This window comes from Acidovorax sp. 210-6 (assembly GCF_010020825.1).
Classification (GTDB): Bacteria; Pseudomonadota; Gammaproteobacteria; order Burkholderiales; family Burkholderiaceae_C; genus Simplicispira; species Simplicispira sedimenti.
The window spans coordinates 1,182,891-1,240,399 of the sequence record NZ_JAACJE010000001.1; the positions used below are offsets into that span (position 1 = coordinate 1,182,891).

Below are 57,509 nucleotides of genomic sequence, written 5' to 3' on the forward strand. Positions count from 1 at the left end.
GCGCTGGACGACTTCGGTGTGGGCTACTCGGCCATGAGCTACCTGAGCCAACTGCCGTTCGACACCCTCAAGATCGACAAGAGCTTTGTGTTTGCCTTCGGGGTGGAGCGCCCTGCGCTGGCCATTGCCACCGCCATCGTCGCCTTGGCCAAGGCGCTCGACAAGCGCGTGGTGGCGGAAGGGGTGGAGACCCCCGAGCAGGCGGCACTGCTGCAGGGGCTGGGGGTGGATGAACTGCAGGGCTACCTCTTTGGCAAGCCGCAGACGGCAGCCGAACTGGAAGCCCTTCTGGCCGTCACCCCGCAGCCGTCCCGCACGGCGCCTTAGCCACTTGCCACCCTGGGGTGCCGTGGGTCTCAGCCCAGTTCCGCAATCAGCTCGATCTCGACGCACGCACCCAGCGGAATCTGGGCCACGCCAAAGGCGCTGCGTGCGTGCACACCGGCTTCGCCGAAGACCTGGCCCAGCAGCTCGCTGGCACCGTTGGTCACCAGGTGCTGTTCGGTGAAGTCGCCGGTGGAGTTGACCAGGCTCATCACCTTGACGATGCGCTTGACGCGGTTCAGGTCGCCGCCGCAGGCCGCCTGCAGCGTGCCCATCAGGTCGATGGCCACGGAGCGTGCGGCCAGCTTGCCTTCTTCGGTGCTGATATCGCGGCCAAACTGCGCAGCCCAGGGCTTGCCGTCCTTGCGCGCGATGTGGCCGCTCAGAAACACCAGGTTGCCTGTCTGCACGTAGGGCACGTAGGCTGCGGCGGGCACGCTCACGGGGGGCAGGGTGATGTTCAGTTCGGAAAGCTTGTCGTAAACGCTCATGGGGTACCTCGGGTAAAACAGAACAAAGGGCAATGCCGCTCCAGCGGGGGCGGGCTGCTGGGCATGGTACACAGGCCCGGCCGTGGCGGCACGCCTTTGGGCCGGGCTTTCATGCGGCATTAGCATCTGCGCATGGAGCACTCCGTCGTCCCACCGCACCAGGTCCCTGTGCTTGAGGCCGCCACTGTACCCAGGGCGTGGCACGGCACGGCCCTGTGCGCCGGGGTGGTGGTGGGTGTTCTTGTCCAGTTGCAGCAGCCGCAACTGGGTGCTGCCCCGGTGTACCTGGCGGTGGCTTTGCCGGGACTGCTGTGGTGCATGGTGCAACTGGCGGGTCGGCGCGGGGGGCGCGCCTCCTGGTTCTGGGCCTTGCTGGCGGCGGCCGGCCTGGCGTTTGCCGCCACTGGCCTGCGCGCCCTGCAGCAGCAGGCGCAGCAGCTCGGTGCCGATTTGCAGGGCAAGGACCTGCGCATCGTCGGCACCCTGGCTGCCATGCCCCAGCCCACTTCCAACGGGGTGCGCCTGCGCGTGGCGGTCGAGTCCGCCACGTTCAACGGTCAGCCCGTGCGCCCGCCCGCGCGGGTGGACCTGGGCTGGTACCACGGCGTGCTGCAGGAGTCGGCCGACAGCGCGCAGCCGCAGCGCCTGAGCGGCGACCTGCGTGCGGGCGAGCGCTGGGCGCTCACGGTGCGCCTCAAGCAGCCCCATGGCGCGCGCAACCCGCAGGGGTTTGACTACGAGCTGTGGTTGTGGGAGCAGGGCGTGGGCGCCACCGGCTACGTGCGCGCAGGCCCGCGCGACGAGGTGCCGCAGCGCCTGGCGCACACCTGGCGCCACCCGGTGGAGCGCGTGCGCCAGGCGGTGCGTGACGCCATTTTTGACTACCTGGCCCCCGACGCCACCGATGCGCAGCAGCAGCGCCTGGCGGGTGTGGTGGCGGCCTTGGTCACCGGGGACCAGCGCGCCATCGAGCGCAGCGAGTGGGATCTGTTCCGCACCACCGGCGTGTCCCACCTGATGAGCATCTCGGGCCTGCACATCACGCTGTTTGCCTGGCTCGCCGCTGCGGCGGTGGGGGCTGCCTGGCGCCGCTCGCAGCGCCTGTGCCTGGCGTGGCCTGCACCCTCGGCGGCGCTGGTGGGCGGCTTGCTGCTGGCGGGGCTGTACGCGCTGTTCAGCGGCTGGGGTGTGCCCGCGCAGCGCACGGTGGCCATGTTGACCACGGTGGTGCTGCTGCGCCTGTCGGGGCGGCGCTGGCCCTGGCCGCAGGTGTGGTTGCTGGCTTGCGCGGTGGTGGCGCTGGCCGACCCCTGGGCCTTGCTGCAGCCGGGGTTCTGGCTCAGCTTTGTAGCGGTTGCGGCATTGTTTGCTAGTAATTTAATAGCTGCTGGCGCTTATTCCACGGGCGTTAAAGGCTATTTTGTTGCAATGCTGCGCCAGCAGGCCGTGGTGACGCTGGCGCTCACGCCGCTGGGCCTGCTGTTCTTTGGGCAGGTGTCGCTGGTAGGCATGGTGGCCAACCTGCTGGCCATACCGTGGGTCACGCTGGTGGTCACGCCGCTGGCCTTGGCCGGGGTGCTGTGGGCGCCGCTGTGGCAGGCCGCACTGTGGGCGGTGCAGGGTTTGGTGGCGGTTTTGCAGTGGCTTGCGGCGTGGCCAGCGGCATCGCTGTGGTTGCCTGTGGCGCCCTGGGGGGTGGGCGTGGCGGCGGTGCTGGGCGGCTTGTGGATGGTGCTGCGACTGCCTTGGGCGCTGCGCCTGTTGGGGCTGCCTTTGTTGCTGCCGGTGCTGCTGTGGCAGCCTGCGCGTCCGCTGGAGGGGCAGTTCGATCTGCTGGCTGCCGACGTAGGCCAGGGCAATGCGGTGCTGCTGCGCACGGCCACGCACAGCCTGCTGTACGACACCGGCCCGCGCTACAGCCTGGACAGCGATGCGGGCGACCGCGTACTGGTGCCCTTGCTGCGCGCACAGGGCGAGCGGCTGGACCTGATCATGCTCAGCCACCGCGACAGCGACCACACCGGGGGCGCCGCCGCCGTGCGGGCGCAGCAACCCCAGGCGCGACTGGTGGGCTCTGTGGCCGGTGATGCCGCGCTGCAGGTCCTGGGCGAAATCAGCCCCTGCGTGGCAGGCCAGCAGTGGACCTGGGATGGCGTGCAGTTCGAGCTGCTGCACCCGCCTGCCGCCAGCCCGCCTGAAGGCACCAGACCGGCGCGCAGCAACGCCCTCAGTTGCGTGCTGCGCGTGCGCAGTGCGGGCGGCGCCGTGGCGCTGCTGGCGGGCGACATCGAGGCCGCGCAGGAACAACTGCTGGTGGCCCAGGCAGCGCCACTGCAGGCTGACGTGCTGCTGCTGCCCCACCACGGCAGCAAGACCTCGTCGAGCCCCGCCTTCCTCGATGCCGTGCAGCCGCGCACCGCGCTGGTGCAGGCCGCCTACCGCAGCCGCTTTGGGCACCCGGCCCCTGAAGTGCTGGCACGCCTGCAGGCGCGCGGCATTGCCGTGGTGGAGTCGGCGCGCTGTGGTGCGGCGCTCTGGGCGTCGCACCAGCCCGCCGAGGTGCGCTGCGAGCGCCAAGAGCGCCAGCGCTACTGGCAGCACCGCTGGTAGTCCCCGACGCTGCCGATATGGGGCGGCCCCCCCGCCAGTGCTCCCGCGCAAGGGCCGCCCCGCCGCGCCGGGAGCGTCCCCCCTCTCCCCTGACCCCTCCCCCGCGAGGGGGGGAGGTGATATCCCCTCTCCCCTGGTCGGAGAGGGGCAGGGGGAGAGGGGGCTCCGAAGACGATAAGGGGTGTGTTCTCCATCCTCGATCGCATGCAGCGGGCGTGGCTTCAGCCAGGGCTCCCGCGCAAGGGCCGCCCCGCCGCGCCGGGAGCGTCCCCCCTCCCGAATCGCGCAGCGATTCGAGAGAGGGGGGAAGGCGCGAAGCGACGCAGGGGGGTGTTCTCTATCTTGTGGCCCGCAACTTGCTATCCTGCTGGCAAGGAGGGGCCAGGCCCATGTCCAAGTTCGACGAGATGTACGCCCTGCTGCCGTTCGACGGCAGTGATGTGCGTGAGCACTACAAGCGCTATGCGCACTGGCTGGCGCAGCAGCCCGCGCTGTCCATGCAGTCCCGCCGCGCCGAGGCGGAGATGATCTTCCGGCGCGTGGGCATCACTTTTGCCGTGTACGGCGACAAGGATGAGGAGGGCGTGGGCAGCGAGCGCCTCATTCCGTTTGACCTGGTGCCACGCATCATCCCTGCGGCCGAATGGGCCTGGATGGAGCGCGGCCTGGTGCAGCGCGTGACGGCGCTCAACCGCTTTTTGCACGACCTGTACCACGGTCAGGACATTCTGCGTGCAGGCATCGTGCCCGCCGAGCTGGTGCTGCACAACGCCCAGTACCGCACTCAGATGCAGGGTGCGCCCGTGCCCCACGGTGTGTACGCGCACATTGCGGGCATCGACATCGTGCGTGCCGCCAACGCCCAGGGCGAAGGCCAGTACTACGTGCTGGAAGACAACCTGCGCGTGCCCAGCGGCGTGAGTTACATGCTGGAAAACCGCAAGATGATGATGCGGCTGTTCCCCGAACTGTTCAGCCAGCACGCCGTTGCGCCCGTGGCCCATTACCCCGACCTGTTGCTGGAAACCCTGCGCGCCATGGCGCCGCCCGCTGCCGCTGCGGCGCCCACGGTGGTGGTGCTCACGCCGGGCATGTACAACAGCGCGTACTTCGAGCACGCCTTCCTCGCCCAGCAAATGGGCGTCGAATTGGTGGAAGGGCTGGATCTGGTGGAGCAGGACGATTTCATCTACATGCGCACCACGCGCGGCCTGCGGCGCGTGGACGTGATCTACCGCCGCGTGGACGACGACTTCCTCGATCCGCAGGTTTTCCGCAGCGGCTCCACCCTGGGCTGCGCCGGGCTGATGCGCGCCTACCGTGCGGGCAACGTGGCCCTGTGCAACGCCGTGGGCACGGGCGTGGCGGACGACAAATCGGTCTATCCCTACGTGCCCGAGATGATCCGTTTCTACCTGGGCGAAGAACCCCTCCTGCACAACGTGCCCACCTGGATGTGCCGCAAGCCCGAAGACCTGCAGTACGTGCTGGCCCACCTGAATGAGCTGGTGGTCAAGGAGGTGCACGGCGCCGGGGGCTACGGCATGCTCATCGGCCCGGCCGCGACGCGCGCCGAGATCGAGGACTTCCGCCGCGCCCTCATCGCCGACCCGGCGCGCTACATCGCGCAGCCCACGCTGAGCCTGTCGAGCTGCCCCACCTTCGTGGACAGCGGCCTGGCGCCGCGCCACATCGACCTGCGGCCCTTTGTGCTGTCAGGCACCAAGGTGCAGATGGTGGCGGGCGGCCTCACGCGCGTGGCGCTCAAGGAGGGCTCGCTCGTCGTCAACTCCTCGCAGGGTGGGGGTACCAAGGACACCTGGGTGTTGCAGGAAGAAGGGAGCACGCCATGCTGAGCCGCACCGCTGACCATCTGTTCTGGATGTCGCGTTACACAGAAAGAGCGGAGAACACCGCCCGGATGTTGAACGTGGTCCATGAGACCGCGCTGCTGCCTCAGTCGGCCGAGCGCGCCCAGGAGGGCTGGCTGGGCATGCTCTCGATCAGCGAGTTGATCCCCGCCTACACCGCGCGCCACGGCACCGTTACGCGCGACGGGGTGCTGCACTTCATGGTGCGCGACGGCTCCAACCCCTCGTCCATCCTCTCCTGCCTGCGCGCCGCCCGCGAGAATGCCCGTGCCGTGCGCGGCACGCTCACCAGCGAGGTGTGGGAGACGCAGAACCAGACCTGGCTGGAGGTCAACCGCATGCTGGCCGAGCGCGCCTTCGAGCGCGATCCGGGCCAGTTCTTCGAGTGGGTCAAGTACCGTTCGCACCTCTCGCGCGGTGTGACGCTGGGCACCATGCTGCAGGACGAGGCCTTCCACTTCCTGCGCCTGGGCACTTTCTTGGAGCGTGCCGACAATACTGCGCGTCTGCTGGACGTGAAGTTCCATGCCGTGGAGTCCGAATTCCATGGCTTGGCCCCCGCGCGCGAGCACGAGGCGGACTTCTACCACTGGAGTGCCGTGCTGCGCAGCGTCTCGGCGTTCGAGGTCTATCGCAAGGTGTACCGCGACGCCATCAGCCCCGACCGCGTGGCCGAACTGCTCATTCTGCGCAGGGACATGCCGCGCTCGCTGCACGCCAGCCTGCGCGAGGTGGTGGACAACCTGGCCCAGGTGTCCAACGACCATTCGGCAGAGACACAGCGCCGCGCCGGGCGTCTGCTGGCCGATCTGCAGTACGGCCGCATCGATGAAATCCTGGCCACGGGCCTGCACGCGTTCCTGACGCAGTTTCTGGACCGCGTCAACGACCTGGGCGCGGGCGTCAGCCGCGACTTCCTGGTGCCGGTGTGGTCGTGAGGGCGGCCAGCTTCTGCGGGTTGCGCTGGAAGTAAATGCCACGCACCCGGCCCTGGGGGTCCCATTCCAGGGCGCAGGCCTGTTCCAGCACGCCCTGGGCATTCCACAGCAAGGCGCCTGGGGCGCCGTTCACCCATGCGGGGTGCAGCGCCTGGGCACCGGCATCGCGCTGCCAAGTACGGGCAAACGCCACCAGGGCCTGTGCCACGCGATCGCGCCCGTGCAGCGGCGCCGGTATCGCACAGACCACGCCGCCGCCGTCGCTGCACAGGCCGCGCGGCGTCGCTGCGCCGCCGTGCGGTGTGCGAGCCGCCACCACAGCGCGCAGGCCAGGTGGATGCCCAGCGCGCTCACGCCCACAAAGTAGTACGGGGCAAAAAACCACCCGAAGGGCGCGATATGCAGACCCGCCGCCGCAAAGTGGAAGTTGGTGTCCAGGCCCTGCAGCCAGCGCGCGGCCAGCACCGCGCTGACATGGATGGACAGAAAACTCCCCAGCACCAGGCCGGAGAGCACCTGGATGCGCTCCACCGTCCCCAGCCGCTTGGGCGCGCGCCAGGCACCCCAGGCAGCGCGGCTGCCCGAGGCCGCCTGGCTCAGCACGGCCAACAGCAGCACAGGTTCCACCCACGGGTGGCGGTAAATCCATCGGAGCACCTCCAGCACCTGTTGGTGGGTGGCCACTCCGCCCAGAGCGGTCAGGTGGTTGAGCAGGTGCAGCAGCACGAAAGCCACCAGAACGCGGGCGCCCAGGCGGTGCAGGCGCCGGTGCCAGGGGGTGGCGGGAGGGTGGCCCAGCGGGGGCTGTGCGGGCAGGGTCAGGGGTGGAGGTGTGTTCATACCTTCAGGACGATGCAGCCTGGGCGTTTTTGACATGGGCGGCAGCGGGCGCTGACCACCCTGGGCATAGGGTCACCGGATTTGGCGTTGACAGGGTAAAACGTGTTCCATAAGATAGTAATAAGTTACTCACTTTCGCAATGAGCACACGCAGCAAATACCTTTCGGCGGACGATAGGCGTGCCGCCACCGTCGAGGCGGTGATTGAACTGGCGGCCAACCACGCGCCCGGTGAGATCACGACCACCACGATTGCGCAGCACATGGGGGTGACCCAGGGGGCACTGTTCAAGCACTTTCCCACCAAGGACGCCATTCTGGAGTCGGTGGTGCAGTGGGTGGCCCAGCGGCTCATGTCCCGCATAGACGCCGTGGTGCTGGGGGCGCCGAGCGCCGGCAGCGCCTTGCAGGCCATGTTCATGGCGCACACCGCGTTCGTGAGCGAGCATCCGGGCGTACCGCGCCTGTTGTTCGGGGAACTGCAGCGGGCCGGTTCGACCACGCCCAAGCGCTTGGTGGCCGCACTGCTGCGCGAATATGCCGAGCGCCTGCGCACCTTGCTGGAGCGCGGTCGGGACAGCGGCGAGCTGGATGCGCACGTGGACATCGAGGCTGCCGCCACCCTGTTTGTCGGCTCCATCCAGGGCCTCGTCATCCAGGCCTTGTTTGCGGGGGATGTGCAGGCCATCCAGCGCAACGCGCCCGGAGTGTTCGCCACCTATCTGCGTGGCATTTCCCGAGGTACACCATGAGCAAGCTCCCGCTGAGCCGTCGCGCTTTGTCCATCCTGGCCGTGCTGGTGCCGCTGGCCTTCGTTCTGGGCTATGTGGCCCTGCGTTCCGGGCCCCTGGCGCCTGTGGCCGTCACGGTGGTGCAGGTGGAGTCGAAGGCGTTGCGCCCGTCCCTGTTTGGCGTGGGCACGGTCGAGGCGCGCCAGCTGTACCGCCTGGGGCCGGTGGCGCCGGGGCGCCTGCTGCGCCTGTCGGTGCAGGTGGGCGATACCGTCAAGGCCGGTCAGGTGCTCGGCGAAATGGACCCCGTGGACAGCGATGACCGCCTGCGCTCGCAGCAGGCGCAGGTGCAGCGCGCCGCCGCCGTGGCCGACACCACGGCGCGCCATGCCTTTGCCCAGCAGCAGGCCCGGCGCTACGAGCAACTTTTTGCCGAAAAGGCCACCAGCGAGGAATTGTTGGCCGCACGCCGCCAGGACTTGCAGTTGGCCAGTGCGGCACTGGCGGCGGCACGCGAAGACCAGGCCCGCGCCCAGTCCGATCTGCAGGCACTGCGCACGCAGCGCGCCAGTCTGCGCCTGGTGTCGCCGGTGGACGGCCTGGTTACCGCGCGCGACGCCGAGCCCGGCACCACCCTCGTGGCCGGACAGATGGTCGTCGAGGTGGTCGATCCGACATCGCTCTGGGTCAACACGCGCTTTGACCAGGTCAGTGCCGCAGGCCTGGCGGCGCAGCAGCCCGCGCAGGTGGCGTTGCGCTCGCGCCGGGCGCAGACCTTGGCTGGGCAGGTGCTGCGCCTGGAGCCGCGTGCCGACGCGGTGACCGAGGAGCTGCTGGCCAAGGTGGTTTTTTCCACGGTGCCGCAGCCCCTGCCGCCCATTGGCGAACGCGCCGAGGTGACGGTGGATCTGCCCGAACTGGCGCAGGGGCCTGTCGTTCCCAATGCCGCCGTGCAGCGCCAGGGCACGCAGATCGGCGTATGGGTGGCCCAGGGTGACCGCCTGGACTTTGTGCCGGTGGTGCTGGGGCGTTCGGATCTGGAGGGGCGGGTGCAGGTGCTCAAGGGGCTTGCGCCCGGGGACTCCATCGTGCTCTACAGCGAAAAGGCGCTGACCGCACGTTCGCGCATCCATGTGGTCGAGCGCATCCCTGGAGTGTCCTCGTGATCAGCCTGGCGGGGCGCGACATTGCCCACGCCTGGGGCAAGTTCGTTTTCACCGGCCTGGGCCTGGGCCTGTTGCTGGGCGTGACCTTGGTGATGGCAGGCGTGTACCGTGGCATGGTGGACGATGGCAAGGCCTTGCTGGACAACAGCGGCGCCGATCTCTGGGTGGTGCAGCGTGACACGCTGGGCCCCTATGCCGAGCCGTCGAGCATTCCGGACGACACCGAGCGCGCCCTGCGTGCCATGCCTGGGGTGGCCGAGGCAGCCAATGTGACCTACCTCACCATGCAGGTGCGCCAGGGGGGACGGGACGTGCGCGCGATGGTGGTGGGCATTGTGCCGGGCGATGCCTGGGGCTCGCCGGGCTGGCCACCGGCGCTGGTGGCAGGGCGACGCGTCACGCGTGGCCATTACGAGGCCATGGCCGATGTGGCCACGGGCTTTCGGCTGGGCGACACGCTGCGCATTCGCCGCAACAGCTACACCGTTGTCGGCCTGACGCGCCGCATGGTCTCCTCCAGCGGCGACCCCATGGTGTTCATCCCCCTGAAGGATGCGCAGGAAGCCCAGTTCCTCAAGGACAACGACGCCATCGTGCAGAACCGCCAGCGCACTGCTGCCAACCCGGCATTCAACCGGCCGGGCGTGCCGGGTCTGTTGTCGGCCATCCAGGCATCGCAGACAAGCAGCAACACCGTGAACGCCGTACTCGTTCGCTTGCTTCCCGGCGCCCATGCCGATGAGGTGGCCGATGCCGTGCGCCGCTGGAAGCGCCTGACGGTCTATACCCGCGCCGAGATGGAAGGCATCCTGATCGGCAAGCTCATCGCCACCTCGGCCAAGCAGATCGGCATGTTTTTGGTCATCCTGGCGGCGGTCAGTGCGGCCATCGTGGCCTTCATCATCTACACCCTGACCATGGACAAGATCCGCGAGATCGCGGTGCTCAAGCTCATCGGCACGCGCAACCGCACCATTGCCTCCATGATTCTTCAGCAGGCCCTGGCGCTGGGGCTCATCGGGTTTGCGGTGGGCAAGATCACGGCCACCTTTGCCGCGCCACTGTTTCCCAAATACGTGTTGCTGGTGCCGCAGGATTCGCTGGCCGGGCTGGCCATCGTGCTGGTGATTTGCGCGCTCGCCAGCGTGATCGCCATCCGCATGGCCTTGCGCGTGGACCCGGCCGAGGCCATTGGAGGATGACATGAACGGCAACGGCAACGGCATCCGCATCGAAGGCCTGCGCAAGCGCTACGGCAGCGGGGACACGGCGGTGGATGCGCTCAAGGGCGTGAACATGCAGGTCGCTCCGGGCGAAGTGGTGGGCCTCATCGGCCCTTCGGGCTCGGGCAAGAGCACACTGCTCAAATGCCTGGGCGCCGTGATCGACCCCACCGCCGGGCGCATGACGCTTGGCCAGGAGGTCATCTACGACGAGGGCTGGAAGGTGGACGACCTGCGGGCCCTGCGGCGCGACCGCATCGGCTTTGTCTTCCAGGCACCGTACCTGATCCCTTTTCTGGACGTGACCGACAACGTCGCGCTGCTGCCCATGCTGGCGGGCATGCCCAACGCCCAGGCGCGCTCGCGCGCGCTGGAACTGCTCAAGGCGCTGGACGTGCAGCACCGTGCCAAGGCCATGCCCTCGCAGCTTTCGGGGGGCGAGCAGCAGCGCGTGGCCATTGCGCGTGGCCTGGTCAACCACCCGCCGGTGATCCTGGCCGACGAGCCCACGGCACCGCTGGACAGCGAGCGCGCGATGGCCGTGGTGCGCATCCTCAACGACATGGCGCAGCGCTACCAGACGGCCGTCATCGTGGTCACACACGACGAAAAAATCATCCCTACCTTCCGGCGGATTTACCACATCCGTGACGGCGTCACGCACGAAGAAGCGGGCGAAGGCCGCAGCATCGAAGCCGCATGACGATCCCTGCGCATCCACAAGGATTTAGGCCCATGCAACAACCCCTCCGTTCTGCCCTGGGGGCACTGACAGCCGCGCTGGCGCTGGTCGGTTGCGCATCGGCGCCGCCCTACGAGGCCCCGCCGCTTCCCTCTGTGGCGGGCTACACCGTCAGTCCGCTGGCCGTTCCCACCGCATCCGCCCCAGGTCTGCATGGCCTGGCGCAGCAATGGGTGGAGGACGCCGTGGAGGGCGCATGGTGGAGGTCACTGGGTTGCGGCGCACTCGATGCACTGGTGGACGAGGCCCTGAACGCCAGCCCCACACTGGCCGCAGCCCAGGCCGTGCTGGCCCAGTCGCGCGAGTTGTACGCTGCCCAGGCTGGCGCCACGCAACTGCCCCAGTTGGATCTGGGCCTGGGCGCGCAGCGCCAGCAGATCAGCCCCAGCGCCCAGGGTCTGGCAGGCGATACGCGCGAGTTCAGCCTGTATGGTGCCAGCGTGGGCGTGCGCTACCGCTTCGATATGGGTGGTGGCATCGACAGCAGCCTGCGCGCAGCGGCAGCACGCGCCGATGTGCGGCAACATGAGCTGGCAGCGGCGCGCCACGCCCTGGCGGCCAACCTGGCCACTGCCGCCATCACACGCGCCCGGCTGGCGGCCCAGATCGAATCGCTGTCGGCGATCCTGCGCACCCAGCAATCCCTGGTCGATCTTGCCCAGGTGCGTACGCGCCTGGGCCATGCGGCCCCCGACGAAGTGAGCGTCCTCACGGCCCAGGCAGAGCAGACCCGCGCCGCGCTGCCCCCCCTGCGCAAGCAATTGCAGCAGACCGAGCACCTGCTGGCGGTGCTGGCCGGACGCCCCCCGGGGCAGGGTGTGCCGGTCTTCACACTGGAAGACTTCCGCTTGCCTGAGCGCCTGCCGGTCACCGTGCCTTCCGAGTGGGCACGCCGCCGGCCCGACATCCAGGCGGCCGAAGCGGCGCTGCGGGCCGCACATGGCGATCTGGGCGTTGCCATCGCGCGGCAATACCCCCAGTTCACCCTGAGCGCCAGCCTGGGCAGCCAGGCTCTGACGACGACCGCCCTGTTCGGTGGCGGCGCAGCGGTCTGGAGCGTGCTGGGTCAGATCAGCCAGCCCCTGTTCAATGCCAGCCTGCCTGCAGAGCGGCGCGCAGCGCAGGCCGCGCTGGAGGCCGCCACCGCCAGCTATCAGCGCGTGGTGCTTGAGGCGCTGCGCAACGTGGCCGACGCGCTCAGCGCCGTGGAGCAGGATGCGCAGACCCTGGCGGCCCTGGCGCGCAGCGCCCAGGCCGCCCAGGAGCAACACCGCGTGGCTGTCAGCCAGCACAGGGCCGGTGTCGCCAGCCCCGTGCAGTTGCTTGTGGCAGACCAGCTGCTTCTTCAGGCGCGCAACAACCTGGCCGCTGCTCAGGCGCAGCGTTTGTTGGATACCGTGGCGCTGGGGGCTGCGTTGGCAGGTGAAACCGTGCTTGGGCAGAACCCGCAAGTCCCCCTTCGGCACCCACAGGAATGACGATGACAGCCTTTCGCCACGCCCCGCGCCAAGTCGCCATTTGCGGACGGGTTGCGGTGGCCGGGCTTATTTGCGTACACCGGCGCCCGGCCCGGTGATCTCAGCGCCTTCAGGCCGCAGAGGACTGGACCGCAACCCATGGGTTGATGGGGGTGAGTGGATGGCGATCACTCACCCATTTGCGATTGCAGATAGTTCTGCACGCCCACGCGGCCGATCAGGTCGATCTGGGTTTCCAGGTAGTCGATGTGGGCTTCGGTGTCGTTCAGGATGCGCTGCAGCAGGTCGCGCGAGACATAGTCCTGCACTGCCTCGCAGTGCGCCATGCCCGCCTTGACGGTGGCCTGGGCGCCTTGTTCGGCACGCAGGTCGCAGGCCAGAATCTCGGGCACGTCTTCGCCGATCTGCAGCTTGCCCAGGTCCTGCAGGTTGGGCAGGCCGTCGAGCTGCAGGATGCGGGTCATCAGCCAGTCGGCGTGCTTCATTTCGCCGATGGATTCGTCATGCTCCTTCTTGGCCAGCTTGCCAAAACCCCAGTGCTCCAAGATGCGGTAGTGCATGAAGTACTGGTTGATGGCGGTCAGCTCGTTCTTGAGCTGGGCCTGCAGGTGGGCAATGACTTGGGGGTCGCCTTTCATGGTGGGCTCCTGTGGTGCTGAGGGGGCTTGAAAAACACGCAGCGTATGCCATTTTTGCGTGGGCTGCATGTAGGGCGCGGCAATCGATCGCACGGAGTCGCTGTAAATAGTTAAAAACCATCAAAACAATCGAATCAATCGATTGGTCAAATGCAGCCTGTAGCGCCATACTTCGTCCTGTGTTCAGTTCTAACCTCTCTACAAAGGAAGCAACCATGTCCCTGATCAACACCCAAGTCCAGCCCTTCAAGACCCAGGCTTTCCACAACGGCAAGTTCATCGAGGTGACGGAACAGTCCTTCAAGGGCAAGTGGTCCGTGGTGATCTTCATGCCCGCCGCCTTCACCTTCAACTGCCCCACCGAAGTGGAAGACGCCGCCGAACACTACGCCGAGTTCCAGAAGGCTGGCACCGAGGTGTACATCGTCACGACCGACACCCACTTCTCGCACAAGGTGTGGCACGAAACCTCCCCCGCCGTGGGCAAGGCCCAATTCCCCCTGGTGGGCGACCCCACGCACCAGCTGACCAACGCCTTTGACGTGCATATCGCTGAAGAAGGCCTGGCACTGCGCGGCACCTTCATCATCAATCCCGATGGCGTGATCAAGACCATGGAAGTGCATTCCAACGAAATCGCCCGTGATGTGAAGGAAACCCTGCGCAAGCTCAAGGCAGCCCAGTACACGGCAGCGCATCCTGGCGAAGTCTGCCCCGCCAAGTGGAACGAAGGCGCAAAGACCATCGCCCCCTCGCTCGACCTGGTCGGCAAGATCTAAGGCATCGCCACCCCGTCAGTCGCACTGACCACGACGCCCGGGTGCCTGGCGCCCGGGCTTTTTTACGCCCATAAATCGAAATTTCAGGAGTTTTGCCATGCTCGACGACAACCTCAAAGCCCAGTTGAAAGCCTACCTGGAGCGCCTGCAGCGCCCCGTGGAACTGGTCGCCACGCTGGACGACAGCGCCACGTCGAACGAGCTGCGCGAGCTGCTGGACGACATCCGCGCCCAGTCGGACAAGATCACCGTGGTCGAAAAGAACGACCTGGACGTGCGCAAGCCCTCGTTCCTCATCACCAACCCCGGCACGGACAGCGGCGTGCGCTTCGCCGGCGTGCCCCTGGGCCATGAATTCACCTCCCTCGTGCTGGCGCTGCTGCATGTGGGCGGCCACCCCTCCAAGGAGGCGGCCGACCTGCTGGAGCAGATCCGCGCGCTGGACGGCGACTTCCACTTCGAGACCTATTACTCCCTGAGCTGCCACAACTGCCCCGACGTGGTGCAGGCGCTCAACCTCATGAGCGCGCTCAACCCGCGCATCACCCACACCGCCATCGACGGCGGCCTGTTCCAGGGCGAGATCGAGGCGCGCGAAATCATGGGCGTGCCCACCGTGTTCCTCAACGGCGAGCGCTTTGCCCAGGGCCGCATGGAGCTGGCCGAGATCGTCGGCAAGATCGACAAGGGCGCCGCCGCTAAGGACGCCGCCAAGCTCAACGCCAAGGACGCGTTCGACGTGCTCATCGTCGGCGGTGGCCCCGCGGGCGCCGCTGCCGCCGTGTACGCGGCGCGCAAGGGCATCCGCACCGGCGTGGCGGCCGAGCGCTTCGGCGGCCAGGTGCTCGACACCGTGGACATCGAGAACTACATCTCCATCAGCAAGACCGAAGGCCCGCAGTTCGCCGCCGCGCTGGAGCGCCATGTGCGCGACTACGAGGTGGACATCATGAACCTGCAGCGCGCCAAGGCGTTGAAGCCTGCCACCACCGAGGGCGGCCTGATCGAGGTCGAGCTGGAAAGCGGCGCCACGCTGCGCGGCAAGACCGTGATCCTGTCCACCGGCGCGCGCTGGCGCAACATGAACGTGCCCGGCGAGGAGCAGTACCGCACCAAGGGCGTGACCTACTGCCCACACTGCGACGGCCCGCTGTTCAAGGGCAAGCGCGTGGCGGTGATCGGCGGCGGCAACTCGGGCATCGAGGCCGCCATCGACCTGGCGGGCGTGGTGGCGCATGTGACGGTGCTTGAATTCGCCCCTGAACTGAAGGCCGACGCCGTGCTGCAGCGCAAGCTCAAGAGCCTGCCCAACGTGGACGTCATCCTCAACGCCCAGACCACCGAGGTCAACGGCGACGGCCACAAGGTCACCGGCATCACCTACAAGGACCGCGTGGGCGGCGAGGTGAAGCAGATCGCGCTTGAAGGCATCTTTGTGCAGATCGGCCTGCTGCCCAACACCGACTGGCTCAAGGGCACGGTGGAGCTGTCGAAGTTCGGCGAGATCGTGGTGGACGCCAAGGGCCACACCAGCGTGCCCGGCGTGTTTGCCGCCGGCGACTGCACCACGGTGCCTTACAAGCAGATCATCATTGCCGCGGGGGCGGGCGCCACGGCCGCGCTGAGCGCCTTCGACCACCTGATCCGCAGCACGGCACCGGCCTGAACCTGGGGGAGCCACGGGGGGCCGCGGGGCGTTGGACGCTGTATGCTTACCCGGTGAGCGTGCCCAGACACGCCCTACCGGAGACGCCCCTTTGACCGTCCGTACACCCAAGCCCCAGGACGGGGCCGCCACGCCCCCTCCGCGCCACACCCAGTTGCGCGACCGTGAACTGCAGCGCCGCCGCAGCGCCATGCTGTCGGCCGTGCGCACGCTCATCCGCAAGGGCGGCGTGCAGGCGGTGACCATGCGCTCCGTGGCCGATGCGATCGGTGCATCGACCACCATGGTCTATTCCTTGTTTCCCGACAAGGCCGCGCTCATCTCGCATGCGCTGGAGCGCGACTTTGTGCAGCTCTCGCGCCGCCTGCTCGATGCAGCGGGCACCTCGGGCACGGCGGCTGAACGGCTGCGCCGTGTGTCGCACGCCTATGCCAGCCACGCGCTGGAGCACCCGTTGCAGTACCGGCTGCTGTTCATGGAGCAGCGGCCGTTGACCACCATTGAAAACTCCGGCATCGAATACGGCAACCTGTCCGAAGACGCCTACGCCTTGCTCTGCGGCCTGGTGCAGGCCTTGGCCAGCGAACAGGGCCGCGATCTGTCGGCGCAGGAAATCCAGACTGCCGCGCAAATCATCTGGGAGGGCGTGCATGGAACGGTCGCCCTGCGCCTGAGCACCGACAAAGACCCCTGGTTCCAGCGCCTGGCGCTGGATGCGCACCTGGACATCCTGCTGGACGTCCTGCTGGCGGGCGTTGCCACGCGCTGGGCATCCCTTCCGGCAGGGGCGCCAAATAGTGGAAAAAATACCAACAAGCGCCCACCAGCAAAGCGCAAGTAGCTATTGAATTCATAGCTAATCCCTGGTCGCTGCCCCCTTGGTGCTGGCGCCTGGGTGGTGGCTGGCGCCCGATGTCATGGAGCGGTGCCGTGGGGCGGGCACAATGGGCGGATACCCGTGCCTCCAAGTCGAAGGGATTCCCGCTCCATGGCCATCCAATGGAAAAACTGGGCCAGCACCGCCGCCGTGGTGGCCGGTGCCGCGCTGTTGCTGACGCTCTGGGCGCCCTGGCGCTCCAATGGCCCGCCCGAGGGTCTGGTCAGCGGCAATGGCCGCATCGAGGCCACTGAAATCGCCGTGGCGGGCAAGCTGGCCGGGCGCCTGCAGGAGGTGCGCGTGCGCGAGGGCGACTTCGTGCAGGCCGGGCAGGTGCTGGCGCGCCTGCAGGTCGAAGGCCTGCAGGCCCAGCACGACGAGGCCCGCGCCCGTCTGCAGCAGGCCCACCAGGCCGTGGCCACCGCCCAGGTACAGGTGGCGCAGGCCCAGGGCAACCACCAGGCCGCGCTGGCGCAGGTGGTGCAGCGCGAAACCGACCTGCAATCCGCCCGCCGCCGCCTGCCGCGCACCGAGCAACTGGCGCGCGACGGCTTTTTGTCCGACCAGGTGCTGGAGGACGAACACGCCAAGCTGCGCAACCTGGAGGCCGCGCTGGCCGCCGCCCGCGCCCAGGCCCGTGCCGCCGAGGCGGGCGTGGCCGCAGCGCGCACCCAGGTGCCTGCCGCGCAGGCCAACGTGCAGGCCATGGAAGCCACGCTGCAGCGCATTGCTGTGGAGCTGGCCGACAGCGAGCTCAAGGCCCCGCGCGATGGGCGCGTGCAGTTCCTCATTGCCCACCCCGGCGAAATCGTGGCGGCCGGTGGGCGTGTGCTGCAGCTCATCGACCTGGCCGACGTGTACATGACCTTCTTCCTGCCCGAAACCGTGGCGGGTCGTGTGGCGCTGGGCAGCGAGGTGCGCATCGTGCTCGACGCTGCGCCGCAGTACGTCATCCCGGCGCGCGTGTCCTTCGTGGCCAGCACCGCGCAATTCACCCCCAAGACGGTGGAAACCGCCAGCGAACGCCAGAAGCTCATGTTCCGCGTGCGCGCGCAGATCGACCGCGAGCTGTTGCTGCGCCATATCGAGCAGGTCAAGACCGGCCTGCCCGGCGTGGCCTGGGTGCGCATCGACCCGCAGGCCCCCTGGCCTGAACGCCTGGCCCTGCCGCGCCAGCCGTGAGCACACAGCCGCCGCCCGCCAGACACGTCGCCCAACTGCGCGGCGTGGGCCTGCGCTATGGCGCGGTCAGCGCGTTGGAGGGTATCGGCCTCGACCTGCCCGCCGGGTGCATGGTGGGCGTGATCGGGCCCGACGGCGTGGGCAAGTCCAGCCTGCTGGCGCTGCTGTCCGGCGCGCGCGCCGTGCAGGTGGGCAGCGTGCAGGTGCTGGACGGCGACATGGCGCGTGCCGCGCATCGCAAGAACGTGTGCCCGCGCATTGCCTACATGCCCCAGGGCCTGGGCAAGAACCTGTACCCCACGCTCTCGGTCGAAGAAAACCTGCAGTTCTTTGCCCGCCTGTTCGGCCACGGCGCGGCCGAGCGGCGCACGCGCATCGATGCGCTCACCCGCGCCACCGGGCTGCACCCTTTCCTGGCGCGGCCTGCAGGCAAGCTCTCGGGCGGCATGAAGCAAAAGCTCGGCCTGTGCTGCGCGCTCATCCACGACCCCGACCTGCTCATCCTCGACGAGCCCACCACCGGCGTGGACCCGCTGGCGCGCGCCCAGTTCTGGGAGCTGATCGCCCACATACGCAGCCAACGCCCCGGCATGAGCGTGGTGGTGGCCACCGCCTACATGGACGAAGCCCAGCGCTTTGACTGGCTGGTGGCCATGGACGGCGGGCGCGTGCTGGCCGAAGGCACGCCTGCCGCGTTGCTGCAGCGCACCGGGGCCCAGGACCTGGAGGCCGCCTTCATCGCCCTGCTGCCCGAGGAGCGGCGCCGCGGCCACCAGCCCGTGCAGCACCAGCCGCTGCCCGACGGTGCCGAGCACGCCGTGGCGATCGAGGCGCACGGCCTGACCATGCGCTTTGGCGACTTCACCGCCGTCGATAGCGTGAGCCTGCGCATCCGGCGCGGTGAGATCTTTGGCTTCCTCGGCTCCAACGGCTGCGGCAAGACCACCACCATGAAAATGCTCACCGGCCTGCTGCCCGCCAGCGCAGGCCAGGCGCTGCTGTTCGGCCACGCCGTGGACCCGCGCGATATGGACACGCGCAAACGCGTGGGCTACATGTCGCAAGGCTTCTCGCTCTACACCGAGCTGAGCGTGCGCCAGAACCTGGTGCTGCACGCACGCCTGTTCCACGTGCCCGAGGCCCAGGTGCCCGAGCGCGTGGCGCACATGGCGCAGCGCTTTGGCCTGCAGGACGGGATGGACGCGCTGCCCGACAAGCTGCCGCTGGGCATGCGCCAGCGCCTGTCGCTGGCTGTGGCCATGGTGCACCAGCCCGAGCTGCTGATCCTGGACGAGCCCACCTCGGGCGTGGACCCGATCGCGCGCGACAGCTTCTGGCGCCTGATGATCGAGCTCTCGCGCCGCGACGGAGTGACCATCTTCATCTCCACCCACTTCATGAACGAGGCCGAGCGCTGCGACCGCATCTCGCTCATGCACGCGGGCAAGGTGCTGGCCAGCGACACACCGCAGGCCATCGTGCAGGCCCACGGCGCGGCCACGCTGGAGCAGGCCTTCATCGACTGCCTGGTGCAGGCTGGTGGCGCGGCGGCATCGGCCACGCCCGCGCAGTCCGCCGCCGAGCCCGGTGCCGACACCCCTGCGCCTGTACCAAGGCCCCCGCGCGATGGCCGCTGGCGCCGCAGCCTGCGGCGCCTGTACAGCTACGCCTGGCGCGAGGCGCTGGAGCTGCAGCGCGATTCCGTGCGCGGCGCGCTGGCGCTGCTGGGCTCGCTGCTGCTGATGTTTGTGATGGGCTACGGCATCAGCATGGACGTGGAAGACCTGCGCTTTGCCGTGCTCGACCACGACCAGACCAGCCTGAGCCGCGACTACGCGCTGCAACTGGCAGGCTCGCGCTACTTTCAGGAACAGCCCCCGCTGCGCGACGACGCCGACATGGACCGGCGCCTGCGCAGCGGCGACATCACGCTGGCGCTGGAAATCCCGCCCGGCTTTGCGCGCAGCGTGCAGCGCGGCGAGCGAGCCGAGATCGGTGCCTTCATCGACGGCGCCATGCCCCAGCGCGCCGAAACCGTGGCGGGCTACGTGCAGGGCATGCACCAGTACTGGCTGGTGCAGAAGATCACCGAGGCCACCGGCGCCGCGCCCGCAGGCCTGGTCAACGTGGAAACGCGCTTTCGCTACAACCCCGACATCAAGAGCCTGCCGGCCATGGTGCCCGCCGTCATCCCTATGCTGCTGCTCATGCTGCCGGCCATGCTCACGGCGCTGGCCGTGGTGCGCGAGAAGGAGCTGGGCTCCATCATCAACTTCTACGTCACGCCCACCACGCGCACCGAGTTCATGCTGGGCAAGCAGTTGCCCTACCTGCTGTTGTCGCTGCTCAACTTCGCCATGATGGTGCTGCTGGCCGTCACCGTGTTCGACGTGCCGCTCACCGGCAGCCTGGCCGCGCTCACGGTGGCCATGGTGCTGTTCTCGCTCAGTGCCACGGGCCTGGGGCTCATGGCCTCGGCCCTGGTGCGCAGCCAGCTTGCGGCCATGTTCTTCACCATGATCGGCACCATGCTGCCGGCCATCCAGTTCGGCGGGCTCATCAACCCCGTGTCCTCGCTCGAAGGGGCAGGGCGCTGGATTGGCGAAATCTACCCCGCCAGCCACATGTTCACCATCAGCCGCGGCGTGTTCAACAAGGCGCTGGGCTTTGCCGACCTCGGCGCCTCGTTCGGGCCGCTGCTGCTGGCGCCCGTGGTCATCCTGGGCCTGGCCATTGCGCTGCTGCGCAAACAGGAGCGTTAGCCATGTGGCCGTACCGCCTGCGCATGCATCTGGCCAACATCCGGCGCCTGGGCGTCAAGGAGCTGTGGAGCCTGTGGCGCGACCCGGTCATGCTGTTCCTCATCCTCTACACCTTTACGGTGGCGGTGTACACCTCGGGCACGGCCATGCCCGAAACGCTCAGCCAGACCCCCATCGCCATCGTGGACGAGGACGACTCCGCGCTCTCGGCGCGCATCACCGGCGCCTTCTACCCCCCGGCCTTTTTGCCGCCCGTGCGCATCACCCACGCCGAGGTGGATGCGCTGCTCGACGCCGGGCACTACACCCTGGTGCTGGTCATCCCGCCAGGCCTGCAGCGCGACGTGCTGGCCGGGCGCCAGCCCACGCTGCAGCTCAATGTGGACGCCACGCGCATGAGCCAGGCCTTCGCGGGCAGCGGCCTGGTGCAGCAGATCGTGGCGGGCGAGGTGGCCGAGTTCGCCCAACGCCACCGCGCCGTGCAGGCCCCGCCGGTGGAGCTGGTGCCGCGCATGCGCTTCAACCCCACGCTGTCCAACGTGTGGTTCGGCTCGCTCATGGAGCTGGTGGGCCAGATCACCATGGTGTCCATCATCCTGACCGGCGCCGCGCTCATCCGCGAGCGCGAGCACGGCACCGTCGAGCACCTGCTGGTCATGCCCGTCACACCCACCGAAATCATGCTCGCCAAGGTCGGTGCCATGGGCCTGGTGGTGCTGTTGGCGGCAGTGCTGTCCATGCGCGGCATCATCCTGGGCGCGCTGCGGGTGCCGGTGGACGGCTCGCTCTGGCTGTTCTTTGGCGGCGCCGCGCTGCACCTGTTTGCCACCACGTCCATGGGCATCTTCATGGCCACCCTGGCGCGCAACATGCCGCAGTTCGGCCTGCTGGTCATGCTGGTGATGATGCCGCTGGAAATGCTCTCGGGTGGCATGACCCCGCGCGAGAGCATGCCCACCTGGGTGCAATGGGCCATGTCCCTGGCTCCCACCACCCACTTCACCGAACTGAGCCAGGCCATCCTCTACCGCGGCGCAGGCCTGGCCGTGGTCTGGCCCTCGCTGCTGGCGCTGGCGCTCATCGGCAGCGTGCTGTTTGCCCTGTCGCTGCGGCGCTTTCGGCGGGCGATTGCGCAGATGGCGTGAGTTTTTGGCCAAATTGGCCTTTGGCGCTTATGGATCAAGCGCATGTTGCTATAAAAGTAATAGCATTTGAATGTGTGTGGACGCTTCACAACCGCCCCCGGCAACCCCTGTGGCGCCCAGGGTTGTGCGCTCCAGGCCTGCGCAACTGCATAGAATGCGCGCTGCCATGCGCCGCCTCCTGCTTGTTTTCCTGCTTGTGCTGATGTCGCTGCAGACCGTCTGGTCCGCAGCAGCGGCCTATTGCGCGCATGAGCAGGCGCCCGCAGCGGAGCATTTTGGCCACCATGCGCATGAGCACGAGGGCCACGCATCCACCGACGATGCCAACGGTGCCAGCACACATGCTGGCATCAACCTGGCTGCTGCCGACCTGGACTGCCACACCTGCCACGGCAGTGGCACGGTGCTGTTTGCGCCCTGGGAGGCGTCTGCGCCCCTGGCGCTGTCCGGGCATCCGCTGCCGCAGGTGGCAGCCCAGCTTCCGGCGCCGCTGATCCCCCGTCCCGAACGCCCCAACTGGCGCCCTGCCGCCTGATCCGGACGGGCTCGCGCCGGGTCGCGGGGCAGAGGGCGCACGCTGTGCGGCTTTCTTCCCTGTGGTCCCGTGTGCACGCCTGTGCCGCAGCGGCAAGGCGGGGCAGGGCAGCCCCATGAATCCCCGGTAGTGCACGCGGCAGCCCCGCGCGCATGCAGCCTTGCCGATGTATGAACCCTGGCCTCGTGCCACAGAGAACACATCGGATGCAAACCCTCTTTTTCCGTCCATGGCGGCGCAGTGCCGCCCTGGCCCTGGGCTGGGCGCTGGCCAGCATGGCCGCCCATGCCCAGGCCCCCCACACCCCGGTGCCGGACCCGGCCGCATGGTCGCTGCGCGCCTTGTTTGACCACGCCTGGCAGCGCCAGCCTGAAGCACAGGCCCAGCCTTTGCGCCAGCAGGCGGCCGAGGCAACCCGCCTGGCCGCGCAGCGCTGGACGGCCGAGCCCCCGGCGCTGCAACTGCAAACCCGCACCGACCGGCCCGGCAGCCAGCAGGGCCAGCGCGAGGTCGAAGTCGGCCTGGCCGCGCCCCTGTGGCTGCCCGGTGAACGTGCGCGCAGTGCCGCCCTGGGCGATGCCCAGTGGCAACAGGTGCAAAGCCAGCAGCGTGCCGCGCAGTGGCAACTGGCCGCCCAGGTGCGCCAGGCCTGGTGGGACTGGCAGCGTGCCCGCAGCGCCCTGGCCCTGGCCCAAGACCGCCTGCACAGCGCCCGCCAACTGGCCGCTGACGTGCAGCGCCGCTGGCAGGCGGGCGACCTGGCGCGCACCGATGGGCTCCAGGCCCAGGCCGTGGTGGCCCAGGCCGAAGCCGCGCAGGCCGAAGCCCAGGGCGCGCTGCAGGCCGCCCGCGCCGCGCTGTCGGCCTGGGGGGCGTTGCCCGGCACCGCACCCGGCGCCCCAGCTCCGCAGGACTGGCGGGCCGAACCCCTGGCCGATGCCGCCGCACAGGCAGTGCCCGACACGCACCCCGCGCTGGCTCAGGCACAGGCCCAGGCCCAGGTGGCCCGCCACACGGCCGAGCTGGCCGCCGTGCAGCGCCGCGCCAACCCCGAACTGAGCGTGGCCGCCACGCGCGGGCGTGATCAGGCGGGTGAGCGCTACCGCCAGTCGGTCACACTGGGGCTGCGCATTCCGCTGGGCGACAACGCCCTGGCGCAGGCCAAAGAGGCTGCCGCCCAGGCCGATGCGCTGGAGCAGGAGACCCGCCTGCAGCGCGAGCGCGAACGCCTGGCGCAAGACCTGCACGCCGCTCAGGCCCGCGTCGCCGCAGCCCAGGCCCAAAGCGACGCTGCCGCCCGCCATGCCGCCCTGGTGCAAGAAACCCTGGGCCATGTGGACAAGGCCTTCCGCCTGGGCGAAGCCGACTGGCCCACGCGCCTGCGTGCCGAGCAAGACGCTGCCCAGGCGCAGCGCCAACTTGCCCGCGCCCGCATCGACGCCGCCGCTGCCGTGTCGGCCCTGCGCCAGGCCCTGGGCCTGCTGCCCGAGTAAGCCCCCGACCTTTTGGAACCCATCACATGCAAGCATTCTTTTCTTTCGCCCGCACGCTGGGCCTGAGCCTGCTGCTGGGCGGCGCCTCGCTGGCGGCCCTGGCCGGTGACGGCCACGACCACGGCGAGGCCCCCGCCGCCCCCAGCGGCCCTGCCATGCCGCGCTTTGCCGCCACGTCCGACCTGTTTGAACTGGTTGGCGTTCTCGACGGAGCCCAGCTTTCGCTGTACCTGGACCACAGCGCCGACAACCGCCCCGTGGCCGATGCCCAACTGGAGCTGGACCTGGGCGGCAAGCCCCTGGCCCTGACCCGCGTGGCCGAGGGCGAATTCCGCGCCACGCTGGCCGCGCCCCCGCCCGAGGGCGAAATCCCCGTTACCGCCACCGTGGTGGCCGGGGACGAATCCGACCTGCTGGCGGCCACGCTGGATGTGCACGCCACCGATGCCCACACCGACCCGGCTGCGCCCCCCTGGCGCCGCGCCTGGGCCTGGGGCGCAGGTGCGGCGGCTGCCGTGCTGGCCCTGGGCTGGGCCTTACGCCGTGCCCGCACCGCCACCCCTGCCAAGGCCGGAGGTGCCGCATGATGCCGACCCTTGCACGCCAAGCCCTGCGCGCCGCCGCCACCGGGCTGCTGATGGCCGCCCTGGCCCTGCCGCTGGCCGCCCAGGCCGGCCCCGGCCATGACCACAGCCACGACGACGCGCCCCCCGCTGCCAGCGGCAACGGCCCCAAGCGCCAGCCCGATGGCAGCGTGTTCCTGCCCAAGGCTGCGCAGCGCCTGTGGAAGCTGCGCACCCTGCCCGTGGCCGCAGGCCAGCACCCGCAAACGCTGGAGCTGGACGGCACCGTAGTGATGGACCCCAACGCCGGTGGCAAGGTGCAGGCCGCGCAGGCCGGGCGCCTGCAGGCCGGCCCCAACAGCCTGCCCAGCGTGGGCCAGGCCGTGCGCAAGGGCGAGGTGCTGGCCTGGGTGGTGCCCACGGCAGGCGCCATCGAGCGCTCCAACCAAGTGGCCCAGCAGGCCGAACTGCGCGCCGCCCATGCGCTGGCCGCCAAGCGCGTGGCCCGCCTGAAGGAACTGGCCGACACCGTGCCGCGCAAGGACATCGAAGCCGCCGAGAGCGAGCTCCAAAGCCTGGCCCAGCGCCTGGCCGCCGTGGGCGTGGGCTTGTCGGGGCGCGAGGCGCTGGTGGCCCCCGTGTCGGGCGTGATTGCCTCGGCCCACGCCGTGGCCGGGCAGGTGCTGGACGCGCGCGAACTCGTGTTCGAGGTGGTGGATCCCACGCGCCTGCGCATCGAGGCGCTGGCCTACGACCCCGCCCAGGCGCAGGGCGTGCAAGGCGCCACCCTGGCCCTGGGCGAGCAGCGCGTGCCCCTGCGCCTGGTGGGCGCGGCGCGCAGCCTGCGCGGGCAGGCGCTGCCGCTGGTGTTTGCGGGCGAGGGGCGGGCGCTGTCGGCCCTGGTGCTGGGCCAGCCGGTGCGCGTGTGGGCGCACAGCGGCGCGCGCGTGGCGGGCGTGCAGGTGCCCACGGGGGCGCTGCAGCGCAACGCCGCCAACCAGAGCATCGTCTGGGTCAAGCAGTCGCCCGAGCACTTTGTGCCGCGCGTGGTCACCACTGCAGCGCTGGACGGCGCCACGGTCGCCGTCACCGCAGGCTTGCAGGCGGGTGAGCGCGTGGTCACCCACGGCGCCACGCTGCTCAACCAGGTGCGCTGAGGAGCCGACATGTTCAAGTGGCTATTGGAAAACAGCCTGACCCACCGGCTGCTGGTGCTGATGACCGCCGCCGTGCTCATGGCCTACGGTGCATTCACGCTCTCGCGCACGCCGGTGGATGTGTTCCCCGACCTCAACAAGCCGACCGTCACCCTCATGACCGAGGCGGGCGGCATGGCCGCCGAGGAGGTGGAGCAGCTCATCACCTTCCCGCTGGAGACGGCCATGAACGGCCTGCCCGGCGTGGAGACGGTGCGTTCCACCTCCAGCGCTGGGCTGTCGTTCATCTATGTGACCTTTAACTGGAGCACCGAGATTTACCGCGCGCGACAGATGGTGGCCGAGCGCCTCTCGTCCATGGAGGAGGGGCTGCCCTCCGGCCTCACGCCGCGCATGGGGCCTATCAGCTCGGTGATGGGCGAGATTTTGCAGATCGCCATCCCCATCGACGAGGGCAAGACCACCCCCATGGCCGTGCGCGAGTACGCCGACTGGGTGCTGCGCCCGCGCCTCATGGCCATCCCCGGCGTGGCGCAGGTCATCCCCATTGGTGGGGAGGTGCGCCAGTTCCAGGTGCAGCCCGACACCGCGCGCATGGCGGCGCTGGGCATCACGCACGAGCAGCTTGGCGCGGCGCTGCGGGGCTTTGCAGCCAACACCTCGGGTGGCTTTCTGGAGCTGAACGGGCGCGAATACCTCATCCGCCACCTGGGCCGCACCTCACGCCTGCAAGATTTGCAAAACCTGGCCCTGGCCGCGCAGGGTGGGCAAAGCGTGCTGCTGCGCCAGGTAGCGCAGGTGGCGTTTGCCCCCGCGCTCAAGCGCGGCGATGCAGGCTTTGAGGGGCAGCCCGCCGTCATCCTGGGCATACAAAAGCAGCCCACGGCCGACACCATTGCGCTCACGCACAGCATCGAGTCCGCGCTGGTGGGGCTGCAAAAGTCGCTGCCCGCAGGCATGGAAGCGCCGCGCGTCACCTTCCGCCAGGCCAGCTTCATCGAGGCCTCGATCACCACGTTGCAGGGCAAGCTCATGGGCGCCTCGGTGTTCGTGGCGGTGATTCTGTTTGGCTTTCTGGGCACGCTGCGGCCCACGGTGATTGCGCTCACGGCCATTCCGGTGTCCATCTTCATCACGGCGTTGGTGTTCAGGTACTTTGGCCTGTCCATCAACACCATGACGCTGGGCGGCCTGGCCATTGCCATTGGCGGCCTGGTGGACGACGCCGTGGTCGATGTGGAAAACGTGCTGCGCCGCCTGAAGGTGGATCGCGAACGCCACCCCGACAAGCGCCTGCACCCGCTGGAGGTAGTCAAGCTCGCGTCCATGGAGGTGCGCTCGGGCATCCTCTACGCCACGGCCATCATCGTGCTGGTGTTTTTGCCGCTGTTTGCGCTGCCGGGCATCGAGGGGCGGCTGTTCGTGCCGCTGGGCATTGCGTTTATCGTCTCCACCCTGGCCTCGCTGCTGGTGTCGGTCACCGTCACGCCGGTGCTGGCCTTTTACCTGTTGCCGCGCATGAAGAACCTGGACCACGGCGACACGCGCCTGCTGGCCTGGCTCAAGGCGCGCTACCGCAGTGCCCTGCAGCGCGTGCTGCACCACCCGCGTGCCGCCGTGGCGGTGGGCGCGGTGGCGGTGCTGCTGTCGGCAGCGGCGGTGCCGCTGTTTCCCACCACCTTCTTGCCGCCCTTCAACGAGGGCACGCTGCTCATCGGCATGCGGCTCAACCCCGGCGTCACGCTGGCGGAATCGAGCGCGCTGGCGCGCCAGGCCGAGGTGCTGGTGCGCCAGGTGCCCGAGGTCACGCACGTGGGCCGGCGCAGTGGCCGTGCCGAGCTGGACGAACACGCCGAAGGCGTGCACGTGAGCGAGCTGGACGTGGGCCTGCTGCCCGCCGCGCAACTGACCCGCAGCATGGCCGAGGTGCAGGCCGACATCCGCAGCCGCCTGGTGCACCTGCCCGCCGCCATTGCGCTGGGCCAGCCCATCTCGCACCGTATCGACCACATGCTCTCGGGCGTGCGCTCGCAAATCGCCATCAAGCTCTTTGGTGACGACCTGGACACCCTGCGTGGCCAGGCCGAGACCCTGCGCGCGCGGCTGGCGGGCATCCCCGGCCTGGCCGACCTGGAGGTGGAAAAGCAGGTGCTGGCCCCGCAGATCACCGTGCGCGTGGACTACGCCGCTGCCGCCCAACTGGGCGTGCCCGCGCCCCAGGTGCTGGCCGCGCTGCAAAGCCTGGTGGAGGGCGAAAAAGTCGCCCAGGTGGTGGAGGGCAGCCGCCGCTTTGCGCTGGTGGTGCGCCTGCCCGACGCCGCCCGCTCGGTGGACGGCCTGGCGCGGGTGCTGCTGGACACACCACGCGGCCCCGTGCCCCTATCGCGCCTGGCCACCATTGAGGAGGGCGACGGCCCCAACCAGATCAGCCGCGACGACGGCAAGCGCCGCATCGTACTGTCGGCCAACGCGCAGGGCAGGGCGCTGTCCGAAGTGGTGGCCGACATCCGCCAGGTGGTGGGCGACACGCGCCTGCCCGAGGGCTACTTCATCACCCTGGGCGGGCAGTTCCAGGCGCAGGAAGAAGCCAGCCGCCTGGTGGGCCTGCTGGCCATCGTCTCGCTGGTGCTGATGTTTGTGGTGCTGTACACGCGCTACCGTTCGGCCACGCTATCAGCCCTCATCATGGCCAACATCCCGCTGGCGCTGGTGGGCGCGGTGCTGGGGCTGTGGGTGTCGGGCCAGCCGCTGTCGGTGGCGGCGCTGATCGGCTTCATCACGCTGGCGGGCATCTCGGTGCGCAACGGCATCCTCAAGGTGAGCCACTACCTCAACCTCATGCGCGTCGAGGGCGAACGCTTTGACCACGCCATGCTGCTGCGCGGCTCGCTGGAGCGCCTCTCCCCCGTGCTGATGACCGCCCTGGTCACCGCCTTCGCCCTGGCCCCGCTGCTGCTGGAGGCCGAGCGCCCCGGCACCGAAATCCTGCACCCCGTGGCCGTGGTCATCTTCAGCGGGCTCATCAGCTCCACGCTGCTCGACACCTTCCTCACCCCGGCCCTGTTCTGGCTGTTCGGCCGCAAGGACGCCGAACGCCTGCTGGACGACAAGCGTGCCGAGGTCTTCTAGTTTTTTTACCGTGCTTCAACCCAAGAAAGGAAACCTTCCATGACCACCAAGCAACTCCTGGCCGCGCTGGCCCTGGCACTGTGCGGCCCCGCCTTTGCTGCGGGCAACCACGCGCATGAACACCAACCCCTGCACGGCGGCATCGTCACCGAGGTGGCCGACATCGACTACGAACTCGTCGCCCAGCCCGACACCCTGACCTTGCACCTGCGCGACCACGGCAAACCCCTGGCGCTGGACGGCGCCAGCGCCAAGCTCACCCTGCTCAACGGCAGCGAAAAAACCGAAGCCACCCTCAGCCCCGCGGGCGATGGCAAGCTCCAGGCCAAGGGCAGCTTCAAGGTCGCGCCGGGCACCAAGGTGGTGGCACTGGTCACCGTGCCGGGCAAGAAGGCGGCGAATGTGCGGTTTGCGGTGAAGTGAGCGGGGCGCAGCGGTGGCGGGGGCTGCCGCTGCACCCCTGCTGTGATGGTGTGGGCCTGTATTTTAAGAAAAATCAGGCTCCAACGTCCGTCTATATTGCGCTGGTAGCTATTAAATCAGGAGTGATTTGGACGGGTGTGGCTATCGAGCAAAAGACCGTTGGGTGTCGATGTACTTGACGCCTTCAGGTAGGGGGCAGCCAGCGGGCGCGGCTTCGTTGAAGAGAGTGCGCCAATTGCTATTAAATAGATAGCTGCTTGCGATTGATGGATATGCCTTGGAGGCCAATTTCTATCAAAATTCCCAAGCCGACCTCCATCGTCGTACCGCCCCTGTTCACCCGCGCAGATCAGTACACCAACCGCTCCGGCCGGATCTCCTGCAGGATGGTCGTGGCGATTTCCTCGATGGACTTGGTGGTGGACGACAGCCAGCGGATGCCGGCGCGGCGCATCATGGCTTCGGCCTCGGCCACCTCGTGGCGGCAGTTTTGCAGGCTGGCGTAGCGGGAGTCGGGGCGGCGTTCGCTGCGGATTTCGGACAGGCGCTCGGGGCTGATGGTCAGGCCGAAAATCTTCTTGCGGTGTGGCACCAGCGCGGGGGGGAGCTGGCGGCGTTCAAAGTCTTCGGGGATCAGCGGGTAGTTGGCCGCCTTCAGGCCGTGCTGCATGGCCAGGTACAGGCTGGTGGGGGTTTTGCCGCTGCGGCTCACGCCCACCAGGATGACGTCGGCGCCTTCCAGGTCGTGGTGGGTTTGCCCGTCGTCGTGCGCGAGGCTGAAGTTGATGGCTTCGATGCGGTCGTGGTATTCCTTGCTCTTGCTGATGTCGGAAAACCGCCCCACGCGGTGGTGCGACTTGATGCCCAGTTCCACCTCCAGCGGGTGCACGAAGGTGCCGAACATGTCCAGCAGCATGCCTTTGCAGCCTTCCTGGATGACCTTGAGCACCTCCATGTTCACCAGCGTGGTGAAGACGATGCACTTGCGCCCCTCCAGCTCGGCCGTGTGGTTGATCTGGCGCACGGCCTGGTGGGCCTTGTCCACGGTGTCGATGAAGGGCAGGCGCACGTGGCGGGGCGTCATCTCAAACTGCGCCAGTATGGCGTTGCCGAAGGTTTCGGCGGTGATGCCGGTGCCGTCGGAGACAAAGAATACGGTTCGTGTGTGCATATAGGGGGTTATCCTGAGCGTCAGGCTATCGCCAGTGGGCTGGGCCTACAATCGTTGCCAATTTATCTGATTTCTCAGCATGTTTCGCGTTCACGGCCTACAACCACAACGACAAAGCCGAGCCCCGCGCGCGCATGCCCGTCCATCGCTCCTCCTCCAGGGCATGGGCGCAGACCCGGTTTTAACTTCTGGAGCTTTCCCATGTCTGCACTGTTCAACGCGACCGCCCTGGTCGTTCCGTTTGAAAACCTGAGAATGACCGACGTCGAGGCGGTTGGCGGCAAGAACGCCAGCCTCGGCGAAATGATCTCGCAGCTGCCCCAGGGCGTGCGTGTGCCCACGGGCTTTGCCACCACGGCGCATGCCTTCCGCGACTTTCTGGCCTATGGCGGCCTGGCCGACAAGATCAGTGCCAAGCTGGCCGCCCTCGACACCGAGGACGTGCGCGCGCTGGCCCAGGTGGGCGCCGAGATCCGGGCCATGGTGGAGGCCCAGCCTTTCCCTGCCGATCTGGAGCAGGCCATCCGCGAGGAGTTTGCGCGCCTGTCGGCGGGCAACCCGCACGCCAGCTTTGCCGTGCGCTCGTCGGCCACGGCGGAGGACCTGCCCGACGCTTCGTTCGCGGGCCAGCAGGAAACCTTTTTGAACGTGCACGGCATCGACGAGGTGCTGCACAAGATGAAGGAGGTGTTCGCCTCCCTCTACAACGACCGCGCCATCAGCTACCGCGTGCACAAGGGCTTTGCGCATGACGTGGTGGCCCTGTCGGCGGGTGTCCAGCGCATGGTGCGCTCCGACCTGGGCGCGGCGGGTGTGATGTTCACCATCGACACCGAGAGCGGCTTTGAGGACGTGGTCTTCATCACCAGCAGCTACGGCCTGGGCGAGACGGTGGTGCAGGGCGCCGTGAACCCCGACGAGTTCTATGTGCACAAGCCCATGCTCAAGGCGGGCAAGCAGGCGGTGATCCGCCGCAACCTGGGTTCCAAGCTGATCCAGATGGTGTTCTCCACCCCCGAGGAGAAGGCCGCCTCGGGCAAGCTCATCAAGACCACCGACGTGCCCGCCGAGCTGCGCAACCGCTACTCGCTCACCGACGCCGATGTGCAGCAACTGGCGCAGTACGCGCTGGTCATCGAGCAGCACTACGGCCGCCCCATGGACATCGAATGGGGCAAGGACGGCGAAGACGGCCAGCTCTACATCCTGCAGGCCCGCCCCGAAACGGTGAAGAGCCAGGTGCAGGGCCAGGCCGAGCTGCGCTACAAGCTCAAGGGCACGGGCCCGGTGCTGGCCGAGGGCCGCGCCATCGGCCAGAAGATCGGCACGGGCCCGGTGCGCCTGGTGCACAACATTTCCGAGATGGACAAGGTGCAGCCCGGCGACGTGCTCGTCACCGACATGACCGACCCGAACTGGGAGCCTGTGATGAAGCGCGCCAGCGCCATCGTCACCAACCGGGGCGGGCGCACCTGCCACGCGGCCATCATCGCGCGCGAGCTGGGCATTCCGGCCGTGGTGGGCTGCGGTAACGCCACCGACAAGCTGCTGGACGGCACCCTGGTGACCGTGAGCTGCGCCGAGGGCGATACCGGCCGCATCTACGACGGCCTGCTGGAAACCGAGGTGACCGAGGTGCAGCGCGGCACCATGCCGCCCATCAAGACCAAGATCATGATGAACGTGGGCAACCCGCAGCTCGCCTTCGACTTTGCCCAGCTGCCCAACGAGGGCGTTGGTCTGGCGCGGCTGGAGTTCATCATCAACAACAACATCGGCGTGCACCCCAAGGCGATCCTGGACTATCCGCAGATCGATGCCGATCTGAAGAAGGCCGTGGAATCCGTGGCGCGCGGCCATGCCTCGCCCCGTGCCTTTTATGTGGACAAGGTGGCCGAGGGTGTGGCCACCATTGCGGCGGCCTTCTGGCCCAAGCCGGTGATCGTGCGCCTGTCGGACTTCAAGAGCAACGAGTACCGCAAGCTCATCGGCGGCAGCCGCTACGAGCCCGAGGAAGAGAACCCCATGCTGGGCTTCCGGGGTGCTGCACGCTATGTGAGCGCGGACTTCGGCGAAGCCTTCGCCATGGAGTGCGAGGCCCTCAAGCGCGTGCGCAACGACATGGGCCTGACCAACGTGCAGGTGATGGTGCCGTTCGTGCGCACGCTGGGCCAGGCCGAGCGCGTGACCCAGCTGCTGGCGCAGCATGGCCTGCAGCGCGGCGAGAACGAGCTCAAGCTCATCATGATGTGCGAGATCCCGAGCAACGCCATCCTGGCCGAGCGCTTCCTGGAATTCTTCGATGGCTTCTCCATCGGCTCCAACGACCTGACCCAGCTCACGCTGGGCCTGGACCGCGACTCGGGCCTGGAACTGCTGGCGCAGGACTTCGACGAGCGCGATCCGGCTGTCGAGGCACTGATCCACCTGGCCATCAAGGCCTGCCGTGCGCAGGGCAAGTACATCGGCATCTGCGGCCAGGGCCCCAGCGACCACCCGGACTTTGCCCAGTGGCTGGCCAAGGAGGGCATCACCTCCATCTCGCTCAACCCCGACAGCGTGATCGCCACCTGGCAGCAACTCGCGAGCTGATAGCCCAGCATGCAACCATCGTCGCAAGATCCCGATCAGGAGCAGGCCCACCTGTTCCCACCGGACTTGCACGATGTGCGCCACCTGCAACTCAAGGCGGTGCTGCTGCTCTTGTGGGTGCTGGTGTCTTTTGTGGCCATGTACTTTGCGCGTGATCTGGCCAGCATCGTGGTGGCGGGCTGGCCGCTGGGTTACTGGATCGCAGCGCAGGGCGGGGTGGTGGTGTTCATCGGCATCGTGGTGGCCTATGGCTGGGCCATGAACCGGCTGGAGCTGCTGGACGCGCAGGCCGAGGCAACGCAGGCTTCTTCCCCACCGAAGGGCCATGGCTAAGTCGTCCGGTGCCCCGCCGGGGCGCGGCTATGCGTGGCGCGTGCACCGCATCCTGGCCTTGTACGTTCTCGGGGTGCTGTGCTTTTTGGGGCTGATGGCTTGGGCCGAGGCGCAGGGCTTGTCGCGCCTGTGGATCGGACCGATCTTTCTTTTCCTCTCGGTCATGGTGTATGCAGGCATCGGCGTGTACGGCCGCACCACCGACGCCGAGGAATACTACGTGGCTGGGCGCCGCATTCCGCCCATGTACAACGGCATGGCCGCCGCGGCCGACTGGATGAGCGCGGCGTCGTTCATCAGCCTGTCGGGCGCACTGTATCTGCAGGGTTTTTCCGGCACGCCCGAAAGCGCCGGGGGCCTGGCCTACCTGCTGGGCTGGACGGGCGGGTTTTGCCTGGTGGCCATTCTGGTGGCGCCGCACCTGCGGGCCATGGGGCTGTACACGGTTCCGGATTTCTTCCACGTGCGCTTTGGCGGACGCTGGCCGCGCGTGATTGCGGCGCTGGCGGCGGTGCTCACTTCGTTCACCTACGTGGTGGCACAGATTTACGGTGTGGGCCTGATTGCATCGCGCCTGACCGGGGTGCAGTTCGAGATCGGCATCATGCTGGGGCTGGGCGGGGTGCTGCTGTGCTCGTTTTTGGGGGGTATGCGCGCCATCACCTGGACGCAGGTGGCGCAGTATGTGGTGCTGCTGCTGGCGTTCCTGATTCCGGTGTCCTGGTTGGCCTACAAGCAGTTGGGCAACCCGGTGGCGCCGCTGGTGTATGGCCAGCAGATCGGCAAGATTGCGGACCTGGAGGCGCAGTTGCTGGCGTCGCCGGCCGAATACCAGGTGATGGCCATTTACCTGGAGCGCGCCCGGGACTACGAAGCCCGCTTGCAGAACGTGGAGCTGGCGCTGGAGGAGGAGCGCCAGGCCATTCAGGAACGTATCCATGATCTGCGGGCGCAGAACGCGGATGTGGGCCTGATTGTTGCCGCCAGCCGCGAGCTGGCCGCCTTGCCGCGCGATGCCGCCGTGGCCCGCGAGCGCTGGACGCGCCTGATGCGCGACAACTACGCCCGTGCCCAACCCCTGGGCGGCCTGCCGCCGCACAGCCAGGCCTATGCGGGCTATCCCGACGGTACACCCGATGAGCAAAAGGACTACACCGAGTCGCGGCGCAACTTTCTGGCGCTCATGTTCTGCCTGATGGTGGGCACGGCGGGCATGCCGCACCTGCTGACGCGCTACTACACCTCGCCCACGGTGGCCGATGCCCGCGCCTCCGTGGGTTGGTCCCTGTTCTTCATTGCCCTGCTGTACCTGAGCGCCCCCGCGCTGGCCGTGTTGGCCAAGTTCGAAGTGATGAACAACCTGGTGGGCAGCAGTTTTGATCATTTGCCCGGCTGGATCGCGCAGTGGGCGCGGGTGGATGCGTCGCTGCTGTCCATCGAGGACGTCAACGGTGACGGCATCGTGCAGTTTGGCGAAATCCGCCTGGGGGCCGATCTGATCATGCTGGCCACGCCTGAGCTGGGGGGGTTGCCCTACGTGGTATCTGGCCTGGTGGCTGCCGGGGGGCTGGCAGCGGCGCTGTCCACCGCCGATGGCCTGCTGCTCACCATCAGCAACGCGCTGGTGCGCGATCTGTACTTCCAGGCCCGGCCACGCAGCACCTCGTTGGAGCAGCGCGTGATTCTGAGCAAGTTTGCGCTGTTGGCGGTGGCCATTGCCGCAGCGTTCGTGGCGGCGCTCAAACCCTCGGACATTTTGCCGCTGGTCACGGCCTCGTTTTCACTCGCCGCGTCGGCCTTTGTGCCGGTCATGGTGCTGGGCATCTTCTGGCGTGGTACCACGCGCCAGGGCGCGGTGGCCGGCATGCTGTGCGGCCTGGGGGTGACGGTGTACTACATGCTGTCGCATGTGGCCGGTGTGAAGGCCCTGCTGCCGACCTGGCTGCTGGCCGATGGGCTGTGGTTTGCCATTCAGCCCATCTCGGCCGGCGTCTTCGGGGTGCCGGCGGGCCTGCTGGCGGCAGCGCTCGTGAGCCGGATCACCCGCCCTGCGCCGCCCCAGCCGCCGGTGCGGCTGGAGATGTAGGCCGGGGCCTCAGCGGCCCACGTTCAGCAGTTCCACGTCGAACTTGAGCGTGGCGTTGGGCGGAATCACGCCGCCCGCGCCGCGAGCGCCGTAGCCCAGGCCGGGGGGGATGATCAGCGTGCGCTGGCCGCCCACCTTCATGCCCTGCACGCCTTCGTCCCAACCCTGGATGACCATGCCCATGCCCAGGCCGAAGATGAAGGGGTCGTTGCGGTCGCGGCTGGAGTCGAACTTGGCGCCTTGCACGCCGTCGTTGTACAGCCAGCCTGTGTAATGCACGGCCACTTGCTTGCCCTTGGTGGCCTCGGCGCCTTCGCCGACCACGGCGTCTTCGTACTGCAGGCCCGAGGGGGTGGTGGTGTATGCCATGGTGCTTCTCCTGGTGCTATCAAAAAAATAGCTTCCAGCGCCCGTGGATATTGCGCTGGAAGCGAAAAAACCTTGAAGCTGGCTCGCTGGCCAGTGCAAGGACTTACTTCTTGTTGCGGCTGGCAGCCCAGCGGTTGGCAAAGGCCTGCACGTCGCTCAGGCGCTTGAGCAGGTCGCTGCCAGCGGCAGTGACGGCATAGCCATCGCTGCCATGGTCGATCAGGCCGACCTCGCGCAGCTCCTTGATGCGCGTGTTGAGCGTGTTGGGCGTGATGCCGCCCACGCTGTCCTGCAGCAAGCGAAAGGTCTGCGGGTGCCCATCGCGCAGCGCCCACAGCACGCGCAGGGCGTAGCGGCACTCTAGCTTTTCGAACAGTTGATGGATGGCGGCGTTGTCTTTGGAGCTCATCGGGCTTCTCCTTGCGCTGAATTGCTACAAGTTTAATAGCTCAAAACGCTTGCCAGTCATGCGCCACTGCGGCAAATGGGCCGGATTGCTGCAAAGTGTTGCAGAGGTGCCACGAACGGTGCCGCCATGGCTGCAAGAAAAAACCCCGCTCCTTGTGGGGCGGGGTTGTGTCGAGGTCGGGTGGCTTTTACAGCGAATCGATGAAGCTGCGCAGCTTATCAGACCGGCTGGGGTGCTTGAGCTTGCGCAGTGCCTTGGCTTCGATCTGGCGGATGCGCTCGCGCGTGACGTCGAACTGCTTGCCCACTTCCTCCAGGGTGTGGTCGGTGGACATTTCGATGCCAAATCGCATGCGCAGCACTTTGGCTTCGCGCGGGGTGAGGCTGTCGAGGATGTCCTTGACCACGTCGCGCAGGCCCGCCTGCATGGCGGCGTCCACGGGGGCGGTGTTGGCACTGTCCTCGATGAAGTCGCCCAGGTGGCTGTCGTCGTCGTCGCCGATGGGGGTTTCCATCGAGATCGGCTCCTTGGCGATCTTCATGATCTTGCGGATCTTGTCCTCGGGGATCTCCATCTTCTCGGCCAGGACGGACGCATCGGGCTCGTAGCCAAACTCCTGCAGGTGCTGGCGCGAGATGCGGTTCATCTTGTTGATGGTCTCGATCATGTGCACCGGGATACGGATGGTGCGTGCCTGGTCGGCGATCGAGCGCGTGATGGCCTGGCGAATCCACCAGGTCGCGTAGGTCGAGAACTTGTAGCCGCGGCGGTATTCGAACTTGTCCACCGCCTTCATCAGACCGATGTTGCCTTCCTGGATCAGGTCCAGGAACTGCAGGCCGCGGTTGGTGTACTTCTTGGCGATGGAGATCACCAGGCGCAGGTTGGCCTCGATCATCTCCTTCTTGGCATCGCGCGAGGCAGCCTCGCCTTCGTTCATGCGCTTGTTGATGTCCTTGAGCTCGGCCAGCGGCACGACCACGCGCGCCTGCAGGTCCATGAGCTTTTGCTGCAGGTCCTGGATGGGCGGGATGTTGCGTCCCATCACGGTGCTCCAGGGCTTGCCGGCCGTAGCCTGCTTTTCGACCCACTTGAGGTTCAGCAGGTTGGGCGGGAATTCCTTGATGAAGGTTTCCTGCGGCATGCCGCACTTGTCCACGATGATGCGGCGCAGCTCGCGTTCCTTCTTGCGCACATCATCGACCTGGCCGCGCACCATGTCGCACAGCTTTTCAATGGTCTTGGCGGTGAAGCGGATGGTCATCAGCTCGGCCGACAGGGCGTGCTGGGCCTTCATGTACGCGGGGGTGCCGTAGCCTTCCTTGTCGTAGGCCTTGTGCACCTTCTCGAACAGTTCGCGGATGCGGTCAAAGCGGCGCAGCGCTTCGTTCTTGAGTTCTTCCAGCTTCTTGGTCAGTGCCTTGCTGCCGCCCTTGCCGTCGTCGTCGTCGGCTTCGTCGTATTCGTCGAAGTCTTCCTCGGCCACGTAGTCGTCGTTCTCATCGGCATTCACAAAGCCGTCCACCACGGTGGAGATGACGATCTTGCCCTCGCGAATTTCCTCGCCCATGTTGAGGATCTCGGCGATGGTGGCCGGCGAGGCGCTGATGGCTTCCATCATGGCCTGCAGGCCGCCTTCGATGCGCTTGGCAATCTCGATTTCGCCTTCGCGCGTGAGCAGCTCCACCGTGCCCATCTCGCGCATGTACATGCGCACCGGGTCGGTGGTGCGACCGAATTCGCTGTCCACGGTGGACAGGGCGGCTTCGGCGGCTTCTTCGGCTTCTTCCTCGGTGGCCGCCGTCTGCGCGGTGTTGGTCAGCAGCAGGGTTTCGGCATCGGGCGTTTGCTCGTACACCGCCACGCCCATGTCGTTGAGCATGGAGATCACGACTTCGAGCGTTTCGGCGTCGATCAGCTTGTCGGGCAGGTGGTCGGAGATTTCGCCGTGCGTCAGGTAGCCGCGCGTCTTGCCCAGCTTGATCAGGGTCTTGAGGCGCATGCGGCGCTTGGCCATGTCCTCTTCGGAGAGCACGGTTTCGTCCAGGCCGAACTCCTTCATCAAGGCCCGTTCCTTGGCCTTGCTGATCTTCATGCGCAGGGGCTTGACCTTTTCGACCTCGCTGACGGCCTCGGGCGCTTCTTCGACTTCGCCTTCCAGTTCGGATTCGATGTCCGACAGGTCGGTGTCATCGCTGTCGCCCTCGGCGGCTGCCGCCTTGGGCTTGCGGCCACGCTTGGCGGATGTCTTGGCGGCTGCGGTGCCTGCAGTCTTGGCGGGGCGGCCCGGACGCTTCTTGGGGGCCTCGGCTTCATCGGTCACCTCGGCTTCGGCGGCTGCCTTGGCACGGGGGGACTTGGTCTTCACTTCGGTGGCGGTGGTCTTGGATGCTGCGGTCTTGGTCACGGGCGCGGTACGGGTTTTCTGAGGTGCCTGCCGGGGCGCAGCGGCTGCCTTCTGGGCGGGGGCTGCGGCTTTCTTGGCGGGCGCCTTGGGAGCGGTTGCGGAAGCGGCCTTGCTGCCAGGGGTGGACTTGGGCGACTTCGCGGACTTTTGAGCGGGCATGGACAACCTCAGAATCAAAAAGAAGACAAAGAAAACGCAAGCGCCACGGTTCCCGGCGCGGGAGGCACGGCGAAGGCAGAGCCTTCGCGGTTCGAGGGGAAACCCTCAGGGGCAAGATGGGTGGGCGAACATTTGGTGTGCAGTCCTTGCGGTGGGGTGGGCCTTTGCAGTTGCTGCAATTGCGTGGATGCCACGGTGGCCCGGTCCGGAGGTGCTGCTGTCGCTCTTGCCGACAAACCTTACATTATACCGGTCTGAGCGTTTTTCAAGCTTTTTCAGGCTTTTCGGGCTGGATGGCCCAGCAATGCGTTGCGTTTTTGCTCCAGGGCGCGGTAGCGCTCCAGCGCCGAAGGGTCGTGTGCGGCGCGTTCGATGAGTGCGCTTTGCTCGGCCTTGATGTCTTCCACCAGCATGCGGTTGAGCAGGTCACGCAGCTCTATGCGCAGCTCTTTCAGGTCGCCCTCGGTCTGGGCGTGGGCACCGGTCATGACCCGCAGCGCCAGGTCCTCGCAGGGGTGGTCGCGCAGACGCTCGCGCAGCACGGCCCAGGGCAGGGGGCCTGTGGTGTGGAACAGGTCTTCGATCCACGTGAACAGTGGCCCGTGGGGTGCGCTCTGGGCGCACAGCACGGCATGGTCTTCATGGCCGAGATGTTCCATGAAGTCCATGTGCGACAGCAGCAGGCGCGCCGCATGGTCGATCCGGGCGCTGGGCAGACCCCGCGGCATACGGGAGGTGCCGGGCCAGGGCGGGGGCACCGATTTGCTTCTCCGAGCCTGGCGTGGCGCATGGTCGTTGGGCATGGGGTGCAGATCGCCGCTGCCCTGGGGGGGGTGGCGCGCAGGGTGGGGGGTGGCGCCAGGGCTGCGCTGCACCTCGCGGGCGTTGGCGCGTTGCCAGAGGTCCAGCAGGTCGCGCGCGTCGAGCTGGGCCAGCTCGGCCAGCTCACCCAGCAACTGGCGCTTGAGTACGCCGTCGGGCAGGGCGCTCCACAGAGGCCGGGCATTGCTGGCCATGTGCGCACGGCCTTCGCTGGTGCCCAGGTCGCAGCCGTCGCTGGCGGCGTCGATCAGGAAGCGGCTCAGCGGCATGGCGTCGCCCACCATGCGCGCAAAGGCATCGCTGCCGTGGGCGCGCACGAAGCTGTCGGGGTCGTGTTCGGGGGGGAGGAACAGGAATTTGATGCTGCGCGTGTCGCCCGCGTGGGGCAGGGCGCCCTCCAGCGCCTTGCGCGCGGCGCGGCGCCCGGCGGCGTCGCCATCGAAGCTGAACACCACGGCGTCGGTGAAGCGTAGCAGTTTTTGCACATGCTCCGGCGTGCAGGCCGTGCCCAGCGTGGCCACGGCGTTGGGAAAGCCCAGTTGGGCCAGCGCCACCACGTCCATGTAGCCTTCGGTGACCAGTGCGTAGCCCTGTTCGCGGATCGCGTTGCGCGCCTCGAACAGGCCGTACAGTTCGCGTCCCTTGTGGAACACCGGGGTCTCGGGGGAGTTGAGGTACTTGGGCTTGTCGTCCCCCAGGACGCGGCCGCCAAAGCCAATGCACTCGCCCTTGACGTTGCGGATAGGGAACATGACCCGGTCGCGGAAACGGTCGTAGCGCTTGCCGTCTTCTTCATTGACGATGACCAGGCCGCTTTCTTCGAGCAACGGGTCGTCATAGTGCGGAAACACGCTGGCCAGGCTGCGCCAGCCCTCGGGGGCGTAGCCCAGGCCGTACTGCTTGGCCACCTGGCCCGAGACGCCGCGCCCCTTGAAGTAGGCCACGGCACGGGGCGATTCACGCAGGTGGCGGCGGTAGGCAGCACCGGCTTTCTCCAGCACATCGCTCAAGGTGGCCTGTTTTTGGCGGGCGGCGGCGGCGCGTTCGCGCTCCTGGGGCGAGACATCGTCTTCCGGCACCTGGAGGCCCACTTGGCGTGCCAGGTCCTGAACGGCATCGACAAAGCCCATGCCAGCGTGCTCCATGAGAAAGCCGATGGCATTGCCGTTCTTGCCACAGCCAAAGCAGTGGTAGAACTGCTTGGACGGGCTGACGCTGAACGAGGGCGATTTTTCGCCGTGGAAGGGGCACAGCCCCATGAAGTTGGCGCCGCCCTTCTTGAGCGCGACATAGCGGCCCACCACCTCGACCACGTCCACGCGGGCGAGCAGTTCCTGGATGAAAGACTGGGGGATCGTCACGGCTGGGATTGTCCGCGTAAACTGTCCGTAATCACTGGTATTTGGGGTAATCGTCTCACACCGCAACGGTGGACATGTACGAAAGAGAGGCGGGGAAAGTGCTAGCCAGCCATGGACTGCGGCGGCGTGCGGTGTTGGTCGGTGCAGCGCAGGCCGCGCTGTGGTGCGGCCCTGCGCACGCGGCCGTGCCAGTGCTGCGCGTACTCGCCTGGCCAGGTTACGCTGATCCAGACTGGGTGCAAGCCTTCGAGGCGCGCCATGGTGTGCAGGTGGAGGTCACCATTGTCGGCTCGGACGAGGTGCTGCGTGCCAAGCTGGCCGATTCCAGGGGACCGGGCTATGACGTGGTGGCGGCCAACACGGTGGAACTGGCGGCCTTGTTGGCGCGTGACGAATTGGCGCCGCTGACCCTGGCCGACCTGCCCCAGGTGGCGCGCCAGCTGCCACGTTTTCGCGGCCCTATCGAGGGCATTGTGCGCAACGGCAAGACCTATGCCGTGCCCTACACCTATTCAGAAATGGGGCTGGTGTACGACCGCCAGCAGTTCAGCGCACCGCCCCAGTCGCTTTCCGTACTGTGGGATCCGCGCTGGCGCGGCAAGGTTTTGGCCTTCGATGGTGCGACCCATGCGTTTTCGCTGGCGGCGCTGGAGCAGGGGCAGTTGCCCTTTCGCATTGCCCAGGACCAACTCGCGCCTCTGGCGCGCCACCTGGTGCGATTGCGGCGCAACCTGCTGTCGCTCTACTCGCTGCCCGAGGAGTCGGTGGACCTGTTCCGTCGGCACCGCGTGGCGGTGATGCACGCCAACTACGGTCAGCAACAGCTCAAGCTGCTGCGCGATGCGGGGTTCAACGTGGGCTATGTGGTGCCGCGCGAAGGGGCACTGGCGTGGCTGGACTGTTGGGCGGTCTTGCGCCGCTCGGCGCAGCAGGCGCTGGCAGCGCAGTGGGTCAACCACATGCTGCACCCTTCGGTAAGCCTGGAACTCACACGCCGCCAGGGGCTGGCCAACACGCTGGAGGAGCCGGCGGCGCTGGACAGCGAAAGCCTGCTGGGCCCCATTGTCTGGTTGCAGCCAGTGGAAGACGAAGCCCAGCGCACGCGGCTGTGGCAACGCATTGTGGCGGGCGACAGGCCCGAACGGTTTTAGCCATGATGCGCATCAACATCGGGCAACGCCTGGGGCTGCTGTTGGCCAGCTTCAGCCTGCTGGCGGCCTTGCTTTTGGGTTACTTGACCTATACCGCTGCGCGCGACATGCTGGTCGAGCGCGCGCAGCGTACCTTGCTGGACACCACACGCATTCTCTCGTCGCACCTGCAAGCGGGGTTTGATCAGTTGGGGCGTGACGCCACCATGCTCGCGATGCTGGCCGGTGGCTTGCCATTGCCGGGTGGACCCGTGCCAACCGCTGCACAGGCGCAGAGCCTGGAAACGCTGGCCCACATGTTTCGTGCCCAGCTACTGGCGCGGCCAGGACTGTTGCAGGTTCAGTTGATTGGCCTGCGCGATCATGGCTTGGAGCTCGTGCACCTACAGCGTTTGGCGGACGAGCGCATTGTGCGTGTGGTCGGGGCGGCGCTGCAGGAGAAAGCCCATTTCCCTTATGTGTACGAGACAGCGCGCCTGACCAGCGGCGGGGTGTACTTCACGGAGTTCGGTATCAACCGCGAAGACGGCGTACCGCAGGAAGAGCGTGCGGTCTTCAGCGTGGCAGCGCCCGTGGTACAGGGGACAGCGGTGGTGGCGGTGGTGGTGCTGCGAGTGGATGCAGAAGCCTTTTTGCGGCATTTTGGAGCGACCCTGCCCGCCCCCTATGGGTTCTATCTGGCCAGCCGCTGGGGCGATTTTCTAGCGCATCCGGAGCGGGAAAAGGCCTTTGGCTTTGATCGTGGCCAGCGTGTGCTGGTGCAGGAGGAGTTCGTCGCCACGGCGGCCTTGCTCTCGGGCGCTGAGCGTGAATTGGTGTTTTCCCACACCGAGTCCCCAGGGGGGGCTCAGATTCAGGCGTTTGTGCGCGTGCCCTTCGGAGCGCGTGACGACGGGCGCTTTCTGCTGCTGGGCCTGTCGCAGTCCATGTCGGCCGTGCTGGCGGAGGCGCAGGATCTGGGCGGCACCATCGTGAAGATGATTGCCGTGCTGGCCTTGGTGGCCGCCTTGCTCGCGGCCTGGGTGTCGCGCGTGGTTACGGGCCCCTTGCGGGCCGTGGTGCAGGCGACCGAAGCTTTTTCACAAGGAATGCCGCACGGTGCCCTGCCGGTGGAGCGGCTGGATGAGTTGGGCGAGCTGGCACGGGGATTTCGCGACATGGAGGCACAGATCGGCCAGCAGATGGACGAACTCAACCGCAGCCGCGACGCGATGACCCATTTGGCACACCACGATCCGTTGACGGGTCTGCCCAACCGCCGCATGTTCGAGCAGCGCCTGGAGCAGGCCCTGGATCGCACCCGCCGCAGCGGCAGGCCCTGCGCGCTGGTGTTTGTCGATCTGGACGATTTCAAGTCGGTGAACGACAAGCTGGGCCATGCCGTGGGTGACGCCGTGCTGCGGGCCGCGGCCCAGGCCATTGTCGGCGCGGTGCGCCAGGTGGACACTGTGGCCCGCCTGGCAGGAGACGAGTTCACCGTGCTGTGTGAAAACGTGGACACCGACGATGCTGCACAGCATGTGCTCGACAAACTGCGCCAGGCCTTTGCCCAGCCGCTGCAGGTCGATGGCCGGTCCATGGTGGTGCGCGCCAGCATGGGAATCAGCCTCTATCCCAAGGACGGCGATGATGCACGCACCCTGCTGGCCAGTGCCGATGTCGCGATGTACCAGGCCAAGCTCCGGCACCGCGAGATCTCGCAGTAATGCGCTGTTCCCCACACAACCTCTACCGATTGTTTGCCCATGACTTCCATCTTCGACCAGCACCTGCCCCGCACCGCCGCCAACTTCGCACCGCTGTCCCCATTGGGTTTCATCGAGCGCACCGCCGAGGTGTATCCCGACCGCCTGGCCATCGTGCACGGCAGCCTGCGCCAGACCTGGGCGCAGACCTACGCGCGCTGCCGCCAGCTCGCCAGCAGCCTGCGCCGTGCCGGTATCGGCAAGAACGACACCGTGGCCGTGATGCTGCCCAACACGCCGCCCATGGTCGAGGCGCACTTTGGCGTGCCCATGGCGGGCGCCGTGCTCAACGCGCTGAACACGCGCCTGGACCCCGAGGCCATCGCCTTCATGCTCGACCACGGCGAGGCCAAGGCCGTGATCGTGGACCCCGAGTTCGCGCCCACCCTGGCCAAGGCGCTGGCGCTGCGCCAGTCGAGCGCGCCGCTGCTGCTGATCGATGTCGAGGACGAGGTCTTCGGGCCCGCGCTGCAGAAGGTCGGCAGCACCACCTACGAAGCCTTCGTGGCCACCGGTGATGCGGCCTTTGCTTGGAGCCTGCCCGCCGACGAGTGGGATGCCATTGCGCTCAACTACACCAGCGGCACCACGGGCAACCCCAAGGGCGTGGTCTATCACCACCGGGGCGCGGCCATCAACGCCATCAGCAACGTGATGGAGTGGGACATGCCCAAGCACGCCGTGTACCTGTGGACGCTGCCCATGTTCCATTGCAACGGCTGGTGCTTCCCCTGGACGGTGGCGGCGCGCGCGGGCGTCAACGTGTGCCTGCGACGCGTGGAGGCGCAGGCCATCTTCGACGCCATCCGCAACCACGGCGTCACGCACTACTGCGGCGCACCCATCGTGCATGGGCTGCTGGTGAACGCGCCCGAGGCCATGAAGGCGGGCGTACCCGCAGGCGTCAAGGCCATGGTGGCGGGCGCTGCGCCACCGGCCTCGATGATCGAGGGCATGGAGAAGCTGGGCTTCGACCTGACCCATGTGTACGGCCTGACCGAGGTGTATGGCCCCGCCACCGTGTGCGCCAAACACGAGGCCTGGAACGACCTCGACATCGGCGAGCGCGCGCGTCTCAATGCCCGCCAGGGCGTGCGCTACCACCTGGAGCGCGACGTGCGCGTGCTCGACCCCGAAACCATGCAGCCCGTGCCCCAGGACGGCGAGACCATGGGCGAGATCATGTTCAAGGGCAACATCGCCATGAAGGGCTACCTGAAGAACCCCAAGGCGACCGAGGAGGCCTTTGCCGGGGGCTGGTTCCACAGCGGCGACCTGGCCGTGCAGTACCCCGACGGCTACATCAAGATCAAGGACCGCAGCAAGGACATCATCATCTCGGGCGGCGAGAACATCTCGTCCATCGAGGTGGAAGACGTGCTTTACCGCCATCCCGACGTGCTGGCCGCCGCCGTGGTGGCCAAGCCCGATCCGAAGTGGGGCGAAACACCCTGTGCCTTCATCGAACTCAAGGTCGGCGCCACCACCACGCCCGAGGACATCGTGGCGCACTGCAAGAAGCACCTGGCAGGCTTCAAGGTGCCGCGTGCCGTGGTGTTCGGTGAGCTGCCCAAGACCAGCACCGGCAAGATCCAGAAATTTGAATTGCGCAAGCAGGCTGGATCGGCGGGTGCGATCGATGTGTGACCATTGTTGGATCCGTGTGGCGGTTTGGCCGCATCCGGTTGTGCGATGAATAGCTCTCCCACCTTCGGCATGCTCACCGTGTCACTGCTGGGCGGCATCGGCCTGTTCCTGCTCGGCATGACCATGCTTACCGACGGCCTCAAGTTGGCCGCAGGCCGGGCCCTGGAGCGTATTCTCGCCGCCTGGACGCGCACCCGCCTGCACGGGCTGGCCACCGGTGTGTTGCTCACGGCGCTGGTGCAGTCGTCCACGGCCATGACCGTGGCCGCCATCGGCTTCGTCAACGCCGGGCTGCTGAGCTTTACCTCGGCGCTGTGGGTGGTGTTTGGCTCCAACCTCGGTTCTTCCGTCACGGGATGGCTGGTGGCATGGATTGGCTTCAAGATGAAGGTGGACGCGTTTGCCCTGCCGTTCATCGGCCTGGGCATGGCGCTCAAGCTCACGGGCGAGGGCACGCGCCGGGGTGGGCTGGGCATGGCCTTGGCCGGGTTTGGCGTGCTCTTTTTGGGCATCGATTTGCTCAAGGAGGGCTTTGAAGGACTGGGGCCCCAGGCCCTGCCGCAGCTCGACGGAACACTGCCGGGTGTGATCCTCGCAGGCCTGCTGGGCATTGGGCTGACGATCCTGCTGCAGGCCTCGTCGGCCACGCTGACCTTGGTGTTGACCGCCGTGGCTGGGGGCATGATGCCCGTTGAGGTGGGGGCGGGCGTGGTGATTGGCGCCAACGTCGGCACCACGCTCACCGGCATCCTGGCGGCCATCGGCGCCACGTCCAATGCCCGCCGGCTGGCGGCGGCGCATGTGCTGTTCAACGTGGTGACCGCCGTGGTGGCCGTGGCGGTGCTCTCGCCCTTGCTGCGGCTGATCCATGCCGTGGGCGTCTGGCTCACGGGCAGCGGCGATGCCGTGACGCAACTGGTGCTCTTCCACACGCTGTTCAATCTGCTGGGCGTGCTGCTGATGTGGCCGCTGTCCGGACCGCTGGTGCGGTTCCTGCTGGCGCGGTTCACCACGGCCGACGAGGACGCGGCGCGCCCGCGCTACCTGGACCGCAACGTGGCGGCCGTGCCGGTGCTGGCCTTGCAGGCGCTGCGGCACGAGCTGGCGCGTCTGGGCCATCTGGCCATGCAACTGGCGCGCGAGGCCACGCGCCTCAACCCCGTGGCATTGCCCTGGACAGCACCTGTGCCCCAGGCCGATGTGCGCCTGGGGCGTCAGCTCCAGTCCATCGAGCAGTTGCAGTTGCAGATCGGCAAGTTCGTGAGCGAAACCAGCCGGGGCGCCATGCACAAGGAGGTGGCGACCCAGTTGCCGGAGTTGCTGCGCATCGCCACGCATTTCGACACCCTGGCGCGGGTGATGCACCATGTGGGCGTACAGGGCAACCACACGCCGCGCGCGGACGAATCGCCCGGGCTGTCGCTGCTGATCCTGCCCGGCATGCCCGAGCGCGCGCCCGCGGATGCGGCGCCACCGGGCACCGACATCGTGGCCTGCGTGGTGCCGGTCTTCACGGCAGCGGAGGCCTTCTTTGCCGCAGCCGACCCGGAAGGCCCGCAGCAGGCGCAGGGCGGACCGTGGCTGGCGGGCGAGGCCCGAGCGGCCTTCGAGGAGGCCTACCAGACGGCGAAGGCGTCGCTCCTGCACGCAGGCGCTGGAGGCGGGGTCGATGTCAATGCGGTGTACGACTGGCTGTCACGGCTCAGCGACCTGCGCCGCGCCGTGGAGCAGGGCTACAAGGCCAGCCAGCGGCTCGCGGCTTTGCCGGAGCTGTCTGGGCAGGCAGAGGGAGGCGCGGCCCAGCCGCTGGGCTACCCTGCAACGGGCGATGGCGGTGCATCGCCGGGCATGGAATCGGCCGAGTAAGCGGCTGAAACGCTCCTTTTTTAATAGCTGCTGGCGCCTATAAATAGGGCGTCAGAGCCATTTTTCGCTCTCAATCACCCATGACCACGCCTTCGCGGCGCGGGTCGGCGCCGCCGAGCCACGCCGGGCGGCCCTGGGCCTGGCCGCGTTGCAGGGCCTGCAGGCCGCTGGTCATGTTCATCTCGCGCACCTCGGCGCCACGCGCACGCAGTTGCTCCACCGTGGCGGGCGGGAAGCGTTTTTCTTCCAGCAGCGAGGGGCCATTGAGCGAGCCGAAATTGGGCAGGTTGATGGCCTGCTGCGGCGACAGCCCCCATTGCAGCGCGCCGTAGAGCGTCTTGGCCGTGTAGTGGATGATGAGCGCGCCGCCGGGGCTGCCGCCGCTCATGAGCACCTGGCCGCTGGCCTTGTCGAGCACCAGCGTGGGCGCCATGGACGAGCGCGGGCGCTTGCCGGGCTGCACGCGGTTAGCGATGGGCGCGCCCTGCGCGTCGGCGGGGGCAAAGCTGAAGTCGGTCAGCTCGTTGTTCAGCAAGAAGCCCTTGACCATCTGGCGCGCGCCGAAAGCGTCCTCGATGGTGGTGGTCATGGCCAGGGCATTGCCATGGCCGTCCACGATGCTGATGTGGCTGGTGCCGTACTCGGGCTGGTCGGGCATGGGGGCCAGGCTGGTCTGGGTGCCGGCGGGCTTGCCGGGCTGCGCCACCTTCATGCTCTGCGCGCCGATGAGCCGGGCGCGGCTGGCGAGGTAGGCCGGGTCGAGCAGGCTCATCCAGCTGCCACCCGGGGGCTGCACGAAATCGGGGTCGGCCACGTAGAGCGCGCGGTCGGCGAAAGCCAGGCGCGCGGCCTCGGTGTAGAGGTGCAACCAGTCCGCCGTGGGCAGGCCGTCCTGCAGCGGCAGGCTGGCGGCGTTGGTGTGGTTCAGGATGCCCAGGATCTGCCCCACGGCGATGGCGCCCGAGCTCGGCGGCGGGAAGCCGCACAGGCGGTAGTCCTGCGCTCGGGCGCGGTAGTCCACGCACAGGGCCTCGCGCTTCTTGGGCTGGTAGCCCGCCAGGTCGGCCAGACTGAGCTTGCCGGGGTTGGTGGGGTGCTTCTGCACCTTGTCCACGATGGCCTGGGCGATCTCGCCCTCGTGCAGGGCCTTGCTGCCCTCGGCGGCGATGCGGCGCAGCACGGCGGCCAGTTCGGGGTTGCGCAGGTGGGAGCCCACGTCGTGCGCGTTGCCGTCGGGCTTGAAGAAATAGGCGGCGGCCACCGGGTCTTTTTTCAGGTGGGCGTCGCCCTTGACCAGCGTGTGCAGGCGCGGGCTGACCTTGAAGCCGCCCTCGGCCAGTTGGATGGCCGGCTGGAACAGCGCGGCCCAGGGCAGCTTGCCGTGCTGGCGGTGCGCCATCTCCAGCATGCGCAAGGTGCCGGGCACGCCGACCGAGCGGCCGCCCACCACGCCGTCGTGGAAAGCCAGGGGCTTGCCGCTGGCGTCGAGGAAGAGTTTTTCGTCGGCAGCGGCCGGGGCCGTCTCGCGCCCGTCATAGGCCTCCACCTTGCCGCCGCTGGCGTGCAGCAGGAAGGCGCCGCCGCCGATGCCGCTGGACTGCGGCTCGACCAGCGTCAGCACCATCTGCACCGCGATGGCCGCGTCCACCGCCGAGCCGCCGGCCTTGAGCACCTGGTAGCCCGCGTCGGTGGCCAGCGGGTTGGCGGCGGCCACGGCGAACTTGCTGGTGGTCCAGCCCGGCTTCTCGGTGTAGCCCGAGGCGGCTTCGGGCTGGCTGGGCGCGGTGTAGTGGAACGTTGGTGCGCTGGCGCAGCCGGCGAGCGCGGCGGCCAGGGCCAGCGCACCCAGGCGGGAGGGATGCAAAGCGTTCATGGGCGTCTTTCGCAAAGGATGGCCGCCCATGGTAGCCCTGCCGCAAAAGTTGTGCTGGCACCAAGGAAAAATGCCTTGTACCGCAATAAATACGGGCGCTGGCAGCTATAAAAATAATAGCAAAATGCGCCGTGCACCGAGGCCGCGCCAGGGCGTGCCCATGGGCTGCGTTCCAGCCACCTTGTCATCCACGGGCCGGGTGCGGGCAGGAGGTGGCCCTCAGGCCGCAATCACGCGGTTCTTGCCCGCACGCTTGGCCAGGTACATGCCCTGGTCGGCGCGGCGGATGGCTTCGGTGGCGGTCTCCTGGGGCGTCATCTGGGCCACGCCTGCACTGAAGGTGATGAGCACCTTTTCGTTGTTGCGCAGGAAGAAGCGTGTGGTCAGCTCGCGCTGCAGGCGCTGCATGGCTTCCACGCCTTGTTCCTGGGTCGTGTCGGGCAGCAGGATCACAAACTCCTCGCCCCCATAGCGCGCCAGCTGGTCTTGCGGGCGCATGACAGCGCGTACCACGTTGGCCAGGTGCACCAGGGCGGCGTCGCCGGTATCGTGCCCCAGGCGGTCGTTGAGTTGCTTGAAGTTGTCCACGTCGAGCAGGGCCACGCACAGCGGTGTGTCGGAACGGCGCGCGCGTGCGATCTCGCGCTCCAACACTTCGTCCAACCCCTTGCGGTTGAGCGAGCCGGTCAGCGGGTCGTGTCGTGCCTGGGCGCTGGCCTGGTCCAGCTCTTTCTGCAGGCGAGTCATCTCTGCCTGTTTTTCGGCGGTGCGCTCACGCAGTTCGGTCAGTTCGGCGTGGGCCAGTCGAGTGTCCAGTGCCATGGTGCGCGTTGCCTGCACCACCTCGCCCAGCACAGGGGTGATGTCCTCGATGCGGCTGGCTTGCGAGATCTGCTCGGCGTAGCGTTCCATCTTGTTCTGGTAGCCGCTGCTGGCATCCGTCATGGCTGACAGGCGTTCGACGAAGGTGGCCAGCATTTCCTTCATCTGATCCTGCGCTTCGACCATCCGGCCCTTGGCCTCGGTCTGCTTGAAGATCACGTCCTTGAGGCGGCGCTGCACATCGTCGAGCCGCCGCAGTGTGAGCGGCTGAGCCGTGGCGGCCACCAGCGCTTCGGCCTGGCCGTGCAGCCACTGGTCGTCGATGCTCAGCGCCGTGATGTTGGTGAACACCATGTTCAGCAACTCCAGCAGCATGCTGCGAATGGCAGCCTGGTCCTCGGCGGCGAAAGACAGGCGGAAGGTGAAGTTGCCCAGCATGAGCTGGAGGGTGCTGGCTGGCGGGTCGGGCTGGCGCAGGAAGCCCACCAATTGCTCGCCCAGCAGATGGACGCGGGCGTCATCGCTGCTCAGGCCATGGAGCGTATGCTCAATGAGGCGCGCGAGTTGTTCGGCCAGTTCTTTGTGCACCGTACCAGGGCGGGCGCCGACGGTGCTGCCGATGGTGGGGCTGAGTGGCGCAGGGCCTGTGGTGGCGGGCGCGGCGTCCAGGTGGGCGGCCGGTGTGCTGGCGCCCAGCTTGGCGTAGCCCACCAGAACGGTCTGCATGGCCGACCAGTCTTTTTGGTTGACGGCGGATTCGAACTGCTCCAGCAGGCGCTTCTGTGCCGGTGTCTGGCCGGGAATGATGCGCAGGATCTGGCGCAGTGGCAGTTCTGGGAAGGGCAGGGGCGAGCTGGCCCCGGCGATTTCGTCATAGATCTGCCGAAAATGCTCCGGCGTGGGGGGGAGGCGGCGCTGGGCGAGTTGCTTGAGCGTTTCGCGCGCAATGTCTGATGGAGGGCGTTCGGCCATGGCAGGCAGCGGTTGGGACAGGGAGCTGTCGAAAGGCCTGCTAGTGTGACAGAGGCGGCGCTGATTGCACAGTGCGTGCGGGTGCACGCCCCAGATACAAGTCAGCTATTCGTTGTATGCGTGCGGCACCTCCAGCGCATGACGCTGGCGTGGGCCATCCCAGGGCTCCCGCGCAAGAGCTGCCCTGCCGCGCCGGGCGCGTCCCCCTGCCCGCAGCGCTGCAAGAGCGGGGGGGGGGAAGGTGCGAAGCGCCGCAGGGGTCGCTTATGTCAGTTCACCAGTACCAGCTTGCCCTGCACGCTGCGCGAGCCCATGTGGGCATAGGCGGCGGGCAGTTCGGCCATGGGCATGGTGCGATCGATCACGGGCTTGATCTTGCCCTGGCCGTACCACTGGGCCAGCTCCATCATCATGGCGGCGTTGGCCTTGGGTTCGCGCTTGGAAAATTCGCCCCAGAACACGCCCACGATGCTGGCGCCCTTGAGCAGCGGCAGGTTCAGCGGCAGCGCAGGAATGGGGCCTGCGGCAAAGCCGATCACCAGGTAGCGCCCACGCCAGGCAATGGCGCGGAAGGCGGGTTCGGCGAAGTCGCCGCCCACGGGGTCGTACACCACATCCGGCCCCTTGCCGTCGGTCAGGCGCTTGAGGGCTTCGCGCAGGTCTTCACGGGTGTAGTTGATGGTGGCGTCGGCACCGATGGAGGTGCACAGCGCGCATTTCTCGTCGGTGGAAGCGGCCGCAATCACCTTGGCACCCACGGCCTTGGCAATCTGGATGGCCGCTGTGCCCACGCCGCCTGCGGCGCCCAGCACGAGCACCGTTTCGCCGGCCTTGAGTTGGCCGCGGTCGATCAATGCGTGGTGCGAGGTGGCATAGGTCATGATGAAGGCGGCGGCATCCACATGCCCGAAGCCTGCGGGCAGGGGCATGCAAAGCGCCGCAGGTGCCAGCGTGTGGGTGCCAAAACCGCCCGTGCCCGAGAGGCAGGCCACGTTCTGGCCCACCTGCAGGTGGGTGACGCCTTCACCCACGGCCTGCACCACGCCCGCGTATTCGGCGCCGGGGACAAAGGGCAGGGGCGGCTTGATCTGGTACTTGTTCTGCACGATCAAGAGGTCAGGGAAGTTCAGGCTGGCGGCCTTGATCTCCACCAGCACCTCGCCCGCCTTGGGCGTGGGGGTGGGCAGTTCGGTCCAGGCCAGGGCCTCGACGCCCGTGGGATTGGTGCATAGCCATGCGTGCATGGGGGGTCTCCGGTCGTGAAAATCGAACGCCAGATGATAGGTGTGCACCATGGCCTCGTGTGTCCCACGGGCGACGGGCGCCGGGGGCACGGCACAGGGGCGGGCGGGCGCCTACAATCGCCGCCAACCCTGTGCTGAACCATGAAGATTCTTCTGTCCAACGACGACGGCTACCAGGCCCCGGGCATCGTGGCCCTGCACCGCGCATTGCAGCAGGTGGCCGATGTGGAGGTGGTGGCCCCTGAGCACAACAACAGCGCCAAGTCCAATGCACTGACCCTCAATGCGCCCCTCTATGTGCACGAGGCGGCCAATGGCTTTCGCTACGTCAACGGAACGCCTGCCGACTGTGTGCACATTGCGCTGACCGGGTTGTTGGGCTACCGGCCGGATCTGGTGCTTTCTGGCATCAACAATGGCGCCAACATGGGGGACGACACCATTTATTCGGGCACCGTGGGTGCGGCCATGGAAGGCTACCTGTTCGGGATACCCGCCATCGCGTTTTCGCAGGTGGACAAGGGTTGGGGCGAGCTGGAAGCGGCGGCGCAGAAGGCGGCCGACATGGTGCGTCAGATGCTTGCACTGAAGCTCGTGGGCCAGACCCCCTGGTTGCTCAACGTGAACATTCCCAACCTGCCCCTGCAGGCCCTGCGTGGTATCAAGCTGTGCCGCCTGGGGCGGCGCCATGCCGCCGAGCGCGTCATCACCCAGGTCAGCCCGCGGGGTGAGACCATGTACTGGATCGGTGGTGCAGGCGCGGCGCTGGACGACAGCGAAGGCACCGACTTCCATGCCACGGCGCTGGGGCATGTCTCGGTGACGCCGCTCAAAGTCGATCTGACCGACCACCAGAACCTGGGGTACTGGGCGCAGACGGCGGCCCGTTTGTCCGCAGGGACCGAACCCGCTGCGCTGAGGGAATGATGCAGCAGCGCCGCCCTGGTTTTCCGGCACGCATCGCACCGTCTGTGCCTGGCGGGCAGCGCCCTGCGGTGGTGCCTGCGGTGCAGCGGCCGGTGTCCATTCCGGCGCCGGCCGGGCTGGGGTTGGACTCCGCAGCGGTGCGCGCGCGCATGGTGCAGCGCCTGGCTGCTGGCGGGGTGAGCTCAGGTGCCGTGCTCACGGCCATGGGCGCGGTGGAGCGCCACCGCTTTGTGGACAGTGCCCTGGTCAACCAGGCCTACGAGGACACCAGCCTGCCCATTGGGCTGGGGCAGACCATCTCCAAACCCAGTGTCGTGGCGCGCATGATGGAGCTGTTGCTGGGTGCCGAGATTGCACGCAGTGCCGCAGGCCTGGGCCGGGTGTTGGAGGTGGGTACGGGTTGCGGCTACCAGGCTGCGGTGCTGGCGCGTCTGGCGCGTGAGGTTTACAGCATTGAGCGTCTGCGTGGGCTGCACGAGAAGGCACGCACCAACCTGCGGCCGTTGCGCCTGGCCAATGTGCATCTGATTCTGGGCGATGGCATGGAAGGCTATGCCAAGGGCGCACCCTATGCCGGCATCGTCGCTGCGGCCGGCGGGTCGCAGTTGCCGCTGGCTTGGTGCGAGCAACTCGCCGTGGGTGGGCGTCTGGTGGCACCCACAGCCCTTGCCGATGGGCAGCAAGTGCTTCTGGTGGTGGACAAGACCGCGCACGGATTGAAACAAACCGTGCTCGAACCCGTGCATTTTGTCCCCCTAAAATCGGGCGTTGCCTGACTGAAGGAGATTCGTTTTGTCTATGTTGCTCTCGCGTGGCCGCGGTCACTGGTGGTTTGCCGTCCTGTTGGGCCTGGCGCTGACGGGCTGTGGAACCCGCATGACCAAGGCGCCGGTGGAGGACCGGGGCACCGCCGCGGCAGTGCCGGTGCAGCCCGGCGAAGTGGTCCCTGCCAAGCCCATGCCGGGTGCTGAAAATGCAGGCAAGCCGGGTTATTACACAGTCAAGCCCGGTGACACACTCATCCGCATCGGGCTGGATACCGGCCAGAGCTGGAAGGACATTGCCCGCTGGAACAATCTGGACAACCCCAATCTGATCGAAGTCGGTCAGGTGCTGCGGGTACTGGCGCCGGGCGCGGTGGTGGCGGCTGCCAGCGAGTCTTCGGGGGTGGTGACCCGGCCGGTCACTTCGTCCACCGTGGCGCCTGCGCCGGTGGCCACCCCGGCCAAGCCTGCGGCGTCGGGTGCGGCGCCTGCACCTGCGACGGCACCTGCGGCCAGCGCCGCTTCTGCTCCAACGCCGGCTCCGGCGCCAGCGCCCGTGGCTGCTGGGCCTGACGATGACATGGGCTTCATCTGGCCTGCGAGCGGGCAGGTGTTGGCAGGGTTTGACGAAGCCCGCAACAAGGGTCTGGACATCGGTGGCAAGGCCGGAGATCCGGTGCTTGCCGCGGCGGATGGGCGGGTGGTGTATTCCGGCGCAGGTTTGCGGGGTTATGGCAACCTCATCATCCTCAAGCACAACAATACCTATCTGACTGCCTACGCACACAATCAGACCTTGCTGGTCAAAGAAGACCAGAACGTGCGCAAAGGCCAGAAGATTGCCGAGATGGGCAGCACCGACGCCGATCGTGTGAAGCTGCATTTCGAGATCCGTCGCCAGGGCAAACCGGTGGATCCATCGCGCTTCCTGCCCTCGCGTTGATCCACTGCATGGAGGCTACCGGCGTTCCCGCCGACCCCAATGAAGCTGCCACGGTGTGGTTGGCTGAGCCCGGCGACGACGAGACAGGGGCAGCGGAAGACATCGAGTGGCGCACCATCGATGTGGGCGCCGCTCAGCATGGTCAGCGGCTCGATCGCATGCTGGCCGATGCCGTGGCCGAGTTCTCACGCAGCTACCTGCAGCAACTGATAGAGCAGGGGGCCGTCAGCCTGCAGGGCAAACCTGTCCTCAAGGCCGCGCACAAGGTCAAGGTCGGCGACCTGCTGCGCCTGGAGATGCGCCCCACGCTGGAGAGTCAGGCCTTCCGCCCGGAGCCCATGCCACTGCAGGTGGTGTACGAGGATGCGCACCTGCTGGTGATCGACAAGCCCTCAGGGCTGGTGGTGCACCCGGCGCCCGGCAACTGGGGCGGCACGTTGCTCAATGGCTTGCTGGCATACGACCCCGCCTGCACCCGTGTTCCGCGCGCAGGCATCGTCCACCGTCTGGACAAGGACACCAGTGGCCTGATGGTGGTGGCCAAGACGCGGGCCACGATGGATACGCTGGTCGGCATGATTGGACGTCGCGAAGTGCAGCGCCAGTACCAGGCCGTGGCCCACCGGCCATGGCGGGGGCGCACGCAGGTGAGCGTCGAATTGCCGATCGGCAGGGATCCGCGCAACCGCCTGCGCATGGCGGTGGTGGATTTGGCCCAGCATGCGGGCAAGCCGGCGCGCACGGATGTGGAGTTGCTGGACGGTAACGACCAGGTGTGCTGGGTACAATGCACCCTGCACACGGGTCGCACCCACCAGATCAGGGTGCACATGGCCCACCTGGGGCACCCATTGGTGGCCGATGCGCTCTACGGCGGTCATCCCGCGCTGGGCTTGCAGCGCCAGGCGCTGCATGCGTTTCGTCTGGCGTTCAACCATCCCGTGCTGGGGACTGCGCTGGAGTTTCACGCGCCCCTGCCGCCAGATATGCAGCAGGCCCTGGCTGCGGCGGGACTGGGCTACAATCCGCCGAAATGACCTGGGCGGGCAATTCGCTGATCCGTGCCGGTGTTTTCGTCGCCCACAGGCCCTTGCCTGCAATGGCGATGGCGCAGCGACAAGATCGCTGCAGCTCCAGCCCCCCTTGATGGGCTTCTTCTGTTGGTATGGCGTTCCAGAGGGAATCTGGGGCCCATTTTTTCCCGGAACCGCTGAACCATGAACACGGTGGATGCCAAACGGGTCCTTGAAACTGCATTGATTTGCGCACCGCAGCCCTTGCCCTTGCGCGAGCTGCGGACGCTGTTCGATGATGCACTGGGCTCCGATACGCTCAAGATGCTGTTGCAGGAGCTTCAGCACGAATGGGCACAGCGAGGCGTGGAGCTGGTGCAGGTGGCGTCGGGGTGGCGGTTTCAGAGTCGCCCCGAGATGCGGGTGTACCTGGACCGGTTGCATCCAGAGAAGCCTCCGCGCTACTCGCGCGCCACCCTGGAAACGTTGGCCATCATCGCCTATCGGCAACCCGTGACGCGCGGAGATATCGAAGACATTCGGGGGGTCACCGTCAACAGCCTCATCATCAAGCAACTGGAAGACCGGGGCTGGGTGGAAGTGATAGGCCACCGCGAAACCGTGGGACGCCCGGCACTGCTGGCGACCACAAGACAGTTCCTGGATGACCTGGGGCTGTCTTCTTTGGATCAGTTGCCGGCTCTGGAAGAGTCGTCCGTGCAAGAGCGTTTGCTGGCAGGCCTTTCGGAAGACACCGACCCAGCCCAGGCCTCGTTGCCCGAGCTGGCTGACTCTGCCGACGCTTCCGCGCCGCAAGAGCCGCCAGCTTTGCTGGAGGCGCCCGCCAGTGACGACCCGCCCGCCGACCCATTATTGGATTTGAAGCCATGAACGACACACCAACCCCTGAGCCCACTGCCACACCTTCGACGGTGGAGCCGGAGGCTTCTACCGAACCGGTGCGGCACCAGCGTGCGCGCCGCTCCGCAGACCAGGCCGAGCGCGTCGAAGGCTATGCGTTCGCCGATGTGGTGTCGGGGCAGTTCGATGCAGACGAGACCCGAACCGATGTGCCCTCACCAGCCAAGCGGGTGTTGCAGCCCCAGGTCGAGACGCCCAAGTTGCACAAGGTGCTGGCCCAGGCAGGCCTGGGCTCCCGTCTGGAGATGGAGCAACTGATCCTGGAAGGCCGTATCTCGGTCAACAACGAGCCTGCGCACATTGGTCAGCGCATCCAGTACGGTGACCAGATCAAGGTCAACGGTAAGCCCATCCGCTTTCGGATCGATCCGCCGCCACCGCGTGTGCTGGCGTACCACAAGCCCGTGGGTGAAGTGGTGACCCATGACGACCCGCAAAGCCGTCCCACCGTCTTTCGCAAGCTGCCCCGGCTGGCGCAGGGCAAGTGGCAGTCCGTTGGACGGCTGGATCTGAATACGGAGGGCTTGCTGCTGTTTACCAATTCGGGGGAGTTGGCCAACAAGCTCATGCACCCGCGATTTGGGCTGGAGCGCGAATACGCGGTGCGTGTTCTGGGCGCCCTGAGCCAGGACGAAAAGAGCCGCTTGCTGGAGGGCGTGCAGTTGGATGACGGTGTGGCGGCGTTCGGCTCCATCGAGGAAGGTGGGGGCGAAGGCTCCAATTGCTGGTACCGGGTCACCATCTCAGAGGGGCGCAATCGCGAGGTGCGTCGCATGTTCGAGGCAGTGGGGCATGCCGTCAGCCGCCTGATCCGCATCCGCTACGGCGCCATGGTGCTGCCGCGGGGGCTGCAACGCGGTGCCTGGATGGAACTGGATGCACAAGACATCGCCGCACTGATGCGGGCTGCGGGTGCACAGTGGAATCCACCTGCGGCGGGCCGTGAGGGCACGCAGCGGCGTGGAAAGCCTGGTCAGGGCAATGGGCGCGCCCAAGCCCCCAGGGGGCGAGCGCCCGCGCCGGGCCGGGTCGCAGGGCCCAAGACACCAGGGCGGTCGGCAGCGGGTGCTGGGCAGCCTGACCCGCTCAAGACGTCCATCGGGTACATCGGCTCTGACAGTCTGCAGCGCCAGCGAAAGGCCCAGCGCC

General features: G+C 67.4%; 46 protein-coding genes (2 of these 46 cut by a window edge). 34 read left to right on the plus strand and 12 right to left on the minus strand.

The genetic code is table 11. The annotated features are described in order from the left end of the window. Positions 1 to 327, plus strand: the 3' portion of a protein-coding gene (locus tag GWK50_RS05525) for an EAL domain-containing protein (protein WP_162015677.1). 2,322 nt of this gene lie to the left of the window's left edge; only the last 327 of its 2,649 coding nucleotides appear in the window; the start codon falls outside the window, past its left edge; the stop codon is at positions 325 to 327. Positions 328 to 356: 29 nt separating this feature from the next. Here the strand turns inward: GWK50_RS05525 and GWK50_RS05530 are convergent, their stop codons facing one another. Next, the gene (locus tag GWK50_RS05530) at positions 357 to 815 is read right to left on the minus strand and encodes a RidA family protein (protein WP_162015678.1); all 459 of its coding nucleotides are present in this window, start codon (positions 813 to 815) and stop codon (positions 357 to 359) included. A 132-nt stretch (positions 816 to 947) separates the two neighbouring features. Between GWK50_RS05530 and GWK50_RS05535 the strand changes: the two genes are divergently transcribed. The 3 genes from GWK50_RS05535 to GWK50_RS05545 all read left to right on the plus strand — a co-directional run bounded on the left by GWK50_RS05535 (position 948) and on the right by GWK50_RS05545 (position 6,234). Beyond that, on the plus strand, positions 948 to 3,425 hold the full coding sequence (locus GWK50_RS05535; protein ID WP_162015679.1) for a DNA internalization-related competence protein ComEC/Rec2: 2,478 nt from the start codon (positions 948 to 950) through the stop codon (positions 3,423 to 3,425). Between the two features lie 389 nt (positions 3,426 to 3,814). After that, positions 3,815 to 5,281, plus strand: coding sequence for a circularly permuted type 2 ATP-grasp protein (locus tag GWK50_RS05540; protein WP_162015680.1), 1,467 nt, complete (start codon positions 3,815 to 3,817; stop codon positions 5,279 to 5,281). Continuing rightward, positions 5,275 to 6,234, plus strand: coding sequence for an alpha-E domain-containing protein (locus tag GWK50_RS05545; RefSeq protein ID WP_162015681.1), 960 nt, complete (start codon positions 5,275 to 5,277; stop codon positions 6,232 to 6,234). Before GWK50_RS05540 ends, GWK50_RS05545 begins: the two co-directional genes overlap by 7 nt. Here the strand turns inward: GWK50_RS05545 and GWK50_RS05550 are convergent. Together GWK50_RS05550 and GWK50_RS05555 are read right to left on the minus strand one after the other, a co-directional pair. Next, positions 6,200 to 6,367, minus strand: a complete 168-nt coding sequence (locus GWK50_RS05550) for a hypothetical protein (RefSeq protein WP_162015682.1) — start codon at positions 6,365 to 6,367, stop codon at positions 6,200 to 6,202. The genes GWK50_RS05545 and GWK50_RS05550 overlap by 35 nt on opposite strands. Beyond that, positions 6,364 to 7,074, minus strand: coding sequence for a hypothetical protein (locus tag GWK50_RS05555; protein WP_162015683.1), 711 nt, complete (start codon positions 7,072 to 7,074; stop codon positions 6,364 to 6,366). Before GWK50_RS05555 ends, GWK50_RS05550 begins: the two co-directional genes overlap by 4 nt. 140 nt (positions 7,075 to 7,214) lie before the next feature. Here GWK50_RS05555 and GWK50_RS05560 point away from each other — a divergent pair, with 140 nt between their 5' ends. The 5 genes from GWK50_RS05560 to GWK50_RS05580 are packed head-to-tail and all read left to right on the plus strand — an operon-like array spanning position 7,215 to position 12,414. After that, positions 7,215 to 7,826, plus strand: coding sequence for a TetR/AcrR family transcriptional regulator (locus tag GWK50_RS05560; protein ID WP_162015684.1), 612 nt, complete (start codon positions 7,215 to 7,217; stop codon positions 7,824 to 7,826). Next, the gene (locus tag GWK50_RS05565) at positions 7,823 to 8,971 is read left to right on the plus strand and encodes an efflux RND transporter periplasmic adaptor subunit (protein ID WP_162015685.1); all 1,149 of its coding nucleotides are present in this window, start codon (positions 7,823 to 7,825) and stop codon (positions 8,969 to 8,971) included. Before GWK50_RS05560 ends, GWK50_RS05565 begins: the two co-directional genes overlap by 4 nt. Continuing rightward, on the plus strand, positions 8,968 to 10,173 hold the full coding sequence (locus GWK50_RS05570; protein WP_162015686.1) for an ABC transporter permease: 1,206 nt from the start codon (positions 8,968 to 8,970) through the stop codon (positions 10,171 to 10,173). The genes GWK50_RS05565 and GWK50_RS05570 overlap by 4 nt, the downstream gene beginning before the upstream one ends. A 1-nt stretch (position 10,174) precedes the next feature. Further along, the gene (locus GWK50_RS05575) at positions 10,175 to 10,897 is read left to right on the plus strand and encodes an ABC transporter ATP-binding protein (protein ID WP_162015687.1); all 723 of its coding nucleotides are present in this window, start codon (positions 10,175 to 10,177) and stop codon (positions 10,895 to 10,897) included. 32 nt (positions 10,898 to 10,929) lie between these two features. Next, positions 10,930 to 12,414 (plus strand): efflux transporter outer membrane subunit, encoded by a 1,485-nt coding sequence (locus tag GWK50_RS05580; protein ID WP_242455298.1) that lies wholly within the window; start codon positions 10,930 to 10,932, stop codon positions 12,412 to 12,414. A gap of 167 nt (positions 12,415 to 12,581) precedes the next feature. On the opposite strand, the gene bfr is transcribed toward GWK50_RS05580, so the two are convergent. Then, complete coding sequence (gene bfr / locus GWK50_RS05585) at positions 12,582 to 13,052, minus strand: bacterioferritin (RefSeq protein WP_162015689.1); 471 nt, start codon at positions 13,050 to 13,052, stop codon at positions 12,582 to 12,584. Positions 13,053 to 13,267: 215 nt separating this feature from the next. On the opposite strand from bfr, the gene ahpC reads away from it, so the two are divergent. The 12 genes from ahpC (at position 13,268) to GWK50_RS05645 (ending at position 28,763) form a co-directional block, all read left to right on the plus strand. After that, positions 13,268 to 13,831, plus strand: coding sequence for an alkyl hydroperoxide reductase subunit C (gene ahpC, locus GWK50_RS05590; protein ID WP_162015690.1), 564 nt, complete (start codon positions 13,268 to 13,270; stop codon positions 13,829 to 13,831). A 97-nt stretch (positions 13,832 to 13,928) separates the two neighbouring features. Then, positions 13,929 to 15,497, plus strand: coding sequence for an alkyl hydroperoxide reductase subunit F (gene ahpF, locus GWK50_RS05595; protein ID WP_162015691.1), 1,569 nt, complete (start codon positions 13,929 to 13,931; stop codon positions 15,495 to 15,497). A gap of 91 nt (positions 15,498 to 15,588) precedes the next feature. Continuing rightward, positions 15,589 to 16,338, plus strand: a complete 750-nt coding sequence (locus GWK50_RS05600; protein WP_162015692.1) for a TetR/AcrR family transcriptional regulator — start codon at positions 15,589 to 15,591, stop codon at positions 16,336 to 16,338. A gap of 147 nt (positions 16,339 to 16,485) precedes the next feature. Next, positions 16,486 to 17,556 (plus strand): HlyD family efflux transporter periplasmic adaptor subunit, encoded by a 1,071-nt coding sequence (locus GWK50_RS05605; protein ID WP_162015693.1) that lies wholly within the window; start codon positions 16,486 to 16,488, stop codon positions 17,554 to 17,556. Then, a complete protein-coding gene (gene rbbA, locus GWK50_RS05610; protein WP_162015694.1) occupies positions 17,553 to 20,318 on the plus strand; it encodes a ribosome-associated ATPase/putative transporter RbbA in 2,766 nt (921 codons plus the stop codon). The genes GWK50_RS05605 and rbbA overlap by 4 nt, the downstream gene beginning before the upstream one ends. A 2-nt stretch (positions 20,319 to 20,320) precedes the next feature. Continuing rightward, positions 20,321 to 21,463, plus strand: coding sequence for an ABC transporter permease (locus tag GWK50_RS05615; protein ID WP_162015695.1), 1,143 nt, complete (start codon positions 20,321 to 20,323; stop codon positions 21,461 to 21,463). Between the two features lie 166 nt (positions 21,464 to 21,629). After that, complete coding sequence (locus tag GWK50_RS05620; protein ID WP_162015696.1) at positions 21,630 to 21,998, plus strand: hypothetical protein; 369 nt, start codon at positions 21,630 to 21,632, stop codon at positions 21,996 to 21,998. A 206-nt stretch (positions 21,999 to 22,204) separates the two neighbouring features. Next, the gene (locus GWK50_RS05625; protein WP_162015697.1) at positions 22,205 to 23,491 is read left to right on the plus strand and encodes a TolC family protein; all 1,287 of its coding nucleotides are present in this window, start codon (positions 22,205 to 22,207) and stop codon (positions 23,489 to 23,491) included. Between the two features lie 26 nt (positions 23,492 to 23,517). Continuing rightward, positions 23,518 to 24,078: a hypothetical protein gene (locus GWK50_RS05630; protein WP_162015698.1), complete on the plus strand. Its 561-nt coding sequence runs from the start codon at positions 23,518 to 23,520 to the stop codon at positions 24,076 to 24,078. Next, on the plus strand, positions 24,075 to 25,211 hold the full coding sequence (locus tag GWK50_RS05635; RefSeq protein WP_242455299.1) for an HlyD family efflux transporter periplasmic adaptor subunit: 1,137 nt from the start codon (positions 24,075 to 24,077) through the stop codon (positions 25,209 to 25,211). Before GWK50_RS05630 ends, GWK50_RS05635 begins: the two co-directional genes overlap by 4 nt. Positions 25,212 to 25,220: 9 nt before the next feature. Then, positions 25,221 to 28,340 carry an efflux RND transporter permease subunit gene (locus tag GWK50_RS05640; RefSeq protein ID WP_162015699.1) on the plus strand — a complete coding sequence of 1,040 codons (3,120 nt, stop codon included), beginning with the start codon at positions 25,221 to 25,223 and terminating at the stop codon, positions 28,338 to 28,340. Between the two features lie 39 nt (positions 28,341 to 28,379). Further along, a complete protein-coding gene (locus GWK50_RS05645) occupies positions 28,380 to 28,763 on the plus strand; it encodes a hypothetical protein (RefSeq protein WP_162015700.1) in 384 nt (127 codons plus the stop codon). 349 nt (positions 28,764 to 29,112) lie between these two features. On the opposite strand, the gene GWK50_RS05650 is transcribed toward GWK50_RS05645, so the two are convergent. Continuing rightward, a complete protein-coding gene (locus GWK50_RS05650; protein WP_162015701.1) occupies positions 29,113 to 29,934 on the minus strand; it encodes a pyruvate, water dikinase regulatory protein in 822 nt (273 codons plus the stop codon). 201 nt (positions 29,935 to 30,135) lie between these two features. Between GWK50_RS05650 and ppsA the strand changes: the two genes are divergently transcribed. The 3 genes from ppsA to GWK50_RS05665 are packed head-to-tail and all read left to right on the plus strand — an operon-like array spanning position 30,136 to position 34,945. After that, positions 30,136 to 32,526, plus strand: coding sequence for a phosphoenolpyruvate synthase (ppsA, locus tag GWK50_RS05655; protein ID WP_162015702.1), 2,391 nt, complete (start codon positions 30,136 to 30,138; stop codon positions 32,524 to 32,526). 9 nt (positions 32,527 to 32,535) lie between these two features. Then, positions 32,536 to 32,859 (plus strand): sodium/substrate symporter small subunit, encoded by a 324-nt coding sequence (locus GWK50_RS05660; protein ID WP_162015703.1) that lies wholly within the window; start codon positions 32,536 to 32,538, stop codon positions 32,857 to 32,859. Continuing rightward, positions 32,852 to 34,945, plus strand: coding sequence for a VC_2705 family sodium/solute symporter (locus GWK50_RS05665; protein ID WP_162015704.1), 2,094 nt, complete (start codon positions 32,852 to 32,854; stop codon positions 34,943 to 34,945). The genes GWK50_RS05660 and GWK50_RS05665 overlap by 8 nt, the downstream gene beginning before the upstream one ends. 9 nt (positions 34,946 to 34,954) lie before the next feature. On the opposite strand, the gene GWK50_RS05670 is transcribed toward GWK50_RS05665, so the two are convergent. The 4 genes from GWK50_RS05670 to dnaG form a co-directional block, all read right to left on the minus strand. Continuing rightward, positions 34,955 to 35,314 (minus strand): FKBP-type peptidyl-prolyl cis-trans isomerase, encoded by a 360-nt coding sequence (locus GWK50_RS05670; protein WP_162015705.1) that lies wholly within the window; start codon positions 35,312 to 35,314, stop codon positions 34,955 to 34,957. A gap of 103 nt (positions 35,315 to 35,417) precedes the next feature. After that, positions 35,418 to 35,723, minus strand: a complete 306-nt coding sequence (locus GWK50_RS05675; RefSeq protein WP_162015706.1) for a winged helix-turn-helix transcriptional regulator — start codon at positions 35,721 to 35,723, stop codon at positions 35,418 to 35,420. A 187-nt stretch (positions 35,724 to 35,910) separates the two neighbouring features. Further along, positions 35,911 to 38,289: an RNA polymerase sigma factor RpoD gene (rpoD, locus tag GWK50_RS05680; RefSeq protein WP_162015707.1), complete on the minus strand. Its 2,379-nt coding sequence runs from the start codon at positions 38,287 to 38,289 to the stop codon at positions 35,911 to 35,913. A gap of 275 nt (positions 38,290 to 38,564) precedes the next feature. Then, positions 38,565 to 40,472, minus strand: coding sequence for a DNA primase (gene dnaG / locus GWK50_RS05685; protein ID WP_162015708.1), 1,908 nt, complete (start codon positions 40,470 to 40,472; stop codon positions 38,565 to 38,567). 98 nt (positions 40,473 to 40,570) lie between these two features. On the opposite strand from dnaG, the gene GWK50_RS05690 reads away from it, so the two are divergent. From GWK50_RS05690 to GWK50_RS05705, 4 genes are read left to right on the plus strand one after another with little or no spacing between them, the layout of a single operon-like run. Further along, on the plus strand, positions 40,571 to 41,623 hold the full coding sequence (locus GWK50_RS05690; RefSeq protein ID WP_242455300.1) for an extracellular solute-binding protein: 1,053 nt from the start codon (positions 40,571 to 40,573) through the stop codon (positions 41,621 to 41,623). Positions 41,624 to 41,625: 2 nt separating this feature from the next. After that, positions 41,626 to 43,329 (plus strand): diguanylate cyclase, encoded by a 1,704-nt coding sequence (locus tag GWK50_RS05695; protein ID WP_242455301.1) that lies wholly within the window; start codon positions 41,626 to 41,628, stop codon positions 43,327 to 43,329. 39 nt (positions 43,330 to 43,368) lie between these two features. After that, positions 43,369 to 45,015: an acyl-CoA synthetase gene (locus tag GWK50_RS05700; protein WP_162015710.1), complete on the plus strand. Its 1,647-nt coding sequence runs from the start codon at positions 43,369 to 43,371 to the stop codon at positions 45,013 to 45,015. A 45-nt stretch (positions 45,016 to 45,060) separates the two neighbouring features. After that, positions 45,061 to 46,881 carry a Na/Pi symporter gene (locus tag GWK50_RS05705; protein WP_162015711.1) on the plus strand — a complete coding sequence of 607 codons (1,821 nt, stop codon included), beginning with the start codon at positions 45,061 to 45,063 and terminating at the stop codon, positions 46,879 to 46,881. Between the two features lie 70 nt (positions 46,882 to 46,951). Here the strand turns inward: GWK50_RS05705 and GWK50_RS05710 are convergent, their stop codons facing one another. The 3 genes from GWK50_RS05710 to GWK50_RS05720 form a co-directional block, all read right to left on the minus strand. Continuing rightward, positions 46,952 to 48,754 carry a gamma-glutamyltransferase family protein gene (locus tag GWK50_RS05710; RefSeq protein ID WP_162015712.1) on the minus strand — a complete coding sequence of 601 codons (1,803 nt, stop codon included), beginning with the start codon at positions 48,752 to 48,754 and terminating at the stop codon, positions 46,952 to 46,954. A gap of 219 nt (positions 48,755 to 48,973) precedes the next feature. After that, positions 48,974 to 50,548, minus strand: a complete 1,575-nt coding sequence (locus GWK50_RS05715; protein WP_162015713.1) for a GGDEF domain-containing protein — start codon at positions 50,546 to 50,548, stop codon at positions 48,974 to 48,976. A 269-nt stretch (positions 50,549 to 50,817) separates the two neighbouring features. Continuing rightward, complete coding sequence (locus GWK50_RS05720; RefSeq protein ID WP_162015714.1) at positions 50,818 to 51,792, minus strand: NADPH:quinone oxidoreductase family protein; 975 nt, start codon at positions 51,790 to 51,792, stop codon at positions 50,818 to 50,820. A gap of 141 nt (positions 51,793 to 51,933) precedes the next feature. Here GWK50_RS05720 and surE point away from each other — a divergent pair, with 141 nt between their 5' ends. The 6 genes from surE to GWK50_RS05750 all read left to right on the plus strand — a co-directional run. Beyond that, positions 51,934 to 52,719, plus strand: a complete 786-nt coding sequence (gene surE / locus GWK50_RS05725) for a 5'/3'-nucleotidase SurE (protein WP_162015715.1) — start codon at positions 51,934 to 51,936, stop codon at positions 52,717 to 52,719. Next, positions 52,719 to 53,495, plus strand: a complete 777-nt coding sequence (locus GWK50_RS05730) for a protein-L-isoaspartate(D-aspartate) O-methyltransferase (RefSeq protein WP_162018028.1) — start codon at positions 52,719 to 52,721, stop codon at positions 53,493 to 53,495. The genes surE and GWK50_RS05730 overlap by 1 nt, the downstream gene beginning before the upstream one ends. Positions 53,496 to 53,517: 22 nt before the next feature. Beyond that, positions 53,518 to 54,426, plus strand: a complete 909-nt coding sequence (locus tag GWK50_RS05735) for a peptidoglycan DD-metalloendopeptidase family protein (RefSeq protein ID WP_162018029.1) — start codon at positions 53,518 to 53,520, stop codon at positions 54,424 to 54,426. Positions 54,427 to 54,434: 8 nt separating this feature from the next. Then, complete coding sequence (locus GWK50_RS05740; protein WP_162015716.1) at positions 54,435 to 55,463, plus strand: RluA family pseudouridine synthase; 1,029 nt, start codon at positions 54,435 to 54,437, stop codon at positions 55,461 to 55,463. A gap of 180 nt (positions 55,464 to 55,643) precedes the next feature. After that, positions 55,644 to 56,330, plus strand: a complete 687-nt coding sequence (gene scpB, locus GWK50_RS05745) for an SMC-Scp complex subunit ScpB (protein ID WP_242455302.1) — start codon at positions 55,644 to 55,646, stop codon at positions 56,328 to 56,330. Continuing rightward, positions 56,327 to 57,509 carry the 5' portion of a pseudouridine synthase gene (locus tag GWK50_RS05750; RefSeq protein ID WP_197904981.1) on the plus strand. It continues 41 nt past the right edge of the window, so the window shows 1,183 of its 1,224 coding nt (coding positions 1-1,183); the start codon lies at positions 56,327 to 56,329; its stop codon lies beyond the right edge, outside the window. Before scpB ends, GWK50_RS05750 begins: the two co-directional genes overlap by 4 nt.

Bases quoted from the DNA above. Each gene is read 5' to 3' on its own strand.
- GWK50_RS05530 (WP_162015678.1), bottom strand. From the start codon at position 815: ATGAGCGTTTACGACAAGCTTTCCGAACTGAACATCACCCTGCCCCCC.
- GWK50_RS05535 (WP_162015679.1), top strand. From the start codon at position 948: ATGGAGCACTCCGTCGTCCCACCGCACCAGGTCCCTGTGCTTGAGGCC.
- GWK50_RS05540 (WP_162015680.1), top strand. From the start codon at position 3,815: ATGTCCAAGTTCGACGAGATGTACGCCCTGCTGCCGTTCGACGGCAGT.
- GWK50_RS05545 (WP_162015681.1), top strand. From the start codon at position 5,275: ATGCTGAGCCGCACCGCTGACCATCTGTTCTGGATGTCGCGTTACACA.
- GWK50_RS05555 (WP_162015683.1), bottom strand. From the start codon at position 7,074: ATGAACACACCTCCACCCCTGACCCTGCCCGCACAGCCCCCGCTGGGC.
- GWK50_RS05560 (WP_162015684.1), top strand. From the start codon at position 7,215: ATGAGCACACGCAGCAAATACCTTTCGGCGGACGATAGGCGTGCCGCC.
- GWK50_RS05565 (WP_162015685.1), top strand. From the start codon at position 7,823: ATGAGCAAGCTCCCGCTGAGCCGTCGCGCTTTGTCCATCCTGGCCGTG.
- GWK50_RS05575 (WP_162015687.1), top strand. From the start codon at position 10,175: ATGAACGGCAACGGCAACGGCATCCGCATCGAAGGCCTGCGCAAGCGC.
- GWK50_RS05580 (WP_242455298.1), top strand. From the start codon at position 10,930: ATGCAACAACCCCTCCGTTCTGCCCTGGGGGCACTGACAGCCGCGCTG.
- bfr (WP_162015689.1), bottom strand. From the start codon at position 13,052: ATGAAAGGCGACCCCCAAGTCATTGCCCACCTGCAGGCCCAGCTCAAG.
- ahpC (WP_162015690.1), top strand. From the start codon at position 13,268: ATGTCCCTGATCAACACCCAAGTCCAGCCCTTCAAGACCCAGGCTTTC.
- ahpF (WP_162015691.1), top strand. From the start codon at position 13,929: ATGCTCGACGACAACCTCAAAGCCCAGTTGAAAGCCTACCTGGAGCGC.
- GWK50_RS05605 (WP_162015693.1), top strand. From the start codon at position 16,486: ATGGCCATCCAATGGAAAAACTGGGCCAGCACCGCCGCCGTGGTGGCC.
- GWK50_RS05615 (WP_162015695.1), top strand. From the start codon at position 20,321: ATGTGGCCGTACCGCCTGCGCATGCATCTGGCCAACATCCGGCGCCTG.
- GWK50_RS05620 (WP_162015696.1), top strand. From the start codon at position 21,630: ATGCGCCGCCTCCTGCTTGTTTTCCTGCTTGTGCTGATGTCGCTGCAG.
- GWK50_RS05625 (WP_162015697.1), top strand. From the start codon at position 22,205: ATGCAAACCCTCTTTTTCCGTCCATGGCGGCGCAGTGCCGCCCTGGCC.
- GWK50_RS05630 (WP_162015698.1), top strand. From the start codon at position 23,518: ATGCAAGCATTCTTTTCTTTCGCCCGCACGCTGGGCCTGAGCCTGCTG.
- GWK50_RS05635 (WP_242455299.1), top strand. From the start codon at position 24,075: ATGATGCCGACCCTTGCACGCCAAGCCCTGCGCGCCGCCGCCACCGGG.
- GWK50_RS05640 (WP_162015699.1), top strand. From the start codon at position 25,221: ATGTTCAAGTGGCTATTGGAAAACAGCCTGACCCACCGGCTGCTGGTG.
- GWK50_RS05645 (WP_162015700.1), top strand. From the start codon at position 28,380: ATGACCACCAAGCAACTCCTGGCCGCGCTGGCCCTGGCACTGTGCGGC.
- GWK50_RS05650 (WP_162015701.1), bottom strand. From the start codon at position 29,934: ATGCACACACGAACCGTATTCTTTGTCTCCGACGGCACCGGCATCACC.
- ppsA (WP_162015702.1), top strand. From the start codon at position 30,136: ATGTCTGCACTGTTCAACGCGACCGCCCTGGTCGTTCCGTTTGAAAAC.
- GWK50_RS05660 (WP_162015703.1), top strand. From the start codon at position 32,536: ATGCAACCATCGTCGCAAGATCCCGATCAGGAGCAGGCCCACCTGTTC.
- GWK50_RS05665 (WP_162015704.1), top strand. From the start codon at position 32,852: ATGGCTAAGTCGTCCGGTGCCCCGCCGGGGCGCGGCTATGCGTGGCGC.
- GWK50_RS05670 (WP_162015705.1), bottom strand. From the start codon at position 35,314: ATGGCATACACCACCACCCCCTCGGGCCTGCAGTACGAAGACGCCGTG.
- GWK50_RS05675 (WP_162015706.1), bottom strand. From the start codon at position 35,723: ATGAGCTCCAAAGACAACGCCGCCATCCATCAACTGTTCGAAAAGCTA.
- rpoD (WP_162015707.1), bottom strand. From the start codon at position 38,289: ATGCCCGCTCAAAAGTCCGCGAAGTCGCCCAAGTCCACCCCTGGCAGC.
- GWK50_RS05695 (WP_242455301.1), top strand. From the start codon at position 41,626: ATGATGCGCATCAACATCGGGCAACGCCTGGGGCTGCTGTTGGCCAGC.
- GWK50_RS05700 (WP_162015710.1), top strand. From the start codon at position 43,369: ATGACTTCCATCTTCGACCAGCACCTGCCCCGCACCGCCGCCAACTTC.
- GWK50_RS05705 (WP_162015711.1), top strand. From the start codon at position 45,061: ATGAATAGCTCTCCCACCTTCGGCATGCTCACCGTGTCACTGCTGGGC.
- GWK50_RS05710 (WP_162015712.1), bottom strand. From the start codon at position 48,754: ATGAACGCTTTGCATCCCTCCCGCCTGGGTGCGCTGGCCCTGGCCGCC.
- GWK50_RS05715 (WP_162015713.1), bottom strand. From the start codon at position 50,548: ATGGCCGAACGCCCTCCATCAGACATTGCGCGCGAAACGCTCAAGCAA.
- GWK50_RS05720 (WP_162015714.1), bottom strand. From the start codon at position 51,792: ATGCACGCATGGCTATGCACCAATCCCACGGGCGTCGAGGCCCTGGCC.
- surE (WP_162015715.1), top strand. From the start codon at position 51,934: ATGAAGATTCTTCTGTCCAACGACGACGGCTACCAGGCCCCGGGCATC.
- GWK50_RS05730 (WP_162018028.1), top strand. From the start codon at position 52,719: ATGCAGCAGCGCCGCCCTGGTTTTCCGGCACGCATCGCACCGTCTGTG.
- GWK50_RS05735 (WP_162018029.1), top strand. From the start codon at position 53,518: ATGTTGCTCTCGCGTGGCCGCGGTCACTGGTGGTTTGCCGTCCTGTTG.
- GWK50_RS05740 (WP_162015716.1), top strand. From the start codon at position 54,435: ATGGAGGCTACCGGCGTTCCCGCCGACCCCAATGAAGCTGCCACGGTG.
- scpB (WP_242455302.1), top strand. From the start codon at position 55,644: ATGAACACGGTGGATGCCAAACGGGTCCTTGAAACTGCATTGATTTGC.